Raw genomic sequence first — 55915 nt, 5'->3', positions numbered from 1 at the left:
CGGTCTTCAGCCGCAAGCCCGTGTTCGGCTACATCGGCCTGGTCGGCGCCACCCTCGGCATCGCGATCCTCTCGGTCGCGGTGTGGGCCCACCACATGTACGTCACCGGCGCGGTCGACCTGCCCTTCTTCGCGGGCATGACGTTCTTGATCGCGGTGCCGACCGGAGTGAAGTTCTTCAACTGGATAGGCACGATGTGGGGGGGATCTCTGTCCTTCGACACCCCCCTGCTGTGGTCGATCGGCTTCCTGGTGACCTTCCTCTTCGGTGGCCTCACCGGCATCATCCTGGCCAGCCCGCCGCTGGACTTCCACGTGTCGGACTCCTACTTCGTGGTGGCGCACTTCCACTACGTCGTGTTCGGCACGGTGGTGTTCGCGATGTTCGCGGGCTTCTACTACTGGTGGCCGAAGATGACCGGCCGGATGCTCGACGAGCGGCTCGGCAAGCTGCACTTCTGGCTGCTGTTCGTCGGCTTCCACACGACGTTCTTCGTCCAGCACTGGCTCGGCGTCGAGGGCATGCCCCGGCGGTACGCCGACTACCTGCCCGGCGACGGGTTCACCGTCCTCAACCAGGTCTCGACGGTGGGTGCGTTCCTGCTCGCCGCCTCGACGCTGCCGTTCCTCTACAACGTGTGGATCTCGCGCAACGCGCCCCTGGTCAACACCGACGACCCCTGGGGCTGGGGCCGCTCGCTGGAGTGGGCGACCTCCTGCCCGCCGCCGCGCCACAACTTCGTGACGATCCCGCGGATCCGCTCGGAGTCGCCGGCCTTCGACCTGCACCACCCCGAGGTGGCGGCGATCGAGCTGGAGGACAACGAGGCGGCCCGCGACGGTGGCCTGGCGGACGCTCCCGACATGACGGGACGAGCCGACCACATCGACGAGCAGCGCAAGCCGGAGGGTGACGCCTGATGAAGTCCGAGACCTGGATCTTCGCGATCTGCGCGATCTTCTTCGTCCTGGTCGCCCCGGCCTACTGGTTCATCACCGGCGACTGGACGGGCACGTCCGCGCTCACCATGACCGCCCTGCTGGCGATCATGGTGACCATCTACCTCGGTTTCCACGCCGCGAAGATGGACGCGCGCCCCGAGGACCGCAAGGACGGCGAGATCGCCGACGGCGCGGGCGAGCTGGGCTTCTTCCCGCCGTTCTCGTGGTGGCCGCTGTGGTGCGCGATGACGCTGTCGCTGTGCACCTACGCGGTCGCCCTGACCGCCTGGTGGCTGTTGATCATCGGCATCGTCGTGGGCGCGGTGGCGCTCTCGGGCTGGATCTTCGAGTACTACCGAGGCGTCCACGCCCACTGAGTCGCCGAGCGGGGCCGTCGCGCGCGGCGAATCGCTGCGCTGGGTGCCGGCGGTTACGCTGGTGGACGACAACGCACTCGCCACGGGGGAGATCTGAGCATGTCCGACCGACGACTGCGCCTGCGCGCGGCCGCCGCCCTTGCCATCGCTGCCCTGGCCACCGCGGGTCTCACCGCGTGCCAGGCCGACGACCCGAGCCCGGACGCGGGCAGCAGTGCCGCGGACCCCACGTCGTCGGGCTCGGCCTCCACCAGCCCGGACGCCGCGCCGGTCACGGTGAAGGCCAGCGTCCACAAGGGCGCCACCGACGTCCCTGTCGACCAGGTGGTCTCGGTGACCGCGACGGACGGCACCATCTCCGAGGTGCGGCTGGCCTCGACGGAGGGCGCCGAGCTCACGGGTGAGGTCGCCGCCGACGGGTCCTCCTGGACGGCCAGCGACCGGCTCGAGCCGGGCACGTCGTACAAGCTCACGGCCACCGCCGCGGCCAGCGACGGCTCGACGGTCACGAAGAGGACCAAGTTCTCCACCCAGGACCTCACCCTGGACCAGCAGACCTACCCGTCGGTGTCGCCCCTGCGCGGGGAGACCGTCGGCGTCGGCATGCCGGTCATCGTCACCTTCGACGTGCCGGTGACCGACAAGGCGTCGTTCGAGAAGCACATGACCGTGACCTCGACGCCGGCCCAGCCCGGCTCGTGGCACTGGCTCAGCGACACCGAGGCGCACTGGCGCCCCAAGACCTACTGGAAGGCCGGCACGGACGTGCACGTGGCCGTCGACGTCAACAGCGTCAGCGCGGGCAACGGCATCTACGGCCAGGAGGACCGCGACCTCAGCTTCCACGTCGGCGACGCGCACATCTACAAGGTCAACGCCAAGACTGACCAGATGAAGGTGTTCAGCAACGGCAAGCTGCTGCGGACCATCCCGATCACCACCGGCCAGCAGCCGGAGTACACCACCCGCTCGGGCACCAAGGTGATCATCGAGAAGTTCGAGTCGCGCGACATGAACTCCGAGACCGTCGGCATCACCGGTGCGGACGCCTACAACATCAAGGGCGTCAAGTACGCGATGCGGCTGACCTACTCCGGCGAGTTCATTCACGCCGCCCCCTGGTCGGTCTACGCGCAGGGCAACTCCAACGTCTCCCACGGCTGCACCGGCATGAGCACCGACAACGCCGGCTGGCTGTTCGCGATGTCGCGGCGCGGCGACGTGGTCGAGTACACCGGCACCGACCGCCCGATGACCCTCGACAACGGCTACGGCGACTGGAACGAGCCGTACAAGACCTACGCGCAGGGCTCCGCGCTCAGCTGATCCTGGCCACGCGTCCAGCGGACGGTGTTGCTGATCAGGTCGGCTGCCGGAGCAGCTCGACGCCCGGCATCGCCGCTCTGGGACGTCATACGGGGTGGCTGCGCGAGCGACCTGTGATGTCTCAGGACATCGGTAGCACTTATGTCTCAGGACATCGGTAACACTACGGCGCTTGGGGAGGGTTCTTCGGGACGTAGCCGCGGTGGCCGGTGAGGGTGAACTCGGCGATGAGTTGGTCGGTGTCGAAGACCGCGATCTGGCGGTGCTGTCGGATGAGGGTGACCTGGGTGCCGGCGTGGCGGCGGCCGACGCCGAGGAGGTGCTTGTCCACGCCGATGCAGCCGCTGGCGCTGACGGTGGCGGTCTTGATGTGGACTGGCCAGGGGGCGGGCTGGTCGCCGGGTCCGTCGAGGGGTCCCAGCTCGTAGCGTTCGGCCGGGGTCATCCCGTTCAGGTGGGTCTTGCGGCGCCGGGTGTTGTAGTGGTCGCGGTAGGTGTCCAACATGGCCTGGAGGTCCTCCAGGTCGGCGGCCGGGGGTCGTTTCTCCAGCCACTTCTGCACGGTGGCGTGGGCGCGTTCGTTCTTCCCGCAGGTCTGGGGATGGGCCACCGAGCTGGTGATCGGGACCACGCCCAGGACCCGCAGGTTCTCCTCCAGCGGGCTGATCCAGCCCCGCCGGGCGCCGCTGAACGCGGTGCCGTTGTCGGTCAGGAACCGGGCGGGCAGCCCGTAGCGGCTGCTAGCCCACATCACCGCGGCCCACACGTCCACGCTGTTCTCGCTGACCGCGGCCCGCAATGCCAGGTCCAGCCGGGAGCAGTCGTCGCTGACCTGCAAGACCGTCACGGTCCTGCCGTCGGCCAGGACGTAGTCGAAGCCGTCCATCTGCCACATCGTGTTCGGCTGGTCGGCCTCGAACCGGTGCCGCGAGCGGCGGGGGCGACGCTGGGGGACCCGGACGATCTGCCCGCGCCGTTCCAGCACCCGGTTGATCGTGGCCCGCGAGGGCAGCGGCTGGCCCACGACCCACCACTCGGGGTCCTCGGCCCGGTCAGCGAGGTGGAAAGCGATCTGTTCCGCACCGGCATCCCAGCCGCCGTCGTCGAGCTCCTTGCGGGCCCGCACGATCGCGTCCTCGACCGCCGCAGCGACCCTGGTCGGGGACGTCACCGGCCGCCGCGAACGGGGATACAACCCCTCCACGCCCTCCTGCTTGAACCGGGCCAGGTACTTGTAGAACGTCTTGGTCGAGCACCCCAATGCCACGCACTGCGCCGACACGTTGACCGACTCCCCACGAGCAACCTTGGCCACCAACGACGCGAACTCAGGACCCACCGGAACCCCATCTCTGGCCACCGCGGATCAACAACGGCGAACCGATCAGGTGTTACCGATGTCCTGAGACATCTGGTGTTACCGATGTCCTGAGACACGGCAGGCTGCGCGAGCGACCGGCTCGTATGACGTCTCCTGGTGGGCGCCGTGTGCCCCGGGGGAGGTCATACGGGGTGGTTGTGGGAGCGACCGGGTCGTATGACGTCCCGGGGGTGAGCGCCCGGGCCCGTGGGGACGTCATGCGGGTTGGTTGTGGGAGCGACCGGGTCGTATGACGTCCCGGCGCGGGGGAGCGGAACCGGGGGAGCGGAGCCGGGGGGAGGCCGGTGCAGCACCCCGCTGACGCCGCTCGACCTCCCAGACGCCGAGAGGCCCCTCGCCGGACGGTGTCCGGGAGGGGCCTCGGGGTCGTGGCAGTGCCGCTGGCGCGGCGGGCGGTCAGTGCGAGCGGAGGTTCTCGTCCTCGACCAGGTGGTGGCCGTCGAACTGGTGCCCGTCGGCGGCGTGACCCTCGAGCGAGGCCTGGAGCTCGTGCTCGTGCTCCGCGTGGTGGTGGCCCGCCTCGAGCTCCTCAGGCGTCGGCTTCTGCACGTTGTCGGCCCACATGAGCGTCCGAGCCCGGTCGCGCAGCCCGGAGAGGCGGCCCTTGCGGGGCGCGGCCACGCCGTTCTCGTCCACCTCGGGCGTGACCTGGCCGTCGACGACCGGGTCCCGGTCGCGGGCGGCGAGCAGGTAGGCCCGGTCCTCCGGCAGCGGCAGGTGCCGCTCGGAGTAGCCGCCCTCGGGGGACCGCATGATGATGCCGGTCTCGTAGCCGTGCAGCAGCGTCTCGTTGTCCTTGCGCTGCAGCGCGATGCACCAGCGCCGGGTGATGACGAAGGCCAGGATCGGCCCGACGATGACCGCGACCCGCATGAAGTACGTGATCTGGTTGATCGACGCGTGCAGCTTGATCGCGATGATGTCGTTGCCGCCGGCGGCCCAGAAGAGGCCGTACATCGTCATCAGGGCCACCATCACCGCCGTGCGGGTGGGTGCGTTGCGCGGCCGGTAGAGCAGGTGGTGGTCCCGCTTGTCACCGGTCACCCAGGCGTCGATGAAGGGCAGCAGCAGCACGACGGTGAAGGCCAGCACCGGGAGGATCAGGATCGGCAGCATGACGTTCCAGGAGATCGTCACGCCCCAGATGTGGGTCTCCAGGCCGGGCATGATCCGCAGCGCGCCGTCCGGCCAGCCCATGTACCAGTCCGGCTGGGAGCCGGCGGTCACCTTGGACGGGTCGTACGGACCGTACTTCCACACCGGGTTGATCGACAGCAGGGCGCCCAGGAGCGCCGTCACGCCGAACACGATGAAGAAGAAGCCACCGGCCTTGGCGGCGTAGACCGGGAGCATCGGGAAGCCCACGACGTTCTTCTCGGTACGGCCGGGACCGGGCCACTGGGTGTGCTTGTGGTAGACGAGCAGCAGCATGTGGGCGCCGACCAGCGCGAGCAGCAGCCCGGGGATCAGCAGCACGTGGACGGTGTAGAGGCGCGGGATGATCGCCTCGCCCGGGAACTCGCCGTCGAAGAGGAAGAACGACATGTACGTGCCGACGACCGGCGTCGCCTTGATGAAGCCGTCCGCGGCGCGGATGCCGGTGCCGGAGAGCAGGTCGTCGGGCAGCGAGTAGCCGGTGAACCCCTCGAGGGTGCCGAGGATCAGCAGCAGCGAGCCGATCACCCAGTTCAGCTCGCGCGGCTTGCGGTAGGCGCCGGTGAACCACACGCGGAGCAGGTGCACCATCATCGAGGCGACGAACAGCATCGCCGCCCAGTGGTGCATCTGGCGCATCAGCAGGCCGCCGCGGACGTCGAAGGAGATCCGCAGCGTGGAGGCGAACGCCTCCGACATCTGGATGCCGCGCAGCTGCTCGTAGGTGCCGTCGTACGTCGTCTCACCCATGCTCGGGGTGAACCAGAGCGTGAGGAAGACGCCGGTGAGCAGCAGGACGATGAAGCTCCACAGCGCGATCTCGCCGAGCATGAAGGACCAGTGGTCCGGGAAGACCTTGCGCAGGTTCTTCTTCATCGCGGTCGCGAGCCCGAGCCGGTCGTCGGCCCAGGCGGCGGCCGCTCCGACCCGGCTCGGCTTGGACGCCGTGGCCGGCTGGGTGCCGTTGGAGTCGGCGACCTTGGTGGTGTCCATGCTCAGCCACGCTCCCAGAAGCTCGGTCCGACAGGTTCCTTGAAGTCGCTCTGCGCCACAAGGTACCCCTCGGAGTCAACGGCGATCGGCAGCTGTGGCAGCGGCCGGGCCGCCGGACCGAAGACGACCCGGCCGCCATCGGCGAGGTCGAACGTCGACTGGTGGCAGGGGCAGAGCAGGTGGTGGGTGGTCCGCTCGTAGAGCGAGATCGGGCAGCCCACGTGGGTGCAGATCTTGGAGTAGCTGGTGATGCCGTCGACGTTCCAGTTCTCCCGGCCGGGCAGCGGGGTGATCTCCTCGGGCTCCATGCGCACGACGATCACGGCGGCCTTGGACTTCGCGATCTGCAGCACGACGCCCTCGAGCGGCTCCCCGTCAGGACCGCCGTTGTAGAGGGTCTCCGGCTCCGCGTTCACCAGGTCGCCGATCTGCAGGTCGCCGGGGCGGATCGGGGTGGCGACGACATCACGGACGATCCGCACGCCCGGGCCCCAGACCGTGTTCTCCAGGCCGGCGCCGGGGTAGGCGCCCTCCTTGGCCACCTGGCCCGGCGTGGGGCCGAGGTCGCGGAGCATCACGATGGCCGGGATGCCGAGCAGGCCGACCGCACCGAGCAGCGAGTTGCGCACCAGCGGCCGGCGGCCGATCCCGGACTCCTCGAGGCCCGCGTTCAGCGCGGCGATGGTGGCCTCGCGGTCCTCCTGGGAGGAGGAGGCGGGGTGCCGCATCTCGACGAGCTCGTGGTCGGCCATCAGCTTGCGGGCCCACTGGATGGTGCCCAGTCCGATGAAGAGCAGGGCGCCGGCCAGGGTGAGCCCCAGCGCCAGGTGCTGGGCGCCGAGGCCTGCGAACGTGGCGTCGGAGTCGATGCCGAAGTAGGCGGCGACCAGCAGCACCGTGCAGACCGCCGACAGGCCGTACATGGTCGCGACCTGGCGCTCGGCGCGCTTCTCCATCGCCGGGTCGACGTCGGTGGGGCGCCACTCGTGCTCGGGCAGCCCGGTGTTGGGGTAGAGGTCGTCGGTGACGGCCTCGTCCGGCAGGTTGTCGAGCTCGCGGCTCTCGTCGCTCACGCGTCCACCTTCTTCTTGCTCGAGCGAGTGCTGTGGGCGGCGATCCAGACGGCGACGCCGACCAGCCCGCCGATGCCGAGGACCCAGGCCGCCATGCCCTCGGGGACCGGGCCGAGGCCGCCGAGGCCGAAGCCGCCGTAGTTCGGCATCTCGTCCAGCGAGCCGAGGTAGGCGATGACGTCGCGCTTCTCCTCCGGCGACAGGTTGCCGTTGCTGAAGTTCGGCATGTTCTGCGGGCCGGTCAGCAGCGCCTCGTAGATGTACTTGGGCTCCACGCCGCGGATCTTCGGGGCGTAGCCACCGCGCGGCATGGCGCCGCCGGAGCCCTCGAAGTTGTGGCACGCCGTGCAGTTGGTCAAGAAGATCTGACCGCCGCGGGTGATGGCCGCCTGGCGCTCCTCGTCGGACATGCCCTCGAGGCTGTAGTCGCCCTCGTCGGGGATCGCGGGGCCGGGGCCGAGCGAGGCGACGTACGCCGCCAGCGCGGCCGTCTCCTCGTCGTCGAAGGTCCGCGGCTTCTGCGGCGCCTGCGCGCTGGGGTTGGACAGCGGCATCCGGCCGGTGCCGACCTGGAAGTCGACGGCGGCGGCGCCCACGCCCACCAGCGACGGGCCGAGCTGGTTGCCGTCCTCGGTGCGCACGCCCTCGCCGTTCTCTCCGTGGCAGAACGAGCAGCTGACCAGGAAGAGCTCGCGACCCTGGGCGATCTGCTCGTCGCTGGAGATCGTCTCGTCCGCCTGGGCGGGGGAGAACGCGGCGTACAGGCCACCGGTGAGCAGCAACCCGAGCAGCAGCACGACGAGGCCGGCGAGAGGGCCTCTGCGGTGTTTCGAGATCCGACCCGCCGAGCGGTTCAGGAGTCGCACATTCAGTCCTTCGGTGTCAGATGCGGAACGGATTGCCGCTAGCGGGCTACTGAACGAGGTAGATGGTCGCGAACAGGCCGATCCACACCACGTCGACGAAGTGCCAGTAGTAGGAGACGACGATCGCGCTGACCGCCTGCTCGTGGGTGAACTTGCGGGCCACGAACGTCCGGCCGAGGACGAACAGGAAGGCGATCAGGCCGCCCGTCACGTGGAGCGCGTGGAAGCCGGTGGTCAGGTAGAACATGCTGCCGTAGGCCGAGTCCTGGAGGGTGATGCCCTCGCGGACCAGCTCGGTGTACTCCGTGGCCTGGCCCGCGACGAACACCGCGCCCATGCAGTAGGTGAGCACGAACCACTCCCGCAGGCCCCAGCCGCGCACGTTGAACACCGACCCGGTGCGCCCGACCTGGCCGCGCTCGGCGGCGAAGACCCCGAGCTGGCAGGTGAGCGAGGACAGCACCAGGATCGTGGTGTTGATCGAGGCGAAGACGACGTTCAGCTTCTCGGTGTTCTGCGCCCAGAGCTCGGGGCTGACCGACCGGATCGTGAAGTACGCGGCGAACAGGGCCGCGAAGAACATCAGCTCGCTGGACAGCCAGATGATCGTCCCGACACTGACCATGCTGGGTCGGTCGCTGTGCCCGTGCAGGCGGGATGCAGGAATCGCGGTTGTGGTCGCCACGCGGACATTATGGCGTGACCGGGAGGGGAGGGCACCCCGCCCCCCCGAACTTGGGCGACATAAAGTGCTGGGCGTGCTCCCCGGGTCCTCGGTGGGCCTCCTGACCGCCTCCGGAGACCTGCCCCGCTTCACGCTCGGCACCGTCCTCACCGGTTGGTCGCTCGAGCCGGTGCCGTTCGTGCTGACCGTCTGGGTCGCGGGCCTCTACCTGTGCGGGGTACGGGTGCTGCACCGCCGCGGAGACCGCTGGCCGGTCGGGCGCACGATCGCGTTCGTCCCGGTCGGGATGGGTCTGTTCTACCTGGCCACCGCCTCGGGGCTGGGCACCTACGACACCACCCTGCTCAGCGTCCACATGGTGCAGCACATGCTGCTCGCGATGCTGGTCCCGCTGGCGCTCGCCCTGGGTGCGCCCGTCACGCTCGCGCTGCGCACGCTGCCGCGCCGGCCGCGGGGCTGGCTGCTGGCGGTCCTGCACTCGCGCCCGGCACGGGTGCTGACCTTCCCGCCGCTGACCTTCCTGCTCTACGTGACCTCGCCGTGGGCGCTCTACTACACCGGGTGGTACGGCGCGACCCTGCACTCGGCGTACCTCCACGAGGTGCTGCACCTGCACCTGGTGCTGGTCGGCTGCCTCTTCTTCTGGCCGATCGTGGGGATCGACCCGGTGCCGGGGCGGGTGTCCTACCCGTTCCGCATGCTGCTGGTGGTGCTCACCCTGCCCTTCCACGCCTTCCTCGGGGTCACGATGATGGGCCAGACCGAGCTCGTCGGGGGCAGTTGGTACCCCGACCTGCACGAGGGGCCGATGGGCACGTGGCTGCCGGACCCGGCCGCCGACCAGCACCTGGCCGGCGGCCTGCTGTGGGGCTCAGGCGACCTCGTCGCACTCGTCCTGTTCGGCGTGCTCTTCGCGCAGTGGGTGCGGTCCTCGATCGCCGAGGGCAGGCGGGAGGACCGCCGCCTCGACCTGCTCGAGGCGCGGGAACGGGCGGCTTCGCGCGTCGCCGCCGGAGCCGGCGAGTAGAGTCCGGCCCGTGAGCGATGCGACCACCAGGACCGCGCCCCTGCGGGTGCTGGTCTACAGCGACGACGTGAACACCCGCCAGCAGGTCATCCTGGCGCTCGGCCGCCGGCCGCACCCGGACCTGCCCGAGCTCGAGTACGTCGAGGTCGCCACCGAGCCGGTCGTGATCTCGAACATGGACTCCGGCACCATCGACCTCGCGATCCTCGACGGTGAGGCGGTCCCGGCGGGCGGCATGGGCATCGCCAAGCAGCTCAAGGACGAGATCTACCAGTGCCCGCCGGTGCTGGTGCTCACCGGCCGGCCGCAGGACGCCTGGCTCGCGACCTGGTCGCGTGCCGAGGCCGCCGTCCCGCACCCGCTGGACCCGATCCAGCTCGCCGAGACGGTCGTGTCCCTGCTGAAGTCGCGTGTGCCCGCCCGCGCCTGACCGCGCGGGGGGTCGGTCGTGACGAGCTGGCCCGAGGTCCTCGCTGCCCTGGTCTCGGGGCGCGACCTGACCGGTGACCAGACCGCCTGGGCGATGGGCGAGATCCTCGCCGGGGAGGCGACGCCTGCCCAGGTGGCGGGGTTCGCCGTCGCGCTCCGCGCGAAGGGCGAGACGATCGAGGAGGTCACCGGCCTGGTGACCTCGATGTACGCCGTCGCGACCCCGCTGTCGGTGCCCGGCCGGCTCCTCGACGTCGTCGGCACCGGGGGTGACCGGTCGATGTCGGTCAACATCTCGACGATGGCGGCGATCGTCGCCGCGGGCGCAGGGGCGCGCGTCGTCAAGCACGGCAACCGGTCCGCCTCCTCGCAGTCCGGCTCCGCCGACGTGCTCGAGGCGCTCGGCATCCGCCTCGACCTGCCGCCCGCACGCGTGGCGCAGGTCGCCGAGGAGGCCGGCATCACGTTCTGCTTCGCGGCCGCCTTCCACCCCGCGATGCGGCACGCCGCCGTGCCCCGGCGCGAGCTCGGGATCGGCACCACGTTCAACCTGCTCGGCCCGCTGACCAACCCCGCGCACGCCGCGGCCCAGGCGATCGGGTGTGCCGACCCCCGGATGGCGCCGGTGATGGCCGGGGTGTTCGCCGCCCGCGGCGTCGACGCGTGGGTCTTCCGCGGCGACGACGGCCTCGACGAGCTCACCACGACCACCACGTCCCGGCTGTGGCAGGTGCACGGTGGCGAGGTCGTCGAGACGACGGTCGACCCGGACGCCCTCGGTCTGCCGCCGGGGACCACGGAGGGCCTGCGCGGCGGCGACGCGGCGCACAACGCCGACGTCGTGCGACGGCTGCTCGACGGCGAGACCGGCCCGGTGCGCGACGCCGTGCTGCTCAACGCGGCCGCGGCGCTCGCGGTGCACGCCGACCCCGGCGGCGACCCGCCGGCCGCGCTCGCGGCCGGGCTGGAGCGGGCACGGGACGCGGTCGACTCCGGCGCGGCCCGCGCCACCCTGGACCGCTGGGTCGCCGCCTCGTCGCGTTAGCGCCGCTCGAGGACGTAGGCGGGGCCGTCCTGCCGGAAGCCGACCCGGTCGTAGTAGGCGGCGACCATCGTGGGCGGGGTCACGACCCGGGTGACACCGAGGTCGTCGAGCAGGCCGCTGCGGCGCCACACGAACTCACCCGGGGTGAAGTCGCGGTACCTGGGTGTGACGTAGTCGAGCAGGATGCGCGCCGTCTCGTCGTCCTCGCGGGCCAGGACGACCACGCCGACGGTCTCGTCGCCCCGGATCACGATGAACGCGCTCTCCCCGGGGTGCGGCTCGGTGAAGTCGGGCTGGAAGCGCAGGATGTCGTCGCGGTGGGTCGCCAGCACGTGCCGCAGGTAGTCGTCGCCGGTGCCGACGCGCAGCACGTCGAAGACCGCCTCGTCGTGGCGCTCGCGCAGCAGCCGGACGATGAACCAGGCGTTGATGCAGACCAGCACCGTGTTCATCGCGACCATCGGCCAGACGCCGATCATGGCGTTGAACACCACGAGGACCACGCAGGCGATCGTGTTGAGGACGCGGAAGCGGAGCACCCGCGCCTGGAGCAGGGAGAAGACCAGCAGGGCGCTCCCGGCCCAGCCGAGCGCGTCGAGCCAGCTCACCGGCCGTCGTCCTAGTCGAGGCCGAGGGAGAAGGCGGACTCGAGGTCGTGGCGGGAGTAGGCCCGGAACGCGATGTGGGTCTCGGTGGCGGTCACGCCGGGGACCTTGTTGAGCCGGTCGGCGACCACCGACGCGACGTCATCGTGGTTGCGGACGCGCACCAGGGCGATCAGGTCGATCTGTCCCGTCACCGAGTAGACCTCGCTGACCCCGTCGAGCGCGGCGATGGCCTCGGCGACCTCGGGGATGCGGGCGACGTCGGCCTTGACGAAGACGATGGCGGTGATCACACCGGGACCCTATCGCCGGACCCGCTACCGCGCGGGCTGGTGGACCGTCGCGAGCCCGCGGCGCTCGGCGAACGGGACCAGCGAGAGCCGGGACTGGCCCACGGCGTCGTGGACCGCGAGGTGCCGGGTCGCGCCCGCGACGGGGCAGGTCCACTCCCCGTCGACGTCGACCAGGCGGATGCCGGGCGACTCCAGCCAGCGCAGCACCTTCTCGGTCTCCTCGGCGGTCGCCGCGGGGGTGGGTCCGGGGGCCGGGGACACGGTCTCGGCCGAGAGCCGGAGCGTGGCCACGAACGCGTGCGCGTCCGCCCCGGACGGGATGACGCCGGCGGCCGCCAGCCGGCCGAACCGCACCACGTGGACCGCCCAGCGTCCGTCCTCCTCGCGACGGGCGGCCACGACCTCGGGACACCGGGTGAGCGCCGAGAGCCGCTGGGTGCGGGCGGCGGCCCGGACGAACGCCGCCAGCCGGTCGCGGTGCAGCCCGGCCTCCTCGAACCGCTCGTCCGCCGCGAGCGCGGTCATCTTGGCGTTGATGGCCTCGACCACCTCGTCGGGCCGCCGCAGCAGGGCGTCGCGCAGCTGGCGGACCACGGCGGCGTACGTCGTGTCGTCGACGCTCCCGTCGCACGGGGACAGGCACCGGCCCATCTCGGCCAGGACGCAGGGCGACCTGCCGGAGCCGGCACCCAGGTCGCGGGGGAGCCGGTCGGAGCACTGGCGCACCGGGAAGGTGTCGTGGAGGGCGGCCAGGCACTTCTCGGCCGTCCTCTTCGAGGCGAACGGGCCGAGGTAGTCGGCGTCGTCGTCGAGCACCCGGCGCACCAGGGACAGCCGCGGCCACGGCTCGCGGGTCAGCTTGAGGAAGTGCACCTTCTCCGGGAACCGGGACCTGCGGTTGTAGCGCGGCTTGTGCTCGGCGATGAGACGCAGCTCGCGCACCTCGGCCTCCAGCGCCGTCGCGCACTCGATCCCGTCGACACAGGCCGCGATGCCGACCATCTCACCCATCCGCGAGCGGGTCTCGGAGGCGGTGAAGTACGAGCGCACCCGGGTGCGCAGGTCGCGGGAGGTGCCGACGTAGAGGACCCGCTGCCGGTCGTCGCGGAACAGGTAGACCCCGGGTGCGTGCGGCAGGCCCTCGGCCAGGTGCCGCTTGCGGCGCTGTGCGGGGGAGACGCGGGAGGAGAACGTCTGCAGCTCCTCGAGCGTGTGCACGCCGAGGCCGCCGAGCCGCTCCATCATGCCGTGCAGCACGTGGACGGTGGCCCGGGCGTCCTCGAGCGCCCGGTGGTTGGGCGTGACGGGTGAGCCGAAGGCCTTGGCGAGCGAGGACAGCTTGCAGTTGGGGGCGTCGTCGCGGGTGACCACCCGGCGCGCGAGCCGCGCCGTGTCGAGCACCTCGAACCGTGGCCACGGCCGGCCCTGCTGCTCGGCGAAGTAGCGCAGGAAGCCGACGTCGAACGGCGCGTTGTGCGCCACCAGGACGCTGCCGGCGGCGAACTCCAGGAACGCGGGCAGCGCGGACTCGACCGGCGGGGCGTCGGCGACCATCCCGTTGGTGATGCCGGTGAGCACCGCGATGAACGGCGGGATCTCGGTGCGGGGGTTGACCAGCGTCTGGAACTCGCCGAGCACCTCGCCTCCACGGACCTTGACCGCTCCGATCTCGGTGATCATCGCGCCGCCCTCGGCCGAGCCCCCGGTGGTCTCGAGGTCGACCACGCAGAAGGTGAGGTCGCGCAGCGGTCGCCCGAGCTCGTCGAAGCTGCGCTGCGACTCCCAGCGGGAGACAGCGCGCTGGACGCTGCTGCTCCCGCCGGTGGTGCCCATGTCGCCGACGCTAGATCCGGCCGCCGACAATCCCGGCGCGACGCGCGGGCCGGCTGCGGGGCGACCCCTAGGCTGGGTGGCATCCGTCCGCGCTGGTGGGGCAGACCCGAGAGGAGCGCCGATGACCGTGCCGTCCGACGTGCTCGCCCTCGCCGACCTCCCCGAGCCGGTCCGGTCCCGCGTGGTGGCCCTCACCGCCGACGCCCTGCCGGCGGTCCCACGGCTGCCGGCGCCGGTCCGCCGGGTGGCCGACTTCGCCCCGGCGCGCCGGGCCCGCCTGGGTGGCTCCGCGATCGCGGACGCACTCGCTGACGACGAGTTCCGGGCCCGGGTCGGGACGCAGGTGGCGGCCCGCGCCGGGGAGCGTCCCGAGGACCCCGCCACGGACGCCGCCCTGCGGTGGCTGGTGCGCGACGAGGGCTGGGAGGAGCGGTTCGCCGACGCCGTGGGCCGGCTCGCGGAGGCACCCCCGGCCACGGACGACCGGGCGGACCGGGAGATCGAGCGCCTCCGTGCCCGCCTCGCCGAGGCCGAGCGTGCGGTGCGGGAGGTGCGCGCGGCGCAGCGTGCCCGACTCGACGAGCTCAAGGCCGACAACGCCACGCTGCGCCGCAAGCTCGGCGACACCCGGTCCGCCGAGCGGGAGGCGCGTGCCGCCGCCGAGCGCGCGGAGGCCGAGCGGGCGGCCGCCGCGTCCGCCGCCGAGGAGCGCTCGGCCGTGCTCGAGCGGGACAACCGGCGGCTACGGGCGCAGGTCGAGCGGCTCGAGGTCGAGGCGGGACGCGTCCGGCGCGACGCCCGCTCCGAGCGCGAGGAGGCGACCCTGCGGGCCCGGCTGCTGCTGGAGACGGTGATCGACGCCGCCTCCGGGCTGCGGCGCGAGCTCGCCCTGCCCCCCGTGTCGGGATCTCCCGGTGACCGGCTCGAGGAGGAGCTGGCGGCGGCCGCCACGACGCCGGTGCCGGCTGCCCGCGCCACCAGCCCGGCGGTGCTGGAGCAGCTGCTCTCGATGCCCCGCGCACGCCTGCTGGTCGACGGCTACAACGTCAGCAAGAGCGCCTGGCCGGCGTCCGCGCTGGACGCGCAGCGGGTCCGGCTGGTGACCGCGCTGGCGCCGCTGGTGGCGCGCACCGCCGCCGAGACGACGGTCGTCTTCGACGCCGCCGAGACCGACCACCGGCCGCCGGTGAACGCCCCCCGCGGGGTCAAGGTCGTGTTCAGCCCGCGCGGCGTGATCGCCGACGACGTGCTGCGCGAGCTCGTGGCGGCCGAGCCGGCCGGACGGGTCGTCGTGGTGGTCACCGCGGACCAGGCGGTCGCGCGCGACGTGGCCCGTGACGGAGCGCGGGTGGTCGCCCCGGAGGTGCTGCTCGACCTGCTCTCGCGGTAGCCCGCTCCGCAGGCGGGCAGGGGTGCGACGCGCCGGGCGCGACACGCCGGGGACCGAGTGTCGGTGGTGCCTGGGACCGTCTCGGGCATGACGACGAGAATCGACTGCGACACCTGCTCGGTGCGGGGTCTGCACTGCCACGACTGCGTGGTGACGGTGCTGCTCGGGCCCCCGCCCGAGCTGAGCCTCGACGACGACGGCGCCCGCGCGCTCGACGTCCTCGCCGCGGGTGGCCTGGTGCCGCCGCTGCGGCTGGTCCAGCCGGTCGACGGGCCGCAGGTGGAGTCCGCCTGAGCGGCCGGCCGCCTGTGACAGGTGTGACGTGTGTGACAACGAACGTAAAATCCCGGGTCACCCGCTGAGAAACGGGTCACGACACCGGGGGAAAGTTTGGTGCCTCCGTTGCCATCCCGTTACCGTGTGGCACTCAGGTGGCCGGACCGTGGATCAGTCGGATGCACGCGGTCACCGCGCTGAGTCCCGAGCCGGTCCGCCGGCTGGGGAGCCGGGGAACCAACCGGTGGCCGCACCCAGCGACCACCACTGGGGTGAATCCCCCGCGAGAGCGGGGGTAGGGCAAACGTTGTGCCCGAATCCGTCAGCTCACCCGGTAGGCGTACGACGTGCAAGGAGAGCGCCACCTCGTGCTGAAGGGCCGAAAGCGACTCGTCACCCTGTTGGTCGGAAGCGCACTGGTCGCCGGAGCGGGCTTCATGCCGTCGAGCCCGGCGAGCGCCGAGCCCGACATCCAGACCGTGCAGGCGCGCGTCGACCGCCTCTACCGCGAGGCCGAGCAGGCCTCCGAGCGCTACAACGACGCCAGGCTCCAGCTGCAGTCGCTGCGGCGCGACCTGGACCTGCTGCAGGCCGACCAGGGTCGCCAGGACCAGCGGCTGTCGGTCGTGCGCCGTCAGGTGCAGGACTCGATCATCCGCCAGTACGAGGGCCAGGACCTCGCCGCGATGAGCCGGGTGGTCGTCTCCGACGACCCGTCGCGGTTCCTGTCGCAGCTGTCGACCATGTCGGCGTACAACGACATGCAGGACCAGCTCTTCGACGACTACAACACCGAGCTGCAGTCCCTCAAGATCCGCAGCGACGCGACCGCCAAGCGAGCCGCCCAGGTGGCCGGCATCGAGAAGCAGCTGGCCAGCGACAAGGCGTCGATCGACAAGAAGCTGAGCGAGGCCAAGGCACTGCTCGGCGAGCTGCAGGCCAAGCAGCGCCAGGAGATCCTGTCCCGCGGCTCGGAGATCCGCACCGCCCCCGTCCCGGCGTCGGGACGGGCCGGCGCCGCCGTCGCGTACGCGATGGCCCAGGTCGGCAAGTCGTACGTGTACGGCGCGGCCGGCCCGAGCGCCTTCGACTGCTCCGGGCTGACCATGATGGCCTGGGCCCAGGCGGGCGTGTCGCTGCCGCACTCCTCGAGCGCGCAGTACTCCTCCGGCCCGCACATCGCCGAGAGCGACCTCCAGCCCGGTGACCTGGTCTTCTACTACAGCCCGATCAGCCACGTGGGGATGTACATCGGCAACGGCATGATCGTGAACGCCGAGAACCCCAGCGCGGGGGTCCGGGTCACCAGCCTGCACATGATGCCGTACGTCGGCGCCGTGCGTCCCGGCTGAGATACTCCGACGTGTGAAGACCGGCCGCCCCCTGCTGTGGGTGGCCGGTCTGTCGTTGCTGCTGGTCGTGGCGACCGGTGTCGTCGCGTGGCTCGTGGTCGTCGACGACGATCCCTACGTCGCGCCGCCCCCGTCCGCGTCCCGCGGCGCGGGTCCGTCGCCCGCGCTCGCGGCGCAGGCGCTGAGCGACCTCGAGGCTGCGGTGCGCAGCGGGGACGAGGCGGCGGCGCGCGCCCTGGCACCCCCGGACGACCCCGCGGCCGCCGACCGGCTCGCCGGCGTGGTGGCGAACGCACGGGCGGCCCGGGTCCGGGACTTCTCGCTGCGCTACGTCGACGCCCAGGGCGCCTACGACGACGGTGCCTGGCACGCCGCTGCCGACGCGACCTGGCGCTTCGCGGGCTTCGACCCCGCCCCGGCCACCGCCGAGGTGCTGGTCGGTCTGCAGGATGTGGATGACCGCGTCGCGGTGACCGGGATCGGCGGTGGCGACCGCGTGTCCCCGCTGTGGTTGTCCGGCCCGCTCCGGGTACACCGGACGGCGGACACGTTGGTGCTCGTGGACGGCTCGGCGGACGAGGCCCGCCGCTACGACCTCCACGCCGCCCGGGCCGTCCCGGTCGTGCGCCGGGTGCTTCCGCAGTGGCGTCGCGGCCTCGTCGTGGAGGTGCCCGCCTCCGTCGACGCCTTGGACCGGGTGCTGGACGCCGAGCCCGGCCGGTACGACCAGATCGCGGCGGTCACCACCTCGGCAGACGGCCAGCTGACACCACGGGCTCCGGTGCACGTCTTCGTCAACCCCGACGTCTTCGACGGCCTGCGACCCACCGGGGCCCAGGTCGTGATGAGCCACGAGGCGACGCACGTGGCGACCGGGGCGTTCACCAGCCCCGCCCCGCTGTGGCTGCTGGAGGGCTTCGCCGACTACGTCGCCCTGCGCGACGTCCCGCTGCCGCTGCGCCGCTCGGCGGCCCAGGCGGTCGCCGAGGTCCGCCGCGACGGTCTGCCCCGCACGCTCCCGTCGGCGAGCGACTTCGACTCCCGCACGACCGAGCTCGGTGCGACGTACGAGAGCGCCTGGCTGGCCGCGCGTCTGCTGGCCCAGGACGGTGGCGAGGCGGCGCTGGTGCGCCTCTACCGGGACGTGGACCGCGGGCGGCCGTTCGCGGCGGCGCTGCGGTCCGACCTGGGGCTCTCCGTCGCGGCCTTCACCCGGCAGTGGCGGGGCCTCCTGCAAGACTTGGCCGGGTGAGGGCACCCGACCGGCGCGTGGCGCTCGCGGTCACGGCGGTCGGCGCCGCCGCGGTCGCGGTGCTTGTCGTGCTGCTCGTCCCCTGGGACCCGGTCCCCGGCGGCACCCCGCCGCCCGCGGACCCGTCGACGATCTTCACCTCTGCCCAGGTGGCCCGGGCCGAGGACTACGCCCGGCTGGCCCGGCTGTGGAGCTGGAGCTCCCTGGTGGTCTCCCTGGTCGTGGCGTGCCTGCTCGGGTTCAGCCGGTGGGGTCCTCGCCTGGTCGCCCGGCTCCCCGGCTGGTGGTGGGTGCGGGTGGTGCTCGCCGTCCTCGCCGTCGAGCTGCTGGGCCGGCTCGCCACGCTGCCGTTCGCGGTGCTGCTGCGCCGGCATGCGCTCGACAACGGGTTGAGTGAGCAGGCCTGGACCGGGTTCGCCCGCGACCTGGCCGTGAGCCAGGCCGTCACCGTCGTGGTCACGTCGTTGCTGCTGGTGGTCCTGGTCGGCTGCGCCCGACGCTGGCCGCGGGCCTGGCCGGCCGTCGCGGGCGGACTCCTCGGGTCGCTCGTGCTGCTGCTCTCCTTCGCCTACCCGGTCGTCGTGGAGCCGCTGTTCAACCACTTCACCTCGCTGCCCGACGGCGAGCTGCGCACCCGGGTGTTCGCGCTGGCCGACCAGGAGGGCGTCCCGATCGACGACGTCCTAGTCGCCGACGCCTCGCGTCGTACGACGACGCTCAACGCGTACGTCTCCGGCTTCGGCGACACCCGGCGGGTCGTGCTCTACGACAACCTCGTCGACGACGTCCCCGAGGACCAGGCGCTGTCGGTCGTCGCGCACGAGCTGGCCCACGCCAAGCACGACGACGTGCTCACCGGCTCCCTCATCGGTGCCGCCGCGTCGGTCCTGGGCGTCGGGCTGCTGGCGCTGCTGGTCGGCTCGCTCGGGGAGCGGCGGGGGTTCGGGATGCGCGATCCCGCGGCGGTGCCCCTCGTCCTGGCCCTGATCGCGATCGGGACGCTGCTCGCCCTCCCGGTGCAGAACGGCATCAGCCGCCGCCTGGAGACCCGCGCCGACGTGGACGCGGTGCTCGCCACCCGCGACCCGGCGGCGTTCGTCGCGGTGCAGCGGCAGCTGGCCCTGCACTCGCTGTCCGACCCCACCCCGCCCGCCTGGGCACAGTGGTGGTTCGGCAGCCACCCCACCACGCTCGGTCGGATCGCCATCGCCGAGCAGCTGGGGGACCGGATGGGGGAGCAGCCGGGTGGATGACCCGGCCGGATGAATCGGCCGGGTGGGCGCATGACGGTGGCCGCGGACCTCCGGTCCTGGCCGCGGACCTCCGGTCCGCGGCCACCGTCGTACGGGGGATCTTGTCCGGCGTCAGGGCCCGGTGATCGCCGTGTTGGTGTCCTCGAAGATGCCGTTCACGGTGCCGCCGAGCGTGAACACCGCCAGGACGACGAGCGCGGCGATGCCCGCCACGAGCAGTCCGTACTCCACGGCCGACGCGCCGCGCTCGTCCGACCGCGCCTTGTGCGCCTGGACCAGGATCATCAGGTACTGGATCATCGGGGTCTCCCTCCATCTCTCGCGAGCGACCCCTGGGCGGGTCCCTCACCCCTCGACGTCATCCTGGCCCCGCGGGAGGACTACGCGGATCGGTAGATCGCACTAGGTCATGTAGTCATTTATGACTATGTCCACCGCCGCTTCGGACAGCCCGTCCGAGCCAGCCCGGCGCCCCCCGGCCGGACGCTGCGGAAATGGCGACGTTTGGTCACAATCCGCAGGTTTCTGGGCCGAAGACCTGCGGTTGGTGACCAAACGTGGGGTGTTTCGGGAGCGTGGGGGACACGCGAATCGCCGGACCGGCTCGTCGGGCTGCCCGGCGCCCCAAGAGGGCGACGTTTGGTCACAATCCGCAGGTTTTCGGGCCGAGAACCTGCGGTTGGTGACCAAACGTGGGGTGTTTCGGGGCGCGCGGAGGCCGGGAGCGGGGAACTCGCCCCTCGATGGGTCGCTGGGTCCGGCGTCAGCGGGCGCCGGCGGGGTCGGCGGGCCGCACGGAGGAGAGCAGGCCGATGCGCATGGCGGTGACCAGCGCCTGGGCGCGGTTGGTGGCGCCGAGCTTCTGGTAGATGTGCCCGATGTGCGACTTGGCGGTCGACTCGCTCATGTAGAGCCGCTCGGCGATCGCGGCGGTGCCGAGCCCGTCGGCCAGCAGCAGCAGCACGTCGTGCTCGCGGTCGGAGAGACGGGTGGAGCCGGCGGAGCGGCGGACGACGGCCTGGGCGAGACCGCTGCAGACGAACGAGCGCGGTGAGACGGCGGCGTGCCGCGCGGTGCGCACGACCTCCTGGGCCGGGGCGTCCTTGCCGACGAACCCGGACGCACCGGCCTCCATCGCGGCGAAGATCTGGTCGTCGCCGGAGTGCATGGTGAGGACGACGACGCCGGTCGCGTCGCTGGCGCGCCGCACGGCCCGTACGACGTCGAGGCCGGTCCCGTCGGGCAGCTGGAGGTCCGCGACGACCACGTCGGGGCGCAGCTCGGCGAACGCCGCGAGCGCCTCGGCCACGGTGGCGGCCGTGGCCACCACGTCGAGGTCCGGCTCGAGGTCGAGCACGGCGGCGAGCCCGTTGCGGATCAGCTCGTGGTCGTCGACGAGGAGCACGCTGGTCATGTCAGGACCTCTTCTGGTCGGTGGTGGGTGCCCGGTGGGGGCTCGTCCGGGTCCGGCGCGGGGGCGATCAGGCGGACGGTGACGGTGGTGCCGTGGGGTGCGGCCCGGCCGACCTCGAGCGTGGCCCCGATGAGGGTCGCCCGCTCGCGCATGATCGCCATGCCGTGGGAGTCCGGGCGGCGAGGCTGGAGCCCACAGCCGTCGTCGCGCACGGTGATCTCGGCCGCGGGCGGTCGCACCCGGCAGTGCACCTCGATCGCGGTGGCCCCGGCGTGGCGGACGGCGTTGGTCATCGCCTGCTGGGCGATCCGGTAGAGCTCGGCCTCGACCTCGGGGCGCAGCCGGATCTCGCGCTCGTCGAGGGTCACGTGGATCGGGACGCCCGAGGACTCGCTCAGGTGCCGGGCCACGCCACCCAGTGCCGCACCGAGGCTGGCGGCCTCGCCGACGCCGCTGCGCAGGGTGAGGACCGACCGTCGTACCTCCGCCACGACGGCCGAGATCCGCGTCCGGAGCGTCTCGATGCGCTCGGCCTGCTCCGCCGACGCCGGGGCGGCGGCGATCGCGTCGACGAGGTAGCCGAGCGACGCGATGTCCTGGGCGAGGCCGTCGTGCATCTCGCGGGCCAGCCGGCTGCGCTCGTACGACGTGGCGCGGTCGCGCAGGCTGGCGAAGAGCAGGGCGGTGTCGAGGTGCACCACGGTCGCCTCGAGCTCGGGCGCGAGGTCGCGGACCCGGCGCAGCAGGTCGAGCCGGTCGGTGTCCATCCGCTCCGAGAGCCGGCCCGCGACCACCGCGACCGTGCGCCCACCCCCGGCCAGGGGCAGGCAGAGCGGGAGTGCGAAGGCAGGCCCCTCGACGATCGCGCGCTCGGCGACCCGGCAGCGCAGTGCGAGGAGGTCGGCGTCCGGCAGCTGGCTGGTCGGGTCGGCCGCCGTGGCGACCAACGGGGTCAGGTCCATCCCGTTCGGGACGTAGAGCGCCACCTCGGTGGTCGGCAGCTCGTCACGGACCCGGTCGAGGATCGCCGCACCGAGGGTCGCGGGGTCGAGGCTGGAGCTGAGCCCGTCGGAGACCTCGATGAGCTCGCGGAGCAGGTCGCTGGCGTCGTGGTACGGCGCCAGCGAGTCGGGGTCGCTGCGCCGCAGGCTCGGGTGGAGGAACGTCGCGATCAGGCCGAACCCGATCGCGGCGACCGCGCTCGTGGTCAGTGCCCGCCACTCGGCACCGTCGAGGGCACCGCCCAGGCGCCAGGCGACCGCGACCGCGGCGACGAGCTGCCAGGAGAACGCGGTCACCGCCCCGCGCAGGCCGCACCGCAGCCCGGCGGTGAACGGGGCCACCGCCAGGGCGCCGACCACGGCGGTCGAGGAAGGCAGCGTCAGGCCGCAGAGCACCCCGACCGCCACCGGCTCGGCGACGGTCGTCAGCCACACGGGCAGCCGCGGGTCGAGCTCGACGAGCTCACCGAGGACCCAGACCACGCCGATCGCGAGTAGGGCGACGATGGCGGCGCCGTCGTTGGTCCACAGCGCCGAGGCGAGCAGCGCGACGAGGGCGAAGATGCGGGCGGCCGCGCCGAGCCGGAGCCGCTGCCAGGACCGTCGGGCCATCAGAAGGCATCCATGATGGTGAGGGCCGCGGGGCCGAGGACCACGATGAACAGCGCCGGCAGGATGCAGAAGATCAGCGGGATGGTCATCTTCACCGGCACCTGCTGTGCCTTCTCCTCGGCCCGCTGGCGGCGCTTGACCCGGATCTCCGAGGACTGGACCCGCAGGACCTGCGCGATCGGGATGCCGAGGGAGTCCGCCTGCACCATCGCCCCGACGAACGCACGCAGCTCGGGCACGTTGGACCGGTCCGCGAGAGCCCGCAGCGCGGCCGCCCGGCCCTGGCCGAGCTGCATCTCGCGCAGCACCCGGGCCAGCTCCTCGGCCAGCGGGCCCTCGGTGTTCTGGGCGACCTGCTGGACGGCGGCGTCGAAGCCGAGCCCGGCCTCCACGCTGATGGTGAGCAGGTCGAGGGCGTCCGGCAGTGCGCGGCGTACCTGCTCGGAGCGGTCGTAGCCGCGCTGGTAGAGGTAGAGCCCGGGCGCGTGGAAGCCGGTCACCGCGCCGGCCGCGGCGAGGACGAGCAGCACCGGCACCGGGGAGCCGAGGAGCAGGCCGACGACCGTGCCGACGCCGATGCCGGCGAGCGCGCCGAGCACGGTCCAGGTCAGCACCCGGTCGACGGTCCAGCCCGCCGGGTTGCCGGCCTGGTCCAGCCGCCGCCGGATCCGGTCGGGTGCGTCCCGGCCGGCCAGCCGCCGGCCCAGGCCGCGGGCCCGCTCCAGGAGCGGGTCCAGCGCACGCTCGCGGAACGGCGGGTCGGCCTCGGCGACCAGGGCCGTCGGCGTCGACGAGGTCGCCTCGATGAGCGCGATCGACCGGGCCACCCCGCGCTGGTCGGGCGCCTCGCGGAGGGCGAGGGAGAGCAGCACGATGGCGGCTGCCACCAGCAGGGCACCGAGGAGCAGGGCCACGTCAGACCTCCACCCGGACCAGACGGCTCATCCAGAACGCCCCGCCCGCCAGGAGCACGACCCCGAGGCCCACGAGCACCAGCCCCCGCGGGTCGGTGAACAACGGCATCAGGTAGTCGCGGTTGGCGACCAGGAGGTAGCCGGTGAAGGCGAGGGGGAGGACGCCCAGCACCCACGCCGACAGCCGGCCCTCCGCGGACAGCGCGGACACCTGGCGGCGGACGTACTCCCGCTCCCGCATGGTGCCCGCGACGGTCTCGAGGAGCTCGGCCAGGTTGCCGCCGACCTCGCGCTGGATCCGGATCGCCATCACGGTCCAGCGCAGGTCGGTGCTGTCGAACCGGTCGGCGACGCCGTCCAGCGCGTCCTCCAGCGACATGCCGAGCCGCGTCTCGACCAGGGCCCGGCGGAACTCCCCGGCGACCGGCTCGCTGCCCTCGCGGGTCACGGTCTCCGCCGCCTGTGCGAGCGACAGGCCGGCGGCGAGGGCGCCGGACATCAGCTGCAGCGTGTCGGGGACGGCGGCGGCGAACGCCTTGCGCCGGCGCCCGGCCCGCAGGCCGAGGTAGAGCCACGGCCCCAGGGCGCCGACCACGAGGAAGAGCGCGAAGAGCGCCAGGTTGCCTTCCCCGAGGAGGAGCCCGACCACCCCGGCGAGGGTGAAGAGCCCGACGTGCGCGAGCAGCCACTCGGCCGGCTTGAGGCGGCTGCCGGCGGCGTCCAGCCTGTGGCGGATGCGCTGCTCGAGCCCGCGGTTGCCCTCCAGCACGTGGGCGGCCGCCCCGGTCGCCTGGCTGACGGCTCCGGACCGTCGCCCGCCGGCCGCGGCGCCGGCCGGGTCGGGGCCCGCCAGGGGACCGACGTACGTCGCGACCCGCTCCTCCGGCGACATCACCCGGGTCCCGGACGCCGGCACCAGCAGGACGAGCACCATCAGCACGCCGACGCCCACGGCCGCCGCACCGACCAGCAGGAGCGCGCTCACCGCGCCTCCCGGACGAACAGGGCGGGGTCGACCTCGACCCCGGCGTACGACAGCTTCTCCAGCACCTTCGGCCGCAGGCCGGTGGCGACCAGCCGGCCCAGGCCGCGGTCCCAGAGGAAGACGTCCTGCAGGGTGACGACCTCACCCTCCATCCGCTCGACCTCGGTCACGTGGGTGATCCGCCGGGACCCGTCCTTGAGGCGGGTCTGGTGCACGACCAGGTCGAGCGCGGAGGCGACCTGCTCTCGGATCGCGCGCACCGGCAGGTCCATGCCGGCCATCAGCACCATGGTCTCGATCCGGGCCAGCGTGTCGCGAGGGCCGTTGGAGTGCACCGTGCAGATGGAGCCGTCGTGACCGGTGTTCATCGCCTGGAGCATGTCGAGGGCGGAGGCGTCGCGGACCTCGCCGACGACGATCCGGTCCGGACGCATGCGCAGCGCGTTGCGCACCAGGTCGCGGATGTCGACCGCCCCGCGGCCCTCGATGTTCGGCGGCCGGGACTCGAGCCGGACGACGTGCTCCTGGCGCAGCTGCAGCTCGGCGGCGTCCTCGATCGTGACGATCCGCTCGTCCTCGGGGATGAACGACGAGAGCACGTTCAGCGTCGTGGTCTTCCCGGCCCCGGTGCTCCCGGACACGATCACGTTGAGGCGGGCCCGCACGCATGCGTCGAGGAAGTCGCGGGCCGGCTCGGTCAGGGTCCCGTTGGCGACCAGGTCGTCGGCGCCCAGCGGCTCGGCGGCGAACTTGCGGATCGTGAGCGCGGAGCCGTCGACGGCCAGCGGGGGTACGACGGCGTTCACGCGGCTGCCGTCGGGCAGCCGCGCGTCGACCATCGGGCTGGACTCGTCGACGCGGCGACCCACCCGCGACACGATCTTGTCGATCGTGCGCCGCAGGTGTGCCTCGTCGACGAAGCGCGCGGCCGTCGGCTCCAGGCGCCCACCGCGCTCGAGCCAGATCTGGTGCGCCCCGTTGACCATGACCTCGGAGACCGTGGGGTCGCGAAGCAGCGGCTCGATCGGCCCGTAGCCCAAGATGTCGTCGGTGATCTCCTGGGTCACCCGGGCCCGGTCGCTGTGGCTCAACGGTGGGTCCTGCGCGCCCAGCACCTCGGCGAGGACGGTGCGGACCCGCTCGTCGAGCTCGTCGTGGTCGATGTCGGCGTCGTAGAGCTGCGGCCCGAGCTGTTCGAGGAGCTCGATGTGCACCGCGCCCTTGATCTCCTCGATCCGGTCCTGCTTGCGCAGCTGCGACTTGCGCCGGCCCAGCGGCTCGCCCTCGGGCGGCGAGGACGGCTCCGCGCCCGGGACGGTCCGGGCGGCGGCGAGGCGGTCGGCCAGCGTCATCGGGTCACCTCCGGATCCGGAACCGGCGGGCCGGTGCGGATGGGGCCGGGTCCGGACCACCGACCAGGACCGGTTCGGGCTGGCCGGCGAGCTGGGCGGCGAGCGTGCGGACGGCGGCGCTGGACGGGTGGTCGGGCTTGCCGGAGACGATCGGTGTGCCGGCGTTCGTCGCAGCGGCGATGTCGACCGACGTCGTGACCTGCGTGGCCACCGCCATGCCGAGGATCGCCTCCACCTTGTCCGGCCCGATGCCGACCGCGTCGTCGGCGCGGTTGAGCAGCAGGTGCCGGTGACCGCGGGCGATGCCGAGCACGTCGAGGGTCTCCAGCGCGACCCGCACGTTCTTCAGCGTCGGTACGTCGAGGGTGGCGACCACCACGCACTCGTCGGTCTCGTCGAGTGCGGCGAGCGTCGGCTCGTCGAAGGCCGGCGCGGTGTCGACGACGATCCAGTCGAAGGACTCGCGCAGGGTCGCCAGCACGCGCGACACCAGGCCGGGCGTGATCCGCTCGCGCACGTCCGGCTGGTTCGGAGCGGCCAGCACCATCACGGAGTCCTGGTGCCGGGTGAGCAGCTGGCCGACCATCGAGGCGTCCAGGCTGTCCTCCGCCCCGACCGCGTGCTCGATGGTGTGCGAGGGGAAGAGCTGCAGGGTGATCGCGACGTCGCCGAAGGCCAGGTCGAGGTCGACCAGGCACACCCGGCGCGCGCCGCCGTCGGCCAGCGACAGGGCGAGGTTGACCGCCATCGTGGTCTTGCCCACCCCGCCCTTGGGGGAGAAGACCGTGACGACGGTGCCCCGGTGGGGGACACCGGAGGGGCCGCGGAGCGCCACGTGCAGCTGGTGGGCGCGGTTCGCGGCAGCGGCGACGGCGTCGAGGTCGCGGTCGGGGACGACGTCGCGGGCCCCGGCCTTCATCGCGCGGGTCAGCAGCGCGGCGTCGAACGTGTCGCGCGCGAGCACCACGCTGACCGTCGGCCGGCCGGTGCGCAGCTCCTCGCAGGTGGTCAGGGCCAGGTCGAGGTCCAGGTGGGGGCCCAGCAGGACGAGGTACTCCTCGGTGTGCTCGGCCAGCCACGCCGCGAGCCGGTCGGGGGAGCCCACGCCGTGGGCGCCGTCGGGCATCGCGGTGAGCAGCTCCGCGACGGCGGCGGGATCGGGGTCGACGACGACGGGCATCGGTCAGCTCCTCACCGGAAGAGGTTCGCCGCGGTCACGCCGGTGCTGCCGGCCTTGACCGCGCTCTGGCCGTTGAGGAGGGCGAACGCGAGCTCCCCGTTGGTCGAGGCGTAGAGCACCTTCTGCGCCTGGCCCTGGTCGACGGCCACGGTGAGCAGCGTGCGGGGGAGCTCCTCGACGGTCTGGTTGCCACCGTCGTCGGTCGTGGTCGTCGAGACCGGTGCGGTCGAGCCCACCCCGAGCACGGTGACCCGAGGGAGCAGCAGCCGGGTGAACGGCTGCCCGGTGCCGGGATCGGTGCCGTTGAGGAACACCGAGACCTCCGACCCGGGCTCGAGGAAGCCCGAGACCCGCGCGGCGTCGGTGAGGTTGACCGAGACGGCCATCTTGCCGGCCGGGATCGGCAGCGTCGCGGCGGCGTCGCCGGAGGAGCCGAGCTTGTCGCCGATGAGCTGCTCACCCGGGTAGATGGTGACCAGGGCGACCTGGTCCGCGATCCCGGCGTACGACGTCGCGGCGTCGGCGAGCACGTCGGCCCGCGCCACGGTCTCGGTGCCGATCTTGCCGGCCGACTTCGCGGACGCGACCGACTCGCCGGCGGAGATCGGCTGGGTCGCCACCAGCACGTCCACCCCGTCGAACCGGTCCGCGGCCCGCTGGTCGGCCCCGCGGGCGTAGAGCACCACCAGTGCCACGCCGAGCACGGCGACCAGTGCTGCGCCGATGACGAGCGACCGGCGTCGATCCATCTCCGCTGCCTCCCCATCCTGCGTTCGAGAAGACCGGAGCAGGCCCGAGAGCCCGGTCTGACGCCGCACTGTAGGAGCGTCCCGAGAGGCTTCGGAACGGGGGAGCAGACCACTCTTTCTCGCAGGTTTCAGGCCCCCACGAAGGTGGGTAGAAGTCCCGGATTCAGCGGCTTCCGGCCCGTGGTTGAGCGGGTCTGGGGACTGGCCCCGTCAGACGTGGTAGATCGCCGCGACGTCGTCCTTGAACTCGCGCATCACCACGTTGCGCTTCAGCTTGAGGCTCGGGGTGAGCTGGCCACCCTCCTCGGTCCACTCGTCGGCGAGGATGGCGAACTTGCGGATCGACTCCGCCTTCGACACCGACTTGTTGGCCTCGTCGACGGCCTCCTGGATCGACGCGCGCAGGTCCGGGTCGTCGACCAGGTCGGCGACCGAGCCGGTCTTGCCGTGCTGCTCGGCCCACAGCGGGAACGACTCGCGGTCGATCGTGACCAGCGCGCCGACGAACGGCTCGCCGTCGCCGACCACCATGCACTGGTCGACCAGGAAGTTCAGGCGGACCCGGTCCTCGAGCACCGCCGGCGCGACGTTCTTGCCGCCGGCCGTCACGATGATCTCCTTCTTGCGCCCGGTGATCCGCACGAAGCCCTCGTCGTCGACCTCGCCGAGGTCGCCGGTGTGGAACCACCCGTCCCGCTCGAGCGCCTCCGACGTCGCCTTCTCGTTGCGCCAGTAGCCGGCGAACACCTGGCCACCCTGGAAGAGCAGCTCGCCGTCGTCGGCGACCCGGACCGCGGTGCCCGGCAACGGCCGCCCGACCGAGCCGACCTTGATGGCGTCGGGCAGGTTCGCGGTGAGCGCAGCGGTGGTCTCGGTGAGCCCGTAGCCCTCGAGCACGGTGAGCCCGATGCCGCGGTAGAAGTGGCCGAGCTTGTCGCCCAGCGGGGCGCCCCCGGACACCGCGTAGCGGCAGTGGCCACCGAGCGCGTCGAGCAGCTTGGCGTAGACCAACCGCTTGAACACCGCGTGCTTGGCGCGCACCACGAGCGACGGACGCCCGCGGTCGAGCCCGCGGGAGTAGTCGATCGCGGTCTGCGCGGCCTGGTCGAAGATCCGGCCCCGGCCGTCGGCGGTCGCCCGCTGGGAGGCGGTGTTGAAGACCTTCTCGAAGACCCGCGGCACCGCGAGGATGAACATCGGCTTGAACTGCTGGAGGTCGGGCAGCAGGTTCTTGATGTCCGCGCTGTGGCCGAGACGGGTGCGCGACTTGATGCAGCCGACCTGGATGATCCGGGCGAACACGTGCGCGAGCGGGAGGAACAGCAGCGTGGACGCGTCCTCGGTGAACAGCTCCTCGAGCTCGTCGACGGCGACGCCGAGCTCGAACATGAAGTTCCCGTGCGTGAGCATGCAGCCCTTGGGCCGCCCGGTCGTGCCGGAGGTGTAGATCAGCGTCGCGAGGTCGAGCGGCGTGGCCGTCGTACGCCGCTTCTCCAGCTCCTCGTCGGAGATGTCCTCCCCGAGCCGGGTGAGGGTGTGCACGGCGTTGTCGGCGATCGACCACACGTGGTTGAGGTCGTCGAGCTCGCCGCGGACCTCGGCGATCCTGGCCAGGTGGTCGGGCCCCTCGGCGACGACCGCCCGGGCGCCGGAGTCGCGCAGGATCCAGGAGATCTGCTCGGCCGAGGAGGTCTCGTAGACCGGCACGGTCACCGCTCCGGCGAACCAGATCGCGTAGTCCAGCAGCGTCCACTCGTAGCGCGTCTTGGAGATCAGCGCGACCCGGTCGCCGACGGCGACGCCGGCGGCGATCAGGCCCTTGGCGACGGCTCTGACCTCGGCGAGGAACTGGGCGGACGTGACGTCCTCCCAGGCCCCGCCGCCGGCTGCGGGCCGGCTGAACTGCACGGTGTCGGCGGCGTCGCGGGCGTTCGTCACCACGTCGTCGGTGAGGTTGCCCGTCGCCGGGATCTCGGTCGTCAACGGGGTGGAGAACTCGCGCACCGGCTGAGGTTACCGCGCGGACGACGGGCCCAGACCATCCGGTACGCTCGCTGCCCGAGTCGTCCACGACCACGTCCAGAAGCAAGGGGACCCGATGGCCGAGCAGACCGAGTCGTCGATCGTCATCGACGCCGCACCCGGCGACATCATGAACGTGATCGGGGACTTCCCTGCCTACCCCGAGTGGGCCAAGGGTGTCACGGTCGCGGACGTGGTGGCCGAGTTCGAGGACGGCTGGGCCGAGCGGGTCTTCTTCGCCCTCGACGTCAGCCCGATCAAGGACGAGTACACGCTGCAGTACGTGTGGGACGGCTACGACGGCGTCACCTGGACCCTCGTCGAGGGCAAGATGCTCAAGGCCCTGGACGGTGCCTACCTGCTGCGCGACCTCGGCAACGGCGCGACCGAGGTCACCTACCGCCTGGCGCTCGACGTGACGATCCCGCTGATCGGGATGCTCAAGCGCAAGGGGGAGAAGATCCTCATCGACACCGCCCTGAAGGGCCTGAAGAAGCGTGTGGAGTCCCTGACCTAGTGAGGATCCTCCTGTTCACCGGCAAGGGAGGGGTCGGGAAGTCCACCGTCGCGGCCGGCACCGCAGCGCTGGCCGCCGCCGAGGGACACCGGACCCTGGTGCTCTCCACGGACCCGGCGCACTCCCTGGCCGACGCCTACGGCTGTGCCCACGGCACCATCGGCGCCGAGCCGACCGAGGTCGCCGACGGCCTCTTCGTCCAGCAGGTCGACGCCCAGCTGCGCTTCGAGCAGTCCTGGGCCGACATCCAGCGCTACCTGCTCTCGGTGCTCGACGTGGCCGGCGTCGACCCGGTCGCCGCCGAGGAGCTGACCGTCATCCCGGGTGCCGAGGAGGTGCTCGCGCTCCTGGAGCTGCGGCTGCACGCGCTGTCGGGGGGCTGGGACGTGATCGTCGTCGACTGCGCACCGACCGCGGAGACGCTGCGGCTGCTCGCGCTGCCGGAGGCCCTGGGCTGGTACATGCAGCGCGTCCTCCCGGTGGAGCGCCGGGTCGTCAAGGCGCTGCGCCCCGTGCTCACCCGCGCCGCCGGCGTACCGATGCCCGGTGACTCGGTCTTCGACGCCGTCGAGCGGCTGCACGCCGAGCTCGAGGAGGTGCGCGAGCTGCTCAGCGGCCCGGACTCGAGCGTGCGCCTGGTGCTCACCCCCGAGAACGTCGTGCTCGCCGAGGCGCGGCGGTCGTACACGACCCTGTCGCTCTTCGGCTACCGCGTCGACGGCGTGGTCGCGAACCGGGTCTTCCCCGCCGACGGCGCCGACGACTGGCGGGCCGGCTGGGTGCTGGCACAGGACGAGGTGCTCGAGCGGGTCGAGGAGTCCTTCGCGGGCCTGCCGATCTGGCGCTCGGAGTACCGCTCGCGCGAGCCGGTCGGCGTCGACGCGGTCAGCGAGCTCGCCCGCGACGTGTACGCCGGCACCGACCCGCTCGCGACCACCCGGTCGCACGGTCCGTTCCGGATCCGGCGCACCGACACCGGGGCGGTCCTGCGGCTCGCGCTGCCCCTGGTCTCGCGGGCGGAGGTGGACCTGGCGCGCAACGGCGACGACCTGGTCGTGACCGTGGGATCGTATCGTCGGCTCCTCACCCTGCCGGCCGGGCTGGCGCGGCACCGCATCGCCGGCGCCCGGGTCGAGCAGGGGGAGCTGCAGGTGCGCTTCGTCGAGGTGGCCGGGGAGCCGGCCGGGAGGGTCACGTGAACAGGGACGGGGAGGACTCCACCGCCGGTCCGGCTTCCGGGTCGGGCGGGGGTCCGGACGTGGGCTCGGTGGCCGAGGAGGCCGCGAAGCTGCTCGGTGCGCTGGGCGGGTCGCTGGGCGACTGGGCCAAGGACGCCGCCGGTGACCTCGACCAGCACCTGGCCACCGGCGCGCCCGAGTGCACCTACTGCCCGATCTGCCGCACCGTGCACGCGGTGCGGCAGCTGAGCCCGGAGGTCCGGACCCAGCTGGCGACGGCGGCGACAGCGCTGATGCAGGCGGCAGCCGGGCTGATGGCGACCGCGGCGCAGGACCAGACCCGCCCGGGGGTCGAGCGCATCGACCTCGACGACGCGGACGACACCGACGACGACTGGGCGGTCAGCGACTGGCCGGACGACACCGATCCTGAGGAGGGCCCGCAATGAGCCTGGCGTGCGGCATCGACGTCGGCGGCACCAAGATCGCCGGCGGGGTGGTGGACGAGGACGGCCGCATCCTGGAGGAGCAGCGGGTCGTCTCGCCGGCCACCGACGCGGAGGCGATCGAGGAGGCCATCGCCGGCCTGGTCGCCGACCTGCGCTCCCGCCACGACATCGCCACCGTCGGCGTCGGCGCGGCGGGCTACGTCGACAAGTCGCGGGCGGTCGTGCTGTTCGCCCCGAACGTCGCGTGGCGCAACGAGGACCTCAAGAGCGAGCTCGAGCGGCGGGTCGAGCTGCCCGTCGTGATCGAGAACGACGCCAACGCCGCCGCTTGGGGCGAGTTCCGCTACGGCGCCGCGCACGACGCCGACGACCTCCTGCTCGTCACGGTCGGCACGGGCGTCGGCGGCGGGCTGGTGCTCGACGGCGAGGTCTACCGCGGCGCGAACGGCGTCGGCGCCGAGATCGGCCACATGCGCGTCGTACCCAACGGCATCCTCTGCGGCTGCGGCAAGCACGGCTGCTTCGAGCAGTACGCCTCCGGGTCGGCGCTGGTGCGCGAGGCGCGGGCGCTGGCCCTCAGCGGCGCGATGATCGCCCAGGGGATGCTGCAGCGCGCGGGTGGCGACCTCAACAAGATCACCGGCCCCCTGATCACCGAGGCCGCCCAGGACGGCGACGCCGGCGCCCTCCAGCAGCTCGCCGAGCTCGGCCGCTGGCTCGGCGAGGGCATCGCGTCCCTGACGGAGGTCCTCGACCCCGAGGTCGTCGTCATCGGCGGCGGCGTCAGCGAGGCCGACGAGCTGCTCCTCGGCCCCACCCGCGACGCCTTCGCCGGCCAGCTGGTCGGCCGCGGGTTCCGCCCGATCCCGGAGATCCGCCGAGCGCGTCTGGGCAACCACGCCGGGCTGATCGGCGCCGCGGACCTGTCGCGGCGCTGACGCGGCGCTGACGCGGAGCTGCCGGCGGGTGACCGATGAGTACGCGCCCGGGGGGCGGTCGAGACGACATGACCTCTGGACACCTGGACGACCGCTTCAGCGCCCCTGACGCCACGGCGCCCTCGTGGCGCTCCGTGGAGGAGCTGCTCGAGCGGGCCGAGCTCTACTGGCTGACCACCGTGCGGTCCGACGGCCGCCCGCACGTGACTCCTCTGGTCGGAGTCTGGAGCGACGGTCGTATCGCCTTCTGCACCGGCGTCGGTGAGCAGAAGCACGTCAACCTCCAGCACTCCTCGCCCGTCTCCGTGACCACCGGCACCAACGGCTGGCGGTCCGGCACCGACGTCGTGGTCGAGGGGAGCGCCGAGCGCGTCACCGGTCGCGAACGCCTCCTGCCGCTCGCCGACGCCTGGCAGCGCAAGTACGGCGATGACTGGGCGTGGAGCGCCGACGACGAGGGCTTCACGGACGGCGACGGCACCCGTCCGTGGGTCTACGTGGTGCCGCCGGCGAAGGTGATCGTCTTCGGCAAGGACCCACACGCGCAGACGACCTTCCGCCCCTGAGGGGTCGGGCGGGCCGGGACGTCATGCGGGGTGGGTGTCGGGGCGACCGGGTCGTATGACGTCCCGCGCGTGGTGGGCACGAGCGCGCGGCGGGTCTGGTCGAATGACCCTCATGGCTCTCTTCATCGGCGTCGACATCGGTGGCACCAAGGTGCTCGCCGCCGCCGTGACCTCGACCGGACGCGTCCTGCGCACCGCCCTGCGGACCACGCCGGGCCGTCGGGTCGAGTCGCGGCTGGTCGAGGACGCGCTGACCGAGGCCGTCGAGGAGGCCGCGGGACTGCGGCGGCCGGCGGCGATCGGCATCGCCGCCGCCGGGTTCGTCGACGCGCAGGGCGAGCGGGTGCGGTTCGCGCCCCACCTGCCCTGGCGCGACGAGGGCGTCCGGGCCCGGCTGGCCGAGCGCTGGAGCGCGCCGGTGGTCCTGGACAACGACGCCAACTGCGCTGCCCGGGCAGAGCTCGCGTACGGCGCCGCCAGCGGTGCCCAGGACGCCGTCGTCGTGACGATGGGGACCGGCATCGGCGGCGCCATCGTGCTCGACGGCGCGGTGCACCGCGGCTACAACGGCATGGCGGGGGAGTACGGCCACATGCAGGTCGTGCCCGACGGTCGTCCGTGTGAGTGCGGGGGCACCGGGTGCTGGGAGCAGTACGCCAGCGGCAATGCCCTCGCACGCTTCGCGCGCAAGCGCATCGGCCAGGAGCCGACCGTGCTGGACGCGGCGTGCGGCGGCGACCCGGCGCAGCTGACCGGCCCGATGGTCACCGACGCGGCCCGGGCCGGCGACGCCGTGGCGCTGGCTGCGTTCGAGTCGGTGGGCGGCTGGCTCGGGGTGGGGGTGGCGAACCTGGTGGCGGCCTTCGACCCCGAGGTCGTCGTCGTCGGCGGCGGCCTGTCGGCGGCCGGCGACCTGCTCCTGGAGCCGGCGCGAGCGGCCCTGCGCGAGTCACTCGTGGGCGCACCGCACCGCACGGTCCCGCCGGTCACGCGCGCGGCCCTCGGGCCGGAGGCCGGGGCGGTCGGCGCCGCCGACCTGGCCCGGGAGCGCTTCAGGACCGTCGGTACCCGGGCACGAGCTCGACGGCGAGCTGCTCGAGGAACAGGCCAACGTCGGTGACGATCCCGCGGGCCTGCGAGGACCCGCGGTCGGCGAGCTTGGTGACCGTCGCCGGGTTGATGTCGACGCACACGAGCGGGATCGAGGCGGGCAGGATGTTGCCGGTCGCGACCGAGTGCAGCGTGGTCGCCACCATGATGCAGAACCCGACGCCGGGCAGCTGGGCGCGCATCGCCCGCTGGCCCTCGATCACGTCGGTGTAGACGTCGGGGAGCGGCCCGTCGTCGCGCACCGAGCCGACCAGGACGTAGCTCTTCTGGTGCGTCACGAGGGCGTGCATGATCCCGCTGGTGAGCACGCCGCTGTCCACCGCGGCCCGGATCGACCCCTCGCGGCGGATGGTGTTGAGGGCGCGGATGTGGTGCTCGTGGCCGTGCTCGACGCCCCGGGCCATCGCCAGGTCCACGCCGAGGCTGGTGCCGTAGAGCGCCGACTCGATGTCGTGGGTGGCCAGCGCGTTGCCCGCGAACAGGACGTCGACGTACCCCGCGTGGACGAGGGCGACCAGCGCCGGCGCGGCCCCGGTGTGTACGACGCCGGGTCCGCCGACCCACAGCACCTTCTTGCCCTCGGCCTTGGCCTCCCGCATGCCGTCGGCGACCTGGCGCACCAGCACCGCGTGCGGCTTCTCCGAGGACACCTCGGACTCCATGAACCCGAAGGCGCCGCCGGTGGCGTCCGGTGTCGGCACCGACACCTTGACGCCCGATGCGCCGACGACGACCTGCATGCCCACCCGGAGGTCGGACATGGGCAGCGTGTACACGCGGGTCGCCGCGCCCCCGGCGTCGCGCTCGACGATCAGCCCGCAGTCCATCTCGGGGTTCTCGACGTCCAGCCAGCGGTCGTCGACGCGCACCCGGGTGTCCAGGTTCGTGGTGGAGTAGAACCCGTCGGGGAAGACGCCGTCGCGGTCGGCCTCCGCCGTGGTCGCCTCCCCGGGGTCGACCTGGTTGACGCCGCGGGTCTGCAGCCGCATCAGCAGCCGCTGCAGCTCCTCGTCGTCCTCCGCGGTCACGGTGATCACCGCGTGCGACGGGTCGTCGGTCTCGCGACCGACGTCGAAGCGGTCGATCGTGTAGTCCCCGCCGTACTCGCGGATGTCGTCGAGGACCAACGACAAGATGCCGTGGTCCATCAGGTGTCCGGCGATCTCGACGGTCTCGTGGGCGCTCACCCGCGAACCTTAGCCAACGGCCGTGGTCACACCTGCGCCCCGTCGTCCCAGGGGTCCCGTGGCTCCCGGGGCATCTTGACCACCAGGTAGAGGAAGCCGCCGACGAAGCCGGCCACGAGCAGGTAGCCCAGCCAGAAGGGGATGCTCAGGGAGAGCACGAGCGCGATGAGCAGCACCGTGGGGGAGCCGAACACGCCCACCCAGGCCAGCATCCGGTCGGGCTCGACGCGGGGCAGCGGTGGCGGTGGGGGAGGGACGTAGCCCTCCTCCTCGACCGCTCCCGGCGGCTCGCCCGCCTCCCCGACCCCGGCGGCCGGGTCCTGGCCGGGATCCGGTGAGAAGGCCCGGGGATCACCGAAGCGTCCGCCGAACGGGGCGTCGCTGACCGGCGGCGGGTCGTCCAGCTCGGGACGCTCGCCGTAGTTCTCCACGATCGCGCGCCAGGCCCGGTCCTCGGCCTCGTCGTCGTGGTCGTCCGGTTGCACGCAACGAGCGTATGCCCGCGTCGGTCAGGGCGTGGCGGTGACCCGGGCGACGAAGGCGGCCGAGTCGGCGTAGATCTTCTCGGCGTCGTTGTCGATCGTCGCGACGTGGTAGCTGTTCTCCAGGCGCACGACGGTCACGTCCTTCGACGAGACGCCGCCGAGGATGATCGGCTCGGACTTCTCGTCGACCACGTGGTCCTCGGTGGAGCGGAAGTAGAGCAGCGGCGCGGTGATCTTGGGCAGGTCCTCGATGATCCCGGGCCAGGCCTGCATCATCGAGTGGATCGCCTTCAACGGCGTCCGCGTGTACCCGTGCTCCTCGACGCCGGGCTTCTTGATGTCGTTGGCGATGCCGGGGAAGGACTTCACCAGGTGCTTGAGCACCGGGAGGAGCTTGACGTCGAGCCGCTTGGTCGCGACCGCCGGGTTGACCACCACGACACCGGCGACGTCCGCGGGCCGGTCGGCGGCCAGGCGCAGCACCAGCGCACCGCCCATCGACAGGCCGCCGACCACCACGGCGTCGTTGTCGGCGACCAGCCGGTCGAAGGCCGACGTGAGCTCGCCGTACCAGTCCGCCCAGGTCAGCGTGTTCAGCTCCTCCCAGGTGGTGCCGTGCCCGGGGAGCCGGGGCACCTCGACGGCGTACCCGAGCTCGGCGAGCGCCTGGCCCCAGGGCGTCATCGAGGCGGGCTGGCCGGTGAACCCGTGGCTGAGCAGGACCCCGACCCGGCGGCCTCCGGTCAGCTCGGGGCGTGCGGGCGCGGAGAACGGGGTCGCAAGGGGGTGAACGGTCATGGCCATGGATTCTGCACTGCCGGTCCACCGCCGGGCTGGGGTATGGGGGAGTTGCTCCCGGACGGTCTAGGCTTCGCAGCGTCAGGTCTCGGGTGTCGCGCGGAGGTGTCGGTGTTCTACTGGTTCCTGAAGTGGATCGCCCTGGGTCCGTGGCTGCGGCTGGTCTTCCGGCCGCGCGTCTACGGTGCGGAGAACGTGCCGCTGGAGGGTCCGGCCATCCTGGCCAGCAACCACCTCTCGTACGCCGACTGGCTCTTCATGCCGCTGACGCTGCCGCGCCGGGTGACCTTCGTGGCCAAGGCCGAGTACTTCACCGGCACCGGCCTCAAGGGCTGGCTGCAGCGCACGTTCTTCAAGGGCTCCGGCCAGGTGCCGATCGACCGCTCCGGCGGCAGCGCCTCGGAGGGCGCGATCATCTCGGCCAAGAAGCTGCTCGCCGAGGGCGAGCTCTTCGGGATCTACCCCGAGGGGACCCGGTCCCACGACGGCCGGCTCTACCGCGGCAAGGTCGGCGTCGCGAGGCTGGCGCTGGAGGCCAAGGTCCCGGTGATCCCGGTCGCGGTCGTCGGCACCGACGTCGTGGCGCCGCCCGGCAAGACCTTCGGCCGGTTCACCCGTCCCGTGGTCCGGTTCGGCACGCCGCTCGACTTCAGCCGCTACGAGGGGCTGGAGGGCGACCGCTACATCCTGCGGTCGATCACCGACGAGATCATGTACGAGATCATGCGGCTGTCCGGCCAGGAGTACGTCGACCTCTACGCCTCGCGTGCCAAGGAGCTCTCCAAGGCGGCGGAGAAGGCCGCGAAGGACGCGGACGACGGCCAGGGCGAGTCCAAGCTCGCGTCGTGACGATCCACTCGTCCCACCCGTTCGCCGACCCCGAGCCCGACCCGGTACGCCGGTTCCGCGGCCGGCTGGGCGGCGCCGTCGCGCTGGTGACGGCCGGGGACGACGCCGGCCGGGCGGGGCTGACGGTCTCCTCGCTGCTGGTCGCCAACGGTGACCCTGCCGTGGTGCTGCTGCTCGTCGACCCCGACAGCGACCTGCACGACGCCCTGGCCGGCTCCGGACGAGGCGTCGTGCAGCTGCTCGGGTGGCGGCACCGCGGCCTGGCCGAGGCGTTCGCCGGGACGGCGCCGGCGCCGGGAGGACCGTTCCGCACCGGGGAGTTCCAGCCGACCGCGTGGGGTCCGCGGCTGGTCGACGCGGGCACCTGGGCCGGCGTGCGACTGGTGAGCCGCAGCGACGCCGGATGGTCGGCGCTGCTGGCGTGCGAGGTGGAGGAGCTGTCGGTCGGCGAGGACGACGAGCCCCTCGGCAGCCGACGTGGCCGGTGGGTGCGCCTGTGAGTGAGCTGCTCGAGATCGCGGACGAGCTCTACGGACTGCCGCTGGCCGACTTCACCCCGGCCCGCGACGCTCGGGCCAAGGAGCTCAAGGGCACCGACCTCGCGCCGCGGGTCAAGGCGCTGCGCAAGGCCTCGACGGCCGCCTGGGTCGTCAACCTCCTGGTCCGCCGCGACCCGGCCCAGGTCGAGCAGGTGCTCGCCGTCGGGGCGGCGCTGCGCGAGGCGCAGGCGGCGATGTCGGGGGAGGAGCTGCGCACGCTGACCCGTCAGCGTCGTCAGCTGACGGCGGCGGTGACCACGCAGGCACGGCGTACCGCCCGCGAGGAGGGCACCCGCGTCACCGACGCGGTCGCCGAGCAGGTGGAGGCGACCCTGACCGCGGCCATGGTCGACGAGCAGTGCGCGCTCGCGGTGCGCAGCGGCCTCCTGGTCGCGGCGCTGGCCACGACCGGGCTCGACGCCGCGGACGTCGCCGGCGCGGTCGCGCTGCCCGAGGCGCTGGGTTTCACCGCGACCGCGCGGGAGCCGGAGGAGCCGGCGCGGCCGGAGCTGCACGTCGTCCCGGACCCCGAGGCGGACCAGAAGGCGGTCGCGGCCGCCGAGGAGGCGCTCGCCGCGGCCGAGTCGGAGCTCGCCGAGGCCGCCGACGCCCACCAGGAGGCCGCCACGGCGTACGACGAGCTGGCGGCCCGCGGGCTGCAGGTGCAGGCCGAGATCGACGAGCTGCGCGGCCGGATCGCCGAGCTGGAGACCACCGCGGAGGAGGTCGACGACGACCTCACCGAGGCCGAGGACACCCGGTCGGAGACCGAGGACGCGGTCCGGGAGGCGACCCGGGTGCGCGACGCTGCAGCGCAGGCGCTGCAGCGGCTGCGCGGCTAGGGGACCTCGCTCGCCGCCTCCCGTCGGCGACGGCGGACGTGCCAGGTCACCAGCGCCGCGACGACCAGCAGCCCGAGGAGCGCGGCGGCGCCCTCGCCGATGGTGGTGGCGACCCGTTGGTAGGACGCCCCGGCGAAGTAGCCGACCAGGCAGAACGTGACGCCCCACGCCAGCCCGCCGAGCGCGTTCCAGACCACGAAGGTGCGGTAGGGCATCCGGCTCAGGCCGGCGATGCCGGGCATGACGGCTCGGAAGAACGCGGTCCAGCGACCCAGGAAGACCGCCGGCCCGCCGCGGCGCCGCAGCATCTCCTGGGCGTCCTCGATCCGGGCGCGGTGGCGGTGAAGCACCCCGAGCTGCAGGATGCGCGGCCCGGCCCGCTTGCCGACCTCGTAGCCGACGCTGTCACCCACGACCGCGCTGACCACCACCACGACGACGAGGGTGACGATGTCGAGGTGACCCTGGCTGGCGAGGAGGCCGCCGAGGAGCACCGCGGTCTCCCCGGGCAGCACGAAGCCCACGAAGAGAGCGGCCTCGCCGAAGACCAGCAGCGCGATGATCGCGCAGGCCAGCGCAGGGGGGACCGAGCCGATCGCGTCCAGCACGCCCTGCACCACCTCGCCGACGGTATCGCCGCGGACCTGCCATCCACCTGACCGTCCCGGCTGCCCGACGGCGCCGACGTCACTAGGGTGAGCGGCGACCGTGGTGGACCGGGAGGGGCGGGCGATGGTGGACGAGCAGGTGCGCGTGTGGGCCGACCGCGGGTCGCACGTGCGGTGGCGGTCGACCACCGCGGAGAACGACGGCCGCGAGCTCGACGTCTACGTCCAGACCCGAGGCGACCGGGGCAACCCGGCCCTGGTGCTGGTGCACGGCTACCCGACCAGCTCCTACGACTTCCACCGGGTCGTGGCCCTGCTCGAGGAGGACCACTTCGTCTGCCTGGTGGACCTGCCGGGCTACGGGCTGTCGGACAAGCCGCACACCGACCACCGCTACACGATCGCCGACGACGCGCGCCTCGTCGACCACCTGGTCCGCACGACCTTCGGCCTCGACGCGTTCACGCTGGTGACCCACGACCGCGGCGACAGCGTGGGGCTGGCGCTGCTGGACCTGGTCCGCACCGAGGGGGCGCCGTACGACGTCAGCGGGCTCGTGATGCTCAACGGCAACGTCTGGCTCCCGCTCGCCCAGCTCACCGGGATCCAGAAGGCGCTGCTGCACCCGGTGACGGGACCGCCGATCTCGCGGATGCTCCCGACCAGGGTCTTCGCTCGCGGCCTGGCGCGCCGGACCTGCACGCCCGCGCTGGACGCCGCCGAGACCGCGGCGCTGGAGGGGATGCTCGCCCACCAGCAGGGCATGCGCGTCCAGCACCGGTTGATCCAGTACCTGAACGAGCGCCGGGTCCACGAGGCGGCCTGGCTGGCGAGCCTGACCGCCGGCCCGGTGCCGGTGACGCTCGCCTGGGGCGAGCTCGACACCATCGCGCCGCCGGCGGTCGCCGACTTCGTCTGGTCCGAGCACCTGGCGAGCCGCGAGGCGGCGTCGTCGTACTGGCGGATCCCGGCGGCCAACCACTACCCGCAGCTGGACCAGCCGGACGTCGTCAGCGCGCTGCTGCGCATCCCGCCCGGCACCGACCCGGGCAAGCCCGTCGCGGGCGCGCGACTGGTGGCCGAGAACCGACCCGGCGAACCCTCCTGAGCGCCGGGCGCTCGTCGGCGGTCACCTCGCGGTGAAGACCTTGCTCGGCTTGCTGGCGCCGCCGTAGCCGAGGTCGTTCGTGGCCCGGACCACGCAGCGGTACCTCGCGCCCCTGGTCAGCCCGGTGACCGTGACCGGGCTCCGCGAGCCGGTGTGCTGACGGGTCGAGCCCTTGCCCTGGGGCGTGCACCGGGCCAGGTACCCGGTGACCGGACTGCCGCCGTTGGCGCCGGGCCTGACCGCCAGGACGACCTTGCCGCCCCGGGCCACGGTGAGCGTCCGGATGGACGGGGGGCTCGGTGCCGTCGCGCCGAGGTGAGGGGTCGTCGGGGCCGTCGGCGGCCCTGGGACGACGTACGGGTCCAGCGGGGCGCCGGCGTCGAGCAGCCAGGCCCCGCTGGCGTGGGCGCGGTCGAGCGGGTCGACCGTCAGGGAGCCGTGTCCGGTCACGAGCCGCTGCTCGGAGAGGTCGGGGTTGCCGCCGGCCGAGGACGCGACGTCCAGCGCCACCACGTGACCGATCGGGACGCTGGCGGAGTCGGCAGGGATCTCGGTCGCCCCTGCCGCGACCGCGCCGGTCGTGGCGGTCAATGGCGTCAACGAGGTCACGCAGCCACTGAACTTGTGGGCGATCACCTGGCGGCCGTCGAAGTCGAGTGCGGCCCGGACCTCGACGACGTAGGCGTCCGCGTCGAGGGGCAGGTAGTTCAGGCCCAGCCCCACGGTGCCGTCAGCCTGCACCGGCACGTAGTTGCTGGAGAAGATGCCGCCCGCGGACTGCGCCTCGGTCATGTCCGACGGCGGGCAGCCGTCGGTGAAGGACCACAGGATCGCCTTCCCACCGGTAGGCCACCCCTGCAGCGCGACGGCCGCGGCGCCGGTCGTCGTGGCGCCGATCCGGCCGACCCCCTGCAGGACCGGTGCCGGAGGGAAGATGCCGGCGCTGACCGAGTCGGCCGAGGAGCGGCCGTCGGAGGTCGTGACCTTCGCCGTCACGGTGTAGTCGGCCGGCGTCGCGTACGTGTGGGTGACGACCTTGCCCGCGGCGCCGTGCTGCGTGCTGCCGTCACCGAAGTCCCAGGTGAGCGTCACGGCCTTGCCGTAGGGGTCGCGCACCGCGGCCACCGCCTTGACGGTGAGGCCCTTGCCCTTGGCCGCCGCCTCGACGGAGGGCGGGGCGACGTCGGTCGCCCTCGGGATGTAGACCGCGGACTCGCTGTAGGTCTCGTAGCAGCCCGCCACCCCGTTGGGGCTGCTGGCCGGACAGGCCTGCGCCCCGGCCATCAGGCCGTTCGCGTCCGTCGCGCGGTACCACCCGGGCCGCAGGTTGGTGCTCGTGGTGACGTACGTGCAGGCCAGCTTGTCCCCCTGGCAGTGGCTGGCGTCGCCCGGGTCGGGTTGCATGTAGACGTCGGTCGCGGTGGGGTCGGACCACCCCTCGATCGGCATCAGCAGCAGCTGCGGGTTCTTGAACCCGAGGATGTGGGAGGCGTCCCCGTTCTTGGCGGTGCCCGCGTCGATGATCGAGAACGTCACGCGCCCGGTGTACTCGCCGCCCCGGGCGCCGCGGTCGACGACCATCGTGGGCATGTCGATTCGCACGGGCTGGGTGAACACGCCCTGCCAGGAGTAGCTCGGCTGGTTGATGCACGCCGGCCCGGGCTGCGCCGAGCACAACGGCGGCGGCTGGAGCTGGGAGAACCCGCTGCCGGCACGCGCCGCCGGTGGCGCGGCGTGCCCCGATGGCGCCGCGGTCACCCCGGCCGGCAGGGCGACGGCCAGGCCCAGGGCGAGCAACGCCCGATGGAGAGTGCTCATGTCCTGGCCCCCGTCCCGGCGCCCGCGGTCTGCTGCACAGGCGATCCTGCATCTTCCGCAATCAGGGGCGGTGACGCAAGGGAGGCCGTGCCGGCACCGCGTGGCCGGAGCCCGAGGGTGTCGCTCGGGTCAGCTACACCGCCCAGCCCTTCGAGCGCTGGACCGCGTCGCGCCAGCGGGCGTGGGCGGCGTCGGCGGCCGCCCGGTCCCCGACGGGCTCGAAGCGGCGGTCGAGCGCCCAGGTGTGGCGCAGGTCGTCGGTCGAGGACCAGACCCCGGCGCCGAGGCCGGCGAGGAACGCCGCACCCAGGCCGGTCGTCTCCACGACGGTGGGCCGCTCCACCGGGACACCGAGCTGGTCGGCCTGGATCTGGCAGAGCAGGTCGTTGGCGGCGGCGCCGCCGTCGACCCGCAGCGACGACACCGCCGGCATCACGTCGAGCACGTCGCGCACCTCGAAGGCGATCGCCTCCAAGGTGGCGCGCACGATGTGCGCGCGGGTCGTGCCACGCGTCAGGCCGATGATCATGCCGCGCGCGTGCGGGTCCCAGTCGGGCGCACCGAGGCCGGTGAGGGCGGGGACGAACACCACGCCCTCGGTGTCGTCCACGGTGCTCGCCACCGCCTGCGTCTCCGCGGCGGAGCCGACGATCTGGATCCCGTCGCGCAGCCACTGCACGGCCGCGCCGGTGACGAAGATCGAGCCCTCGCTGGCATAGGTGATCTCACCCGAGGGCGCCCGCCAGGCCGCAGTCGCCAGCAGCGCGTCGGAGCGCTCCACCGTGGCGCCCGTGTTGGTCAGCACGAAGGAGCCGGTGCCGTAGGTGCACTTGGAGTCGCCCACGTCGAAGCAGGTCTGGCCGAACAGCGCCGACTGCTGGTCGCCGGCGACCCCGGCGATCGGCAGCGACAGGCCGAGGTACGACGCCGGGTCGGTGACCGCGAGCTCGCCCCAGTTCGAGACGAGCTCGGGCAGGGCGTCGCGCGGGACGCCGAACAGGTCGCACAGCTCGTCGGACCAGTCGCCGGCCTCGAGGTCGAACAGCAGCGTCCGACACGCGTTGGAGACGTCGGTGGCGTGGTAGGTGCCCCGGCTCATCCGCGCGATCAGGTAGGAGTCGACCGTGCCGATCGCGTAGCGGCCCGACTCCACCAGGGCCCAGGTGTGCGGCTCGTTCTCGCGCAGCCACATCAGCTTGGTGCCGGAGAAGTAGGGGTCCAGGCGCAGCCCGGTGAGGTCGCGGACCCGCGGCTCGTGACCCTCGTCGCGCAACCGGGTGCAGAGGTCCGCGGTGCGCCGGTCCTGCCACACGATCGCCCGGCGCGGCGCCGCGAGGGTCTCGCGGTCCCAGAGCATGACGGTCTCGCGCTGGTTGGTGATGCCGACCGCCTCGAGCTGCGCGGCGTCGTACACCTTGAGGACCTGGCGGGTCGCCTCGAGCGCCGCCTGCCAGATCTCCTCCGGCGCGTGCTCGACCCAACCCGGCCGGGGGAAGTGCTGCGCGAACTCCTGGTAGCCCTTGACCGCGATGGAGCCGTCCCGCTCGACGACCAGCGCGGTCACGCCGGTGGTGCCGGCGTCGATCGCCAGGACGCTCATGCCTGTCCACCCCGGGTGCCCCGGATGATGTCGAGGACCTGCTGGTCGACCCAGGTCCCGTCGGGGGCGACCCGCATCTCGTAGTTCTCCGTGCCGACCCAGGCCTGGAAGTCCCGCGCCCCGGCGGCCTGCGCCAGTCCCTCGAGCTCGGCCGCGAGCTCCGGGGTGACCGGCACCTTCTCCTCCTCGGTGGAGGCGGTGAGGTAGAGGTCGTTGAGGTCCAGCAGCCGGGTCAGCTCGGGGATCGGTGCGGCCGCGTCGTCGACCCGCAGGTCGACTGCGATGTCGTCGAGGCCGCCGTAGCCCGCACCTTCTCGGACGACGAGCAGTGCGGCCGACTGCCGGCCCCGGGAGTCGCCCCCGGCCTCGTCGCCGGCGCCCAGTGCCGCGAGCAGGCGCCGGGCCAGGGGCTCGTCCGCCGCCGAGGCGAGCCAGGCCGCTTCCATCGCCTCGACGACCTCCTCGCCGGTCAGGATGTTGCCCTGGATGGCGTAGCCGTCGCCGATGACACTGCCGGCCCAGTCCAGGCAGGCGGTGCCGGTGTGGCTGGCCGCGCCGCCGTCGACGTCGACGATGCCGACCTGGCGGTGGTCGCGGCCCTCGTCGTCCTCGAGCAGCCGCTGCAGCGCCACTGACGCGGTCGCGCCGTCGTCGAGGTGAGCCAGCGCCTGGCCCTTGTAGGCGACGTTGGCGTCGGCCTGGGTGGCGATCGCGCCGACCCCGGCGACGGCCGCCGGGACGGCCGACCCGACGGCGAGGAACTTGGAGGCGACGGCGACGCCCCAGGACTCGCCGTCCGCGGACCGGGCCACGATGGAGAAGGTCATGGGCCGACCCTAGCCACCGCGGGCCCCGTCCGTACCGGGCTCGACCGGGCCGGCCCGATCCGTCGCCAACGAGGGAGCGGTCGCGGTACTTTAGTCCTGAAAAGACCTAAACCGTTCCGAGAAGAGCCGATCGTGACCGTTCGCCGTATCGCCCTCCTGACCGCCGGTGGCCTCGCGCCCTGCCTGTCCTCAGCCGTCGGTGCGCTCATCGAGCGCTACACCGAGCTCGAGCCGGAGGCCGAGATCATCGGCTACCTCGACGGCTACGCCGGGCTCCTCGGCGGCCGGTTCGTCACCGTCACGCCCGGTGACCGCGAGCGCGCCCACCTGCTGCACCGCTTCGGCGGCAGCCCGATCGGCAACAGCCGGGTGAAGCTCACCAACGTCAAGGACTGCGTCAAGCGCGGGCTCGTGGCCCCGGGCCAGGACCCGCTGCACGTGGCGGCCGAGCAGCTGACGCGCGACGGCGTGGACGTGCTGCACACCATCGGCGGGGACGACACGAACACGACGGCGGCCGACCTGGCGGCGTACCTGCTCGAGCACGACTACCAGCTGACCGTCGTCGGCCTGCCCAAGACGATCGACAACGACGTGGTGCCGATCCGCCAGTCGCTCGGCGCGTGGACGGCCGCTGAGCAGGGTGCGGCGTTCGCCCGCAACATCGTCGCCGAGCACTCGTCCAACCCGCGGATGCTGATCGTCCACGAGGTCATGGGCCGCAACTGCGGCTGGCTGACCGCGGCGACCGTGGCGAAGTACCGCGCGTGGCTCGAGACCCAGGAGTTCTCCGGCTTCGCGGGCAACGACCGCCGCACCTGGGACATCCACGGCGTCTACGTCCCCGAGCTGGACCTCGACATCGAGGCCGAGGCCGGCCGGCTCCGCCAGGTCATGGACGAGACCGGGTGCGTCAACGTGTTCCTCTCCGAGGGCGCCGGCGTCTCGACGATCGTCGACGAGATGCTGTCGCGGGGAGAGGAGCCGAAGCGGGACGCCTTCGGCCACGTCAAGCTGGACTCGATCAACCCCGGCTCGTGGTTCGCCAAGCAGTTCTCCGGGATGATCGGGGCGGAGAAGACGATGGTGCAGAAGAGCGGCTACTTCTCGCGCTCCGCACCCGCGGGCGAGGACGACCTCGCCCTCATCAAGGCGTGCGCGGACCTGGCTGCCGAGGCGGCGCTGCGCGGTGAGAGCGGCGTCGTCGGGCACGACGAGGAGGCCGGTGACGTGCTGCGCGTCGTGGAGTTCCCCCGCATCAAGGGCGGCAAGGCGTTCGACACCAACCAGCCCTGGTTCCGCGAGATGCTCGAGGACATCGGCCAGCCGTTCCAGACCTCCTCGGCGACCGGCTGACGCACTAGAGTCGGCCGGGCTGGGAACGACCCACCGAGTCCAGGAGCCGTCATGCGCGTCGGAGTACTCACCGGAGGCGGGGACTGCCCCGGCCTGAACGCCGTCATCCGCGCCGTCGTGCGCAAGGGGGTCAAGGAGCACGGCTTCGAGTTCGTCGGCTACCGCGACGGGTGGCGGGGTCCGCTCGAGGGCGTGACGATGGAGCTCGGCATCGAGCAGTGCCGCGGGATCCTCCCGCGCGGTGGCACGATCCTCGGCTCGTCGCGGACGAACCCCTTCAAGCTCGACCACGGCGTCGAGCAGATCAAGGACAACCTGGCGAGCCACGGCGTCGACGCCCTGGTCGCGATCGGCGGCGAGGACACGCTCGGCGTGGCCACCAAGCTGGCCGACCTGGGCGTGGACGTCGTCGGCGTGCCGAAGACCATCGACAACGACCTGTCCGGCACCGACTTCACCTTCGGCTTCGACACCGCGGTCAACATCGCGACCGAGGCGATCGACCGGCTCCACACGACCGCGGAGTCCCACCACCGGGTGCTCGTGGTCGAGGTGATGGGGCGCCACGCCGGCTGGATCGCGCTGCACGCCGGCATCGCCGGCGGCGCCAACATCGTGCTCATCCCCGAGATGCCCTTCGACATCGACGAGGTCTGCGCGCTGGTGGAGAGCCGCTTCGAGTCGCACTACGCGCCGATCCTGGTGGTCTCCGAGGGCGCGGTCCCGCGCGAGGGCGGCAGCATGACGCTGGTCTCCGGCGAGGTCGACGAGTTCGGCCACGTCCGCCTCGGCGGCATCGGCGACCGGCTCGCGCAGGAGATCGAGAAGCGCACGGGCAAGGAGGCCCGCGCCGTCGTGCTCGGGCACATCCAGCGGGGCGGCACGCCCACGGCGTTCGACCGCTGGCTCGCCACCCGCTTCGGCCTCCAGGCGATCGACGCGGTGGCGGACGGCGACTTCGGCACGATGATGGCGCTGCGCGGCACCAAGATCGTCCGGGTCCCCCTCATCGAGGGCACCGGTGAGCTCAAGGTCGTCGGCCCCGAGGAGTACGCCGAGGCGCAGGTCTTCTTCGGCTGACGGTCGAGTTGAGGGTTGTGACCCGTTGAGTTGAGGGTCTCGACCACGTGAGTCCGGCGTCGCGCCGTCCGGCGGACTCCTGATCCGGGCTGCCCCTGGTCATGCCCTCGGCCTGATGCGTCACGGCACTCGACTCGGCTGGTCACAACCCTCGAGTCGGCTGGTCACAAGGCTCAACTCGACGTGGGGGTTGGGCGAGGGCCAGGTGGGGGAGCCTGGTGACATGACCACCCAGAGCGCGGAGACCGTCGACGTCAACGGACCCACTCCGGACCTCAAGCGGGTCCTGGGCCCCCGGCTGCTGCTGCTGTTCATCGTGGGCGACATCCTCGGGGCCGGCATCTACGCCGTCACCGGCGAGATGGCGCTCGAGGTGGGCGGGATCGTGTGGGTGCCGTTCCTGGTGGCGTTCGCGGTGGCCACGCTGACGGCGTACTCCTATCTCGAGCTCGTCACGAAGTTCCCGCAGGCGGCCGGTGCGGCGCTCTACACGCACAAGGCGTTCGGCATCCACTTCGTGACGTTCCTGGTGGCGTTCGCCGTGATCTGCTCGGGCATCACCAGCGCCTCCACGTCGTCCAACCTGCTGGCCACCAACCTGCTCGCCGGCCTCGACGGCCTCGGGTGGCACGTGTCGCAGGGCGACACGGCGATCACGGTGGTCGCGATGGCCTTCATGGTCCTGCTGGCCGCGATCAACCTGCGCGGAGTCGGCGAGAGCGTGAAGTTCAACGTGGTCCTGACGCTGATCGAGATGGCGGCGCTGGTCATCGTGATCGCGATCGGCTTCTGGGTGATGGCCAAGGGCGACGCCGACATGGGCCGCATCGTCGTCTTCGACTCCCAGTCCGACCGCGGCATGTTCGCCGCCGTGACGGTCGCGACCGCGATCGCCTTCTTCGCGATGGTGGGCTTCGAGGACTCGGTCAACATGGTCGAGGAGACGAAGGACCCCGAGCGGACCTTCCCCCGGGTCATGCTCAGCGGCCTCGGCATCGCGGTCGTCTTCTACGTGCTGGTCGCGATCTCGGTGATCGCCGTGATCCCCGAGGGCCAGATCGAGTCCGTGGTCGCCGACGAGGGCAAGGTGCTGCTCGCCGTGGTCGAGCAGGGCGCCCCCGGCCTGCCGATCGACAAGATCTTCCCGTTCCTGACCGTCGTCGCGGTCGCGAACACCGCGCTGCTCAACATGCTGATGGCCAGCCGGCTCCTCTACGGCCTGGCCCACCAGGACGTGCTGCCCCGCACGCTCGGCAAGGTGCTGCCGGGCCGGCGGACGCCGTACGCCGGCATCGCGTTCTCCACCGCGCTGGCGCTCGGCCTCATCGTGGTGGTCACGTTCCTCGCCGACACCTCGGTGATCACCGCGCTCTCGGGCACCACGGCACTGCTGCTGCTCTGCGTCTTCTCCGTGGTCAACATCGCCTGCGTGGTGCTGCGCCGCAAGGTCCCGGCGAAGGCCGGTGCCTTCACGGCGCCGGTGTGGGTGCCCCCTGTCGGTGCCGCCGCCTGCCTCTTCCTCGCCGGACCGTGGGCCCGCGACCGCGAGGACTGGATCCAGTACCAGGTGGCCGGCGGCCTGCTGCTGCTCGGCATCGTGCTCTGGGCGTGCACGTGGCTGACCAACCGCGCGGTCCGGGCGAAGAAGACCGGGTTCCGCGACATCGAGCACCTCGACGACTGAGCTCGGGCGCATCTCAGCGGAGCCCGCCGAATCGGGGGAGGGGCGGCCGCCGCCGTACCCTGGACGGGTGAGTGTCGTCCCGTCCCTGTCCGAGCTGCACGCGCTGGGTGCTGCCCAGCAGCCGACCTACCCCGACCCGGCCGCGGTCGACGCCGCGGTCGCGCGGCTGCGCACGGCGCCGCCGCTGGTGTTCGCCGGCGAGTGCGACGAGCTCAAGGACAAGATCGCCGCGGTCGCCCGCGGCGAGGCGTTCCTGCTCCAGGGCGGCGACTGCGCGGAGACGTTCGCCGGCGTGACCGCGGACAACGTGCGCAACAAGCTGCGGGTGCTGCTGCAGATGGCGGTCGTCCTGACCTACGCGGCCTCGGTGCCGGTGGTGAAGGTGGGCCGGATCGCCGGGCAGTACGCCAAGCCGCGCTCCTCGGACACCGAGACCCGCGAGCTGCCCGACGGGTCGACCAAGACGCTGCCGGCCTACCGCGGCGACGCGGTCAACGGCTACGAGTTCACCGAGGCCTCCCGGGTGCCCGACCCGCAGCGCCTGGTCGACGTCTACAACGCCAGCGCGTCCACGCTGAACCTGGTGCGCGCGTTCGTGACCGGCGGCTACGCGGACCTGCGCCAGGTGCACACCTGGAACACCGACTTCGTCAAGGAGTCCTCGGTCGGCCAGAAGTACGAGGCGATGGCCAACGAGATCGAGCGCGCGCTGACCTTCATGCAGGCGATCGGCGCCGACCCCGACGAGTTCCACCGGGTCGACGTGCACTCCAGCCACGAGGCGCTCGTGCTGGAGTACGAGCACGCGATGACCCGCATCGACTCGCGCACCGACCTGCCGTACGACGTGTCCGGCCACTTCGTGTGGATCGGCGAGCGCACCCGGCAGCTCGACGGCGCCCATGTCGAGCTGCTCAGCCGGATCTGCAACCCGATCGGCGTCAAGCTCGGCCCGTCGACGACGCCGGACGACGCGCTCGCGCTCGCCGCACGGCTCAACCCCGACAACGAGCCGGGGCGCCTGACCTTCATCACCCGCTTCGGCGCGGGCAGGATCCGCGACGGCCTCCCGCACCTGGTCGAGAAGGTCACCGCCGCCGGGCTCGAGGTGGCGTGGGTGTGCGACCCGATGCACGGCAACACGTTCGAGGCGTCGTCTGGCTACAAGACCCGCCGCTTCGACGACGTGATCGAGGAGGTGCAGGGCTTCTTCGACGTGCACCGCTCGCTGGGCACCTGGCCGGGCGGCCTCCATGTCGAGCTCACCGGTGACGACGTCACCGAGTGCGTCGGCGGCGGCGAGGACCTCACCGACCTCGACCTCGCGCACCGCTACGAGTCGGTCTGCGACCCGCGGCTGAACCGCGTGCAGTCCCTCGAGCTGGCGTTCCTCGTCGCGGAGATGCTGCGGCAGGCGTGAGGCGGCGGCGGCTGCTGGTTTACCCGGTCGACCGGGTAAACCATCGCTTGTCGGCCGAAGTTACACCCGACAAGCGATGGGACAAGCCGACAAGTCCCCGTCCGGTCCGGGTCGTGGCGGGGCGCGCTCTCATGAAATGGGTCTAGGTTGCCGGCCATGATCACTCGTCTCCTGGCCGGGTTGCTGGTGGCCGCCGGCCTGGTCGCCGTCGGCGACGGACCGGCGACCTCGACGGGTCCGACGGTCACCGCGGCCCACATGGCCTTCACCCCCTCGACCATGGCGATCGGTGTCGGTCTCACGGTGACGTGGAGGTTCCCCGACGAGGTCGCCCACACGACCACCTCCACCCAGGGCTTCTGGGACAGCGGGTCCCGGTCGGACGGCGACGTCTACACGCACACCTTCACCTCGGCCGGGACGTATCCCTACGTCTGCACCTTCCACCCGATGATGGTCGGGTCCGTGCGGGTCACGGTACGGCGGATCGGGTCGCCGTCGGCCGGTTGGACCCTGCAGTGGGCGACCGTGGCGGGCGGGTCGACGTTCGACGTCCAGGTGCGCCGTGGCAGCGCCGCCTGGCGGGCGTTCCGGACCGGGACGACCAGGACCTCGGCGGCCTTCGCCAAGCCCGGGACCTGGTCGGTGCGGGCCCGCACCCACGCCGGCGGCGCGACGTCGGGCTGGTCGCCGGCCACCACGGTCACGACCGGCTGACGCGCACGGGGTCCAGACCGGCCTCGCGCAGCTGCAGCTCGGCGAGCGCCTGTACCACGGCCGGCACCCCGCGGCGCCAGCCGTCGGCCGCGCCCGGCACCGCGGCCGCCACGTCGTGCACGGGCAGCGTCGTCAGGGCTCGGAGGGCGAGCAGGTCGGTGCCGCCGGGTGCCCGGGCGAGCAGCTCGATGCGGCCGGCCTCGCGGGCGGACCGGTAGCGGCGGCGACCGTACGGCACGCCCACCGGGCCGAAGAAGCCGATCACGAGGAGCACCGACAGCCACGTCCCGATCTGCTCGGTGCGGTCGGCGGCGTCGAGGGACGCGCTCCCGAGGCGGTCGGACGCGCCGGCCGCGGCCTGGAACGGGTCGTCGATCCCGGAGCCGACCAGCGGTACCTGCCCGAGCAGGTCGCCGGCCTGGGTCAGGCCGGAGGAGATGCCCGAGGTGGCGGTCTCGGTCCGTCGCACCTGGTCGGCGAGGTCGACGAACCGGCCGTGCACCCCGTGGGCGAGCCACAGGCAGACCACCAGCCAGCCGACCACCAGGAGGTCAGTGAGCACCTGGCGGGACCGACGGTCGGGAGTGGCGGCGTACCAGTGCGCGAAGATCCTCGGTGTCATCGCAGGAGCGTAGGGCCCTGCTGGCAGGATGATCCGGTGATCGACCTGCGCAGCGACACCGTCACCCGGCCCACGGAGCCGATGCGCGCCGCGATGGCGCGCGCGGAGGTCGGCGACGACGTCTTCGGCGAGGACCCCACGGTGGCGGCCCTCGAGGAGCGGGTGGCGGACCTGCTCGGCCACGAGGCCGCGCTGTTCACCCCGACCGGGTCGATGGCCAACGTCCTCGCCGTCCGCTCCCTGGTCGGTCCCGGGCAGGAGGTGCTGTGCGAGGCGAGCGCCCACGTCGCCCGGGCCGAGCTCGGCGCGCACGGGGTCTACACGGGCCTCACGATGCGGACCTGGATCCACCCGCGCGGCCAGGTGGACCTGCCCACGATCCGCGAGATCTTCGCCCCGGACATGGGTCCGTTCTTCGTGCCGACCGCGGCGATCTCGGTCGAGAACACCCACAACTTCGCCGGTGGGACGGTGCTGCCGCTGACGGACCTGCGGGACCTGCGCGAGTTCGCGACCGCGGCGGGCGTCGGGGTGCACCTCGACGGCGCCCGGATCTGGAACGCCCACGTCGCCACCGGCACGCCGCTGGCGGAGTACGGCGCGATCGCCGACGTGATGGTCGTGTGCCTGTCCAAGGGCCTCGGAGCTCCGGTCGGCTCGCTGGTGGTGGGCAGCCGCGACACGATCACCGAGGCCCGGGTGTGGCGCAAGCGGATGGGCGGCGGCATGCGGCAGGTCGGCGTGCTCGCGGCGGCCGGCCTGCACGCGCTCGAGTACCACGTGGAGCGGCTCGCCGACGACCACGCCCACGCCCGGCTGCTGGCCGAGGCCTGCGGGGTCGACCCGGCCGGCGTCGACACCAACATCGTGGTCGTGCGGCGGCCCGACGCGCTCGCCCTCGTGGCGGCGGCCCGCGACGAGGGCGTGCTCGTGTCGGCGGTCGGTCCCGCGGCCGTGCGCCTGGTCACCCACCTCGACGTCAGCCGCGAGGACGCCGAGCGGGCCGCAGCGGTGCTGGGACGCCTGGTCGCCTGAGGTCCGCTGTCAGCGGGCGACCAGCGAGAGGTCGCTGATCGCGGTGTAGTCGCGCGACGCCGGACCCTTGCCGGGCGGTGAGACCTCCACCAGTCGCAGCACCACGGTCCGGGTGGTGACGTCGACGTCGACCGACTGCACGCCGGTCGTGTCGTCGAGCTGCTGGGGGACCGTGGTCCCGTCGTCGAAGACCCACTCGACCGCCAGGATGCGCCGGTTGCCGTGGTACCAGTCGAGCTCACGCCCGCCCTCGGTGGCGGTCTTCGCGTAGCCGTTGATCAGGCCCACGCTGCGCAGGTGAGCGGCGCGGGGGAGCGTCACCGTGACCTCGTCGCCGGTGCCGTCGCCCGGCATCCGCCAGCAGGTCTCCGGGACGCCGTCGAGCATGTTGGCGCCGACGTACGTCGTGCGGCGGCCGCTGGTGTCCTGGTTGGGCGGGGCCGTCGCCGGCACCTCGACAGTGGACCGCCTGGCCAGGTCGCCGGTCGCCGGTGCGCCGCTCGTGGCAGGGCTCGCGTCCCGTGGGGTGCCGGCCGGGTCGTCGTCCCCACCGTCGCCGAGGAGGACCACGGCGACGACCACCAGCACGAGCACCAGCACGGCCGCGAGCAGCAGCCACGGCCACCAGAGCCGACGGCGCTGCGGTGCTTGCGTGACACCGGGCGGGGCGCTCGGAGGTGGTCCCGGCGGTGCCGGCGGGAGGCCGACCTCGTCGGCGAAGAGCGGGTAGCGCGGCGGTGGTGGCGGCACCTGGCCGGCCTGGGCGGGCGGCGGCGGTGGTGCGTGGGGCGCGGCGGCAGCCGGCACTGCGGGGCGCTCGGCCGTGCCGGTCCCGTCCACGGGCGCACCGACCGGGTGGCCGCAGTTCGTGCAGTAGCGGCCGACGTCGAGAGGGTGGCCGCAGCTCGTGCAGTAGCCCATCGATCTCCTCCGCTGCCCGGCGCCGTGCCGTGCCAGGCTAGTCGGTGTCCGGAGGCCTCCTCCGGTCCGGCCCGGTCGTTCGCCCGGACCGGGGGAGGTGACCGGTGGTCGGACCGGCGAGGCTGCGGGCTGGTGGACCGGCAGGTCGGCCGACGGAGCGAAGGGATGGACGCCGTGGCGGAGCGGGCGACAGCGGGAGAGCGGGCGTGGGCGTCCGGCATCGGGATCTTCGCGGGCGCGATGCTCGCCTCCCTCGGGATCTTCGAGGCGCTGCAGGGCCTGAGCGCGATCTCGAAGGACGACCTCTACCAGACCCGCGCCGACTACGTCCTGGGCGTGGACCTGACGACCTGGGGGTGGATCCACCTGCTCGTCGGGTCGCTGGCCGTCGTCGTCGGCGTCTGCATCCTGCTCGGCCAGCGGTGGGCGTTCCTCGCCGGCATCTGCGTGGCGCTCGTCGCGGCCCTCTCGAGCTTCGCGTTCATGCCCTACTACCCGTTCTGGGCGCTGGCGGTCATCGCCTTCTCGATCCTGGTGATCTGGGCGATGACGGTGCTCATGGCGTCGTCCCCCGGGACCCGCCGCCACCGCGGCCGGCACTGACCGGCTCGTCCGGTCGGCAGCACGGCCTCACCTCCAGGGGCGCGGCAGCACTGCCGCGAGGCCGAGCCAGGCGGCCAGGTCGAGGACCTCGGTCCGGACCGCGGCGCGGGTAGCGTCGTCGAACGGCGCGTCCTCGTGCACGGCGTCGACCCGCAGCTCGCCCTCGGCCCGATCGGCCGTCGCGTCGAGCTTGCCCACCAGCCGGTCGTCGTGGAGGACGGGCAGGGCGTAGTAGCCCCACCGTCGCTTCGCGGCGGGCTTGTACATCTCCAGCTGGTAGTCGAACTCGAACAGCTCGGCGAGCCGCTTGCGGTCCTTGACCAGCCGGTCGAGCGGTGAGAGCAGGGCGGTCCGGCCGGCGAACGCGCCGTCCAGCAGTGTCGGGTCGACCCGCCACTGCCCCCGCACACCCTCGACGACCGCCGGCTCACCGGCCGCACCGACGTCGTAGGGCTCGTCGGGCGGCTCGGGCAGGCTCGGGCGAGCGATGCCGAGCGAGCGCAGTCGCCGCTCGTGCCGCAGCCGGTGCGCCTCCTGCTCGTCCGGCCACGGCTCGTCCGGGTAGACGCGCTCGGCGAGGTCCCAGAGCAGGTCCCGGCCAGCGCGCCCGACCAGCGCGACCTCGCCGCGGGAGACCATCAGGCCGAGCAGCATCCGCAGGTTGCGCGCGTCGTTCCACCCCGACGACCTCCACGACACCTCGCACGTGTCGGGGAGCGCCCGGGTCGGCAGCGGCCCGTCGGCGTGCAGCCGCTCGAGCACGTCGCGGCGGCACGCGTCGTTGGCCTCGACCCAGGCGGCGCGGCCGACCTCCCAGTCGCGCAGGGTCCCGCTGCCGGGCCAGGCGGCCATCTCGGCCCGGAAGAGCGCGACGTCCTCGACCGGCCGGTAGAAGCCCCACAGCTCGACCAGTCGCTGCTCGGCGACCGCGTCGCGCAGCTGCGCGGGGTCGTAGGCCGGCCCGAGCCGGCTCCACAGCACCAGGTCGGCGCTCGGCGCGACCGCGTTCGTCGGCTCGGCCTGGACCACGCCGAGGTGGCGCACGACCGCCATCAGGTCCTCGGGACGCCGGGCGTCGAGCAACTGTGCGCGGACGGCGACGCGGCGGGCGTCGGCGCGGGTCAGCTCGTGCACCGCTCCACTGTCACACGCCCCGCCGACAACCGGTCAGACCGCGATGTGCGGGACCTCGCCCTCGAGCCTGCGCCGCGGACCGATCTCGACCAGCCAGATCGCGACGAGCACCATGAGGCCGCCGGCGAGCATGCGCACCGTGA

Annotated in this window: 56 protein-coding genes and 1 riboswitch (2 of these 57 running past the window's edge); of the genes, 28 read left to right on the top strand and 28 right to left on the bottom strand. The window is 72.7% G+C overall.

The features are described from left to right. The 3 genes from ctaD to ACILRH_RS15740 all read left to right on the top strand — a co-directional run. On the top strand, positions 1–920 hold the 3' portion of the coding sequence (ctaD, locus tag ACILRH_RS15750) for a cytochrome c oxidase subunit I (protein WP_395694827.1). 829 nt of this gene lie to the left of the window's left edge; only the last 920 of its 1749 coding nucleotides appear in the window; the start codon falls outside the window, past its left edge; its stop codon occupies positions 918–920. Beyond that, complete coding sequence (locus ACILRH_RS15745; protein WP_395694825.1) at positions 920–1318, top strand: cytochrome c oxidase subunit 4; 399 nt, start codon at positions 920–922, stop codon at positions 1316–1318. Before ctaD ends, ACILRH_RS15745 begins: the two co-directional genes overlap by 1 nt. A gap of 99 nt (positions 1319–1417) precedes the next feature. Then, positions 1418–2644 (top strand): Ig-like domain-containing protein, encoded by a 1227-nt coding sequence (locus tag ACILRH_RS15740; protein WP_395694823.1) that lies wholly within the window; start codon positions 1418–1420, stop codon positions 2642–2644. A 163-nt stretch (positions 2645–2807) separates the two neighbouring features. Here ACILRH_RS15740 and ACILRH_RS15735 read toward each other — a convergent pair whose 3' ends face one another. The 5 genes from ACILRH_RS15735 to ACILRH_RS15715 all read right to left on the bottom strand — a co-directional run bounded on the left by ACILRH_RS15735 (position 2808) and on the right by ACILRH_RS15715 (position 8737). Then, entirely contained in the window at positions 2808–3983 is a 1176-nt protein-coding gene (locus tag ACILRH_RS15735; protein WP_395694821.1) for a helix-turn-helix domain-containing protein, read from the bottom strand. 438 nt (positions 3984–4421) lie between these two features. Beyond that, positions 4422–6179 carry a cytochrome bc complex cytochrome b subunit gene (locus ACILRH_RS15730; protein WP_407077017.1) on the bottom strand — a complete coding sequence of 586 codons (1758 nt, stop codon included), beginning with the start codon at positions 6177–6179 and terminating at the stop codon, positions 4422–4424. After that, positions 6176–7246, bottom strand: coding sequence for a Rieske 2Fe-2S domain-containing protein (locus ACILRH_RS15725; RefSeq protein WP_395694818.1), 1071 nt, complete (start codon positions 7244–7246; stop codon positions 6176–6178). Before ACILRH_RS15725 ends, ACILRH_RS15730 begins: the two co-directional genes overlap by 4 nt. Continuing rightward, positions 7243–8112: a c-type cytochrome gene (locus ACILRH_RS15720; RefSeq protein ID WP_395694816.1), complete on the bottom strand. Its 870-nt coding sequence runs from the start codon at positions 8110–8112 to the stop codon at positions 7243–7245. Before ACILRH_RS15720 ends, ACILRH_RS15725 begins: the two co-directional genes overlap by 4 nt. Before the next feature lie 46 nt (positions 8113–8158). After that, a complete protein-coding gene (locus tag ACILRH_RS15715) occupies positions 8159–8737 on the bottom strand; it encodes a heme-copper oxidase subunit III (protein ID WP_395694814.1) in 579 nt (192 codons plus the stop codon). A 133-nt stretch (positions 8738–8870) separates the two neighbouring features. Between ACILRH_RS15715 and ACILRH_RS15710 the strand changes: the two genes are divergently transcribed. Genes ACILRH_RS15710 through trpD form a run of 3 tightly spaced genes read left to right on the top strand, consistent with a single transcriptional unit; the run spans position 8871 to position 11298 of the window. After that, positions 8871–9824, top strand: a complete 954-nt coding sequence (locus ACILRH_RS15710; RefSeq protein WP_395694812.1) for a cytochrome c oxidase assembly protein — start codon at positions 8871–8873, stop codon at positions 9822–9824. A 10-nt stretch (positions 9825–9834) separates the two neighbouring features. Continuing rightward, positions 9835–10254 carry a hypothetical protein gene (locus tag ACILRH_RS15705; protein WP_395694810.1) on the top strand — a complete coding sequence of 140 codons (420 nt, stop codon included), beginning with the start codon at positions 9835–9837 and terminating at the stop codon, positions 10252–10254. Between the two features lie 18 nt (positions 10255–10272). Then, the gene (trpD, locus tag ACILRH_RS15700) at positions 10273–11298 is read left to right on the top strand and encodes an anthranilate phosphoribosyltransferase (RefSeq protein ID WP_395694808.1); all 1026 of its coding nucleotides are present in this window, start codon (positions 10273–10275) and stop codon (positions 11296–11298) included. On the opposite strand, the gene ACILRH_RS15695 is transcribed toward trpD, so the two are convergent. From ACILRH_RS15695 to ACILRH_RS15685, 3 genes are read right to left on the bottom strand one after another with little or no spacing between them, the layout of a single operon-like run. After that, positions 11295–11906: a hypothetical protein gene (locus ACILRH_RS15695; protein ID WP_395694806.1), complete on the bottom strand. Its 612-nt coding sequence runs from the start codon at positions 11904–11906 to the stop codon at positions 11295–11297. The genes trpD and ACILRH_RS15695 overlap by 4 nt on opposite strands. 11 nt (positions 11907–11917) lie before the next feature. Then, the gene (locus ACILRH_RS15690; RefSeq protein WP_395694805.1) at positions 11918–12196 is read right to left on the bottom strand and encodes an Lrp/AsnC family transcriptional regulator; all 279 of its coding nucleotides are present in this window, start codon (positions 12194–12196) and stop codon (positions 11918–11920) included. A 24-nt stretch (positions 12197–12220) separates the two neighbouring features. Beyond that, positions 12221–14029 carry a DEDD exonuclease domain-containing protein gene (locus tag ACILRH_RS15685; protein ID WP_395694803.1) on the bottom strand — a complete coding sequence of 603 codons (1809 nt, stop codon included), beginning with the start codon at positions 14027–14029 and terminating at the stop codon, positions 12221–12223. Positions 14030–14150: 121 nt separating this feature from the next. Here ACILRH_RS15685 and ACILRH_RS15680 point away from each other — a divergent pair, with 121 nt between their 5' ends. From ACILRH_RS15680 to ACILRH_RS15660, 5 genes are all read left to right on the top strand, one after another. Beyond that, a complete protein-coding gene (locus ACILRH_RS15680) occupies positions 14151–15419 on the top strand; it encodes an NYN domain-containing protein (RefSeq protein WP_395694802.1) in 1269 nt (422 codons plus the stop codon). 87 nt (positions 15420–15506) lie between these two features. Continuing rightward, positions 15507–15713 (top strand): hypothetical protein, encoded by a 207-nt coding sequence (locus ACILRH_RS15675; protein ID WP_395694800.1) that lies wholly within the window; start codon positions 15507–15509, stop codon positions 15711–15713. 167 nt (positions 15714–15880) lie between these two features. Then, positions 15881–16051, top strand: a riboswitch (cyclic di-AMP (ydaO/yuaA leader). Continuing rightward, a complete protein-coding gene (locus tag ACILRH_RS15670) occupies positions 16043–17047 on the top strand; it encodes an NlpC/P60 family protein (protein WP_395694798.1) in 1005 nt (334 codons plus the stop codon). It overlaps the preceding riboswitch by 9 nt. A 13-nt stretch (positions 17048–17060) precedes the next feature. Beyond that, positions 17061–18299 (top strand): hypothetical protein, encoded by a 1239-nt coding sequence (locus ACILRH_RS15665; protein WP_395694796.1) that lies wholly within the window; start codon positions 17061–17063, stop codon positions 18297–18299. Next, entirely contained in the window at positions 18296–19552 is a 1257-nt protein-coding gene (locus tag ACILRH_RS15660) for a M48 family metalloprotease (protein WP_395694795.1), read from the top strand. Before ACILRH_RS15665 ends, ACILRH_RS15660 begins: the two co-directional genes overlap by 4 nt. 111 nt (positions 19553–19663) lie before the next feature. On the opposite strand, the gene ACILRH_RS15655 is transcribed toward ACILRH_RS15660, so the two are convergent. The 9 genes from ACILRH_RS15655 to ACILRH_RS15615 all read right to left on the bottom strand — a co-directional run bounded on the left by ACILRH_RS15655 (position 19664) and on the right by ACILRH_RS15615 (position 29763). Then, positions 19664–19852 carry a Flp family type IVb pilin gene (locus tag ACILRH_RS15655; RefSeq protein ID WP_395694794.1) on the bottom strand — a complete coding sequence of 63 codons (189 nt, stop codon included), beginning with the start codon at positions 19850–19852 and terminating at the stop codon, positions 19664–19666. Positions 19853–20315: 463 nt separating this feature from the next. Beyond that, positions 20316–20966 carry a response regulator gene (locus ACILRH_RS15650; RefSeq protein ID WP_395694792.1) on the bottom strand — a complete coding sequence of 217 codons (651 nt, stop codon included), beginning with the start codon at positions 20964–20966 and terminating at the stop codon, positions 20316–20318. Beyond that, entirely contained in the window at positions 20963–22579 is a 1617-nt protein-coding gene (locus ACILRH_RS15645; RefSeq protein ID WP_395694790.1) for a sensor histidine kinase, read from the bottom strand. Before ACILRH_RS15645 ends, ACILRH_RS15650 begins: the two co-directional genes overlap by 4 nt. Continuing rightward, positions 22579–23493: a type II secretion system F family protein gene (locus ACILRH_RS15640; RefSeq protein WP_395694788.1), complete on the bottom strand. Its 915-nt coding sequence runs from the start codon at positions 23491–23493 to the stop codon at positions 22579–22581. Before ACILRH_RS15640 ends, ACILRH_RS15645 begins: the two co-directional genes overlap by 1 nt. A 1-nt stretch (position 23494) precedes the next feature. Beyond that, positions 23495–24478, bottom strand: a complete 984-nt coding sequence (locus ACILRH_RS15635; protein ID WP_395694786.1) for a type II secretion system F family protein — start codon at positions 24476–24478, stop codon at positions 23495–23497. Next, positions 24475–25830, bottom strand: a complete 1356-nt coding sequence (locus ACILRH_RS15630) for a CpaF family protein (protein WP_395694784.1) — start codon at positions 25828–25830, stop codon at positions 24475–24477. Before ACILRH_RS15630 ends, ACILRH_RS15635 begins: the two co-directional genes overlap by 4 nt. Positions 25831–25834: 4 nt before the next feature. Continuing rightward, complete coding sequence (locus ACILRH_RS15625; RefSeq protein WP_395694782.1) at positions 25835–27010, bottom strand: CpaE family protein; 1176 nt, start codon at positions 27008–27010, stop codon at positions 25835–25837. Between the two features lie 11 nt (positions 27011–27021). After that, positions 27022–27759, bottom strand: coding sequence for a Flp pilus assembly protein CpaB (gene cpaB, locus ACILRH_RS15620; protein WP_395694781.1), 738 nt, complete (start codon positions 27757–27759; stop codon positions 27022–27024). 210 nt (positions 27760–27969) lie between these two features. Further along, complete coding sequence (locus tag ACILRH_RS15615; RefSeq protein WP_395694780.1) at positions 27970–29763, bottom strand: AMP-dependent synthetase/ligase; 1794 nt, start codon at positions 29761–29763, stop codon at positions 27970–27972. 94 nt (positions 29764–29857) lie between these two features. On the opposite strand from ACILRH_RS15615, the gene ACILRH_RS15610 reads away from it, so the two are divergent. The 6 genes from ACILRH_RS15610 (at position 29858) to ACILRH_RS15585 (ending at position 34549) form a co-directional block, all read left to right on the top strand. After that, the gene (locus tag ACILRH_RS15610; RefSeq protein ID WP_395694779.1) at positions 29858–30298 is read left to right on the top strand and encodes an SRPBCC family protein; all 441 of its coding nucleotides are present in this window, start codon (positions 29858–29860) and stop codon (positions 30296–30298) included. Continuing rightward, positions 30298–31497: an ArsA family ATPase gene (locus tag ACILRH_RS15605; RefSeq protein ID WP_395694777.1), complete on the top strand. Its 1200-nt coding sequence runs from the start codon at positions 30298–30300 to the stop codon at positions 31495–31497. Before ACILRH_RS15610 ends, ACILRH_RS15605 begins: the two co-directional genes overlap by 1 nt. Further along, complete coding sequence (locus ACILRH_RS15600) at positions 31494–31925, top strand: hypothetical protein (protein WP_395694775.1); 432 nt, start codon at positions 31494–31496, stop codon at positions 31923–31925. The genes ACILRH_RS15605 and ACILRH_RS15600 overlap by 4 nt, the downstream gene beginning before the upstream one ends. Beyond that, positions 31922–32863 (top strand): ROK family glucokinase, encoded by a 942-nt coding sequence (locus tag ACILRH_RS15595; protein WP_395694773.1) that lies wholly within the window; start codon positions 31922–31924, stop codon positions 32861–32863. The genes ACILRH_RS15600 and ACILRH_RS15595 overlap by 4 nt, the downstream gene beginning before the upstream one ends. 68 nt (positions 32864–32931) lie before the next feature. Then, positions 32932–33429, top strand: coding sequence for a pyridoxamine 5'-phosphate oxidase family protein (locus ACILRH_RS15590; protein WP_395694771.1), 498 nt, complete (start codon positions 32932–32934; stop codon positions 33427–33429). Between the two features lie 112 nt (positions 33430–33541). Then, on the top strand, positions 33542–34549 hold the full coding sequence (locus ACILRH_RS15585) for an ROK family protein (RefSeq protein ID WP_395694770.1): 1008 nt from the start codon (positions 33542–33544) through the stop codon (positions 34547–34549). Here ACILRH_RS15585 and ACILRH_RS15580 read toward each other — a convergent pair. The 3 genes from ACILRH_RS15580 to ACILRH_RS15570 are packed head-to-tail and all read right to left on the bottom strand — an operon-like array spanning position 34482 to position 37009. Further along, entirely contained in the window at positions 34482–35726 is a 1245-nt protein-coding gene (locus tag ACILRH_RS15580; RefSeq protein ID WP_395694768.1) for a TIGR00300 family protein, read from the bottom strand. The two genes, ACILRH_RS15585 and ACILRH_RS15580, sit on opposite strands and share 68 nt — an antisense overlap. A gap of 26 nt (positions 35727–35752) precedes the next feature. Then, positions 35753–36211, bottom strand: a complete 459-nt coding sequence (locus ACILRH_RS15575; protein WP_395694766.1) for a hypothetical protein — start codon at positions 36209–36211, stop codon at positions 35753–35755. Positions 36212–36235: 24 nt separating this feature from the next. Next, positions 36236–37009, bottom strand: coding sequence for an alpha/beta hydrolase (locus tag ACILRH_RS15570; RefSeq protein ID WP_395694764.1), 774 nt, complete (start codon positions 37007–37009; stop codon positions 36236–36238). Between the two features lie 111 nt (positions 37010–37120). On the opposite strand from ACILRH_RS15570, the gene ACILRH_RS15565 reads away from it, so the two are divergent. Genes ACILRH_RS15565 through ACILRH_RS15555 form a run of 3 tightly spaced genes read left to right on the top strand, consistent with a single transcriptional unit; the run spans position 37121 to position 39239 of the window. Next, positions 37121–37858 (top strand): lysophospholipid acyltransferase family protein, encoded by a 738-nt coding sequence (locus ACILRH_RS15565; RefSeq protein ID WP_395694762.1) that lies wholly within the window; start codon positions 37121–37123, stop codon positions 37856–37858. Continuing rightward, positions 37855–38358: a flavin reductase family protein gene (locus tag ACILRH_RS15560; protein ID WP_395694760.1), complete on the top strand. Its 504-nt coding sequence runs from the start codon at positions 37855–37857 to the stop codon at positions 38356–38358. The genes ACILRH_RS15565 and ACILRH_RS15560 overlap by 4 nt, the downstream gene beginning before the upstream one ends. Next, the gene (locus ACILRH_RS15555) at positions 38355–39239 is read left to right on the top strand and encodes a hypothetical protein (RefSeq protein WP_395694758.1); all 885 of its coding nucleotides are present in this window, start codon (positions 38355–38357) and stop codon (positions 39237–39239) included. Before ACILRH_RS15560 ends, ACILRH_RS15555 begins: the two co-directional genes overlap by 4 nt. On the opposite strand, the gene ACILRH_RS15550 is transcribed toward ACILRH_RS15555, so the two are convergent. Beyond that, complete coding sequence (locus ACILRH_RS15550) at positions 39236–39859, bottom strand: DedA family protein (RefSeq protein ID WP_395694756.1); 624 nt, start codon at positions 39857–39859, stop codon at positions 39236–39238. The two genes, ACILRH_RS15555 and ACILRH_RS15550, sit on opposite strands and share 4 nt — an antisense overlap. Before the next feature lie 112 nt (positions 39860–39971). Between ACILRH_RS15550 and ACILRH_RS15545 the strand changes: the two genes are divergently transcribed. Next, on the top strand, positions 39972–40955 hold the full coding sequence (locus ACILRH_RS15545; RefSeq protein ID WP_395694755.1) for an alpha/beta fold hydrolase: 984 nt from the start codon (positions 39972–39974) through the stop codon (positions 40953–40955). Between the two features lie 21 nt (positions 40956–40976). On the opposite strand, the gene ACILRH_RS15540 is transcribed toward ACILRH_RS15545, so the two are convergent. From ACILRH_RS15540 to ACILRH_RS15530, 3 genes are all read right to left on the bottom strand, one after another. Beyond that, on the bottom strand, positions 40977–42773 hold the full coding sequence (locus ACILRH_RS15540) for a PKD domain-containing protein (RefSeq protein WP_395694753.1): 1797 nt from the start codon (positions 42771–42773) through the stop codon (positions 40977–40979). A gap of 133 nt (positions 42774–42906) precedes the next feature. Beyond that, complete coding sequence (locus tag ACILRH_RS15535) at positions 42907–44373, bottom strand: FGGY family carbohydrate kinase (protein ID WP_395694751.1); 1467 nt, start codon at positions 44371–44373, stop codon at positions 42907–42909. Continuing rightward, a complete protein-coding gene (locus tag ACILRH_RS15530; RefSeq protein WP_395694749.1) occupies positions 44370–45200 on the bottom strand; it encodes a DUF1028 domain-containing protein in 831 nt (276 codons plus the stop codon). The genes ACILRH_RS15535 and ACILRH_RS15530 overlap by 4 nt, the downstream gene beginning before the upstream one ends. Before the next feature lie 132 nt (positions 45201–45332). Between ACILRH_RS15530 and ACILRH_RS15525 the strand changes: the two genes are divergently transcribed. The 5 genes from ACILRH_RS15525 (at position 45333) to ACILRH_RS15505 (ending at position 51457) form a co-directional block, all read left to right on the top strand. Continuing rightward, entirely contained in the window at positions 45333–46556 is a 1224-nt protein-coding gene (locus ACILRH_RS15525; RefSeq protein WP_395694747.1) for a pyrophosphate--fructose-6-phosphate 1-phosphotransferase, read from the top strand. A gap of 51 nt (positions 46557–46607) precedes the next feature. Then, positions 46608–47636 (top strand): 6-phosphofructokinase, encoded by a 1029-nt coding sequence (locus tag ACILRH_RS15520; RefSeq protein WP_395694745.1) that lies wholly within the window; start codon positions 46608–46610, stop codon positions 47634–47636. Positions 47637–47859: 223 nt separating this feature from the next. Continuing rightward, positions 47860–49320, top strand: a complete 1461-nt coding sequence (locus tag ACILRH_RS15515) for an APC family permease (protein ID WP_395694743.1) — start codon at positions 47860–47862, stop codon at positions 49318–49320. A 67-nt stretch (positions 49321–49387) separates the two neighbouring features. Then, positions 49388–50740 carry a class II 3-deoxy-7-phosphoheptulonate synthase gene (locus ACILRH_RS15510; protein WP_395694741.1) on the top strand — a complete coding sequence of 451 codons (1353 nt, stop codon included), beginning with the start codon at positions 49388–49390 and terminating at the stop codon, positions 50738–50740. A 156-nt stretch (positions 50741–50896) separates the two neighbouring features. Then, positions 50897–51457, top strand: coding sequence for a plastocyanin/azurin family copper-binding protein (locus tag ACILRH_RS15505; RefSeq protein WP_395694739.1), 561 nt, complete (start codon positions 50897–50899; stop codon positions 51455–51457). Here the strand turns inward: ACILRH_RS15505 and ACILRH_RS15500 are convergent. After that, complete coding sequence (locus tag ACILRH_RS15500; protein WP_395694737.1) at positions 51444–52079, bottom strand: hypothetical protein; 636 nt, start codon at positions 52077–52079, stop codon at positions 51444–51446. The genes ACILRH_RS15505 and ACILRH_RS15500 overlap by 14 nt on opposite strands. Positions 52080–52115: 36 nt before the next feature. Here ACILRH_RS15500 and ACILRH_RS15495 point away from each other — a divergent pair, with 36 nt between their 5' ends. After that, positions 52116–53114, top strand: a complete 999-nt coding sequence (locus tag ACILRH_RS15495) for a threonine aldolase family protein (protein WP_395694736.1) — start codon at positions 52116–52118, stop codon at positions 53112–53114. Between the two features lie 9 nt (positions 53115–53123). On the opposite strand, the gene ACILRH_RS15490 is transcribed toward ACILRH_RS15495, so the two are convergent. After that, a complete protein-coding gene (locus ACILRH_RS15490) occupies positions 53124–54035 on the bottom strand; it encodes an NADase-type glycan-binding domain-containing protein (protein WP_395694734.1) in 912 nt (303 codons plus the stop codon). Positions 54036–54200: 165 nt separating this feature from the next. On the opposite strand from ACILRH_RS15490, the gene ACILRH_RS15485 reads away from it, so the two are divergent. Then, a complete protein-coding gene (locus ACILRH_RS15485) occupies positions 54201–54638 on the top strand; it encodes a hypothetical protein (protein WP_395694733.1) in 438 nt (145 codons plus the stop codon). 27 nt (positions 54639–54665) lie between these two features. Here ACILRH_RS15485 and ACILRH_RS15480 read toward each other — a convergent pair whose 3' ends face one another. Together ACILRH_RS15480 and ACILRH_RS15475 are read right to left on the bottom strand one after the other, a co-directional pair. Next, on the bottom strand, positions 54666–55772 hold the full coding sequence (locus ACILRH_RS15480; RefSeq protein ID WP_395694731.1) for a DNA glycosylase AlkZ-like family protein: 1107 nt from the start codon (positions 55770–55772) through the stop codon (positions 54666–54668). Between the two features lie 33 nt (positions 55773–55805). Continuing rightward, positions 55806–55915, bottom strand: the final stretch of a protein-coding gene (locus ACILRH_RS15475) for a DMT family transporter (protein ID WP_395694729.1). Its footprint extends 766 nt past the window's final position; 110 of the gene's 876 nt are visible here — the last part of the coding sequence; its start codon lies off the right edge, out of view; the stop codon is at positions 55806–55808.

The sequence above is a fragment of the Nocardioides sp. genome (assembly GCF_044226765.1).
GTDB lineage: Bacteria > Actinomycetota > Actinomycetes > Propionibacteriales > Nocardioidaceae > Nocardioides.
The sequence above is the reverse complement of the archived record's forward strand: the minus strand, read 5'-3'. Positions and strand labels throughout refer to the sequence as shown.

What these genes read in the sequence shown, in the direction of transcription:
- ACILRH_RS15680 (WP_395694802.1), top strand. Translation starts at nt 14,151, where the DNA reads ATGACCGTGCCGTCCGACGTGCTCGCCCTCGCCGACCTCCCCGAGCCG.
- ACILRH_RS15540 (WP_395694753.1), bottom strand. Translation starts at nt 42,773, where the DNA reads ATGAGCACTCTCCATCGGGCGTTGCTCGCCCTGGGCCTGGCCGTCGCC.
- ACILRH_RS15485 (WP_395694733.1), top strand. Translation starts at nt 54,201, where the DNA reads ATGGACGCCGTGGCGGAGCGGGCGACAGCGGGAGAGCGGGCGTGGGCG.
- ACILRH_RS15545 (WP_395694755.1), top strand. Translation starts at nt 39,972, where the DNA reads ATGGTGGACGAGCAGGTGCGCGTGTGGGCCGACCGCGGGTCGCACGTG.
- ACILRH_RS15645 (WP_395694790.1), bottom strand. Translation starts at nt 22,579, where the DNA reads ATGGCCCGACGGTCCTGGCAGCGGCTCCGGCTCGGCGCGGCCGCCCGC.
- ACILRH_RS15500 (WP_395694737.1), bottom strand. Translation starts at nt 52,079, where the DNA reads ATGACACCGAGGATCTTCGCGCACTGGTACGCCGCCACTCCCGACCGT.
- ACILRH_RS15520 (WP_395694745.1), top strand. Translation starts at nt 46,608, where the DNA reads ATGCGCGTCGGAGTACTCACCGGAGGCGGGGACTGCCCCGGCCTGAAC.
- ACILRH_RS15610 (WP_395694779.1), top strand. Translation starts at nt 29,858, where the DNA reads ATGGCCGAGCAGACCGAGTCGTCGATCGTCATCGACGCCGCACCCGGC.
- ACILRH_RS15625 (WP_395694782.1), bottom strand. Translation starts at nt 27,010, where the DNA reads ATGCCCGTCGTCGTCGACCCCGATCCCGCCGCCGTCGCGGAGCTGCTC.
- ACILRH_RS15650 (WP_395694792.1), bottom strand. Translation starts at nt 20,966, where the DNA reads ATGACCAGCGTGCTCCTCGTCGACGACCACGAGCTGATCCGCAACGGG.
- ACILRH_RS15570 (WP_395694764.1), bottom strand. Translation starts at nt 37,009, where the DNA reads ATGACCGTTCACCCCCTTGCGACCCCGTTCTCCGCGCCCGCACGCCCC.
- ACILRH_RS15745 (WP_395694825.1), top strand. Translation starts at nt 920, where the DNA reads ATGAAGTCCGAGACCTGGATCTTCGCGATCTGCGCGATCTTCTTCGTC.
- ACILRH_RS15490 (WP_395694734.1), bottom strand. Translation starts at nt 54,035, where the DNA reads ATGGGCTACTGCACGAGCTGCGGCCACCCTCTCGACGTCGGCCGCTAC.
- ACILRH_RS15535 (WP_395694751.1), bottom strand. Translation starts at nt 44,373, where the DNA reads ATGAGCGTCCTGGCGATCGACGCCGGCACCACCGGCGTGACCGCGCTG.
- ACILRH_RS15675 (WP_395694800.1), top strand. Translation starts at nt 15,507, where the DNA reads ATGACGACGAGAATCGACTGCGACACCTGCTCGGTGCGGGGTCTGCAC.
- ACILRH_RS15585 (WP_395694770.1), top strand. Translation starts at nt 33,542, where the DNA reads ATGGCTCTCTTCATCGGCGTCGACATCGGTGGCACCAAGGTGCTCGCC.
- ACILRH_RS15590 (WP_395694771.1), top strand. Translation starts at nt 32,932, where the DNA reads ATGACCTCTGGACACCTGGACGACCGCTTCAGCGCCCCTGACGCCACG.
- ACILRH_RS15505 (WP_395694739.1), top strand. Translation starts at nt 50,897, where the DNA reads ATGATCACTCGTCTCCTGGCCGGGTTGCTGGTGGCCGCCGGCCTGGTC.
- ACILRH_RS15630 (WP_395694784.1), bottom strand. Translation starts at nt 25,830, where the DNA reads ATGACGCTGGCCGACCGCCTCGCCGCCGCCCGGACCGTCCCGGGCGCG.
- ACILRH_RS15655 (WP_395694794.1), bottom strand. Translation starts at nt 19,852, where the DNA reads ATGATCCAGTACCTGATGATCCTGGTCCAGGCGCACAAGGCGCGGTCG.
- ACILRH_RS15515 (WP_395694743.1), top strand. Translation starts at nt 47,860, where the DNA reads ATGACCACCCAGAGCGCGGAGACCGTCGACGTCAACGGACCCACTCCG.
- ACILRH_RS15595 (WP_395694773.1), top strand. Translation starts at nt 31,922, where the DNA reads ATGAGCCTGGCGTGCGGCATCGACGTCGGCGGCACCAAGATCGCCGGC.
- ACILRH_RS15530 (WP_395694749.1), bottom strand. Translation starts at nt 45,200, where the DNA reads ATGACCTTCTCCATCGTGGCCCGGTCCGCGGACGGCGAGTCCTGGGGC.
- ACILRH_RS15740 (WP_395694823.1), top strand. Translation starts at nt 1,418, where the DNA reads ATGTCCGACCGACGACTGCGCCTGCGCGCGGCCGCCGCCCTTGCCATC.
- ACILRH_RS15685 (WP_395694803.1), bottom strand. Translation starts at nt 14,029, where the DNA reads ATGGGCACCACCGGCGGGAGCAGCAGCGTCCAGCGCGCTGTCTCCCGC.
- cpaB (WP_395694781.1), bottom strand. Translation starts at nt 27,759, where the DNA reads ATGGATCGACGCCGGTCGCTCGTCATCGGCGCAGCACTGGTCGCCGTG.
- ACILRH_RS15715 (WP_395694814.1), bottom strand. Translation starts at nt 8,737, where the DNA reads ATGGTCAGTGTCGGGACGATCATCTGGCTGTCCAGCGAGCTGATGTTC.